The sequence below is a fragment of the Pseudomonas sp. NPDC089408 genome (assembly GCF_044749445.1).
Lineage (GTDB): Bacteria > Pseudomonadota > Gammaproteobacteria > Pseudomonadales > Pseudomonadaceae > Aquipseudomonas.
Window position 1 is genome coordinate 1 of record NZ_JBIVHY010000030.1, and the last position, 42,037, is coordinate 42,037.

Consider the following 42,037-nt stretch of genomic DNA (forward strand, 5'->3'; position numbering starts at 1 on the left):
GCGCACCACACGACAGGCACATAGCTCAGTTGGTTAGAGCACCACCTTGACATGGTGGGGGTCGTTGGTTCGAGTCCAATTGTGCCTACCAAATCCCAGAAAGGGCGATCAGAAATGATCGCCCTTTTTGCATTTGCGCGCGACGCAGCGTGTAACGTTTGGTCGCGGCTCGGGCATGGCCCGCCATGCTAGAATCCGCCCCTTCGAATCTGGAGGTACACGCGTGCGCAAACTGGCTGTGGTAATGGCAGTGCTCGCCCTGGCGGGCTGTGAGAACGAGGTCGAAGGCGTGCACAAGCAGGTGGCCGAACACCTGCACAACCCCAAGACGGCCAAGTTCGGCAACGTGCGGATCGACACCCAGGGCACCATCTGCGGCCAGGTTCGCGGCAAGGACGATGCCGGGCAGTACGAGGCCTACCGCAGCTACGTGGCGATCAAGCGCGATGGCCAGTACGACATCATCGTCGATGACACCGGCAACAACCTGCGCATCCGTGAGCTGTGCGGTGGTGCTGACCTGCAGCGCCGTGCCGACGCGCTGGCCGACCAGCCGGCCCCCGAGGGCTGGGATGTGGAAGTGGTGCAGGGCGCCAACATGGGCGCGCTCAGCGACATGACCGCACGCCTGATCGAAAAGGGCATCCCGTCGTCGGTGGAATACCGCGACGGCAAGCCAGTGGTGCTGATGGGGCCATTCCCGACCCGTGAAGCCGCGCAGGCGCGCCGGGACGAAGTAATGGCCAAGCTGGGGACAGATTCGGTGGTTATCCAGCACGGCGTAGCCCGCTAACACCCCGGGTTCCACAAGCTGACGCGGTCTCTTGTAGGAGCGGGTTTACCCGCGAAGAGGCCAGAAGCCCTGACACAAGGTCGTTCAAGCAGATAGCCAGGTTGCCGGTCCCGGCCCTTTCGCGGGTAAAACCGCTCCTACAGGGGATCGTGCCCAGCCTTGGCCGCTGAGTAAAACCCAGAGCCAGAACGCGAGATAGACACCTTTCAGCCAACTTTGGCTATGCTTGGGTTGGGAGATGCTGAACGGGGGGAACCTCATGTCTACACTGGAGCGGGCCATTGCCGTGGCCGCCAGGGCGCATGAAGGGCAATATGACAAGGGTGGGGCGGCTTATATCCTCCACCCGCTACGCGTGATGATGCGGGTTGCCACACCTGAACAACGGATTGTCGCGGTGCTTCACGATGTGATCGAAGACACCCCGTTGACCCTGTCCGACCTGGCGCGCGAGGGCTTCGCGCTTAAAATCCTTGCCGCCTTGCTGGCGCTTAGCCGCCGCGAGGGCGAGGCCTACCAGGACTTCGTGGTGCGCCTGGGCGATGACCCGTTGGCGCGCACGGTCAAGCTGGCCGACCTGGCCGACAACAGCGACCTTACGCGCATCCCCTGCCCAGGCCCCGCCGACCTGGCGCGGCTGGTCCGTTATCGGGAAGCCAGCGCGTACCTGCAGGCATTGGCCTGAGGCTCAGCCACAGGCCTTGAGGTTGACCGGCCCGACAAATTCGTTACCGCGCCCCATCACACAGGCCACCCGCTGGTTGCGCTGCTGCTCCCAGGCTTGCGGCGGGTAGGTCTTGTTCCAGGCCTCGAACAACTGGCGGTCCTGTTTGGACAGGCGCAGGTTGTACTGCTTGCTCATGTAGAAATAGGTGCGCGCGATCATGCCGCGGACCGAGGGGCGCGGCATGACTTTCTTTGCCTTGAAATCGACCTGGGTCAGGCAGCTGCCATACTGCCCGCGCTGCTCGGGCAGCCAGCCGAAACTGAAGTTGCTGCGGTCGCCGTTGACCTCGCCGATGCTCGGCACCAGGTTGTGCAGGTCGGCCTCGGCGCGCTTGTACACCTCGTCATGCTGCGAGCACTGCTTGCGCCCGCCGCTTTGCCAGCACTGGCGCTGGTGGCCGATCTGCCAGGCCGGCACGATGTGCTCCCACTCGATGCGCGAAGCGCGCTGGGCACTCTTGCGTGGGGTATAGCCGCAGGAGGCCAGGTCGACTTTGTTGCCTTTGTACTTGCAGCCGCAATAGAACTCGGTTGATTGCGGTGCATACAGTTTCCAGGCGACCTTCTTGGCCTCCTGGAAGGTGCGCGGCGCATCGGCTTGAACAAGTGGAGCGGTCAGTAGCAGGCAGGCAGCGGCGAAAAGCGAAACTCTCATGCGTGGTCAGTCTTCCTTGGGCACGGTCCAGAAAACCTGCACGCCGCCGTCATCGCGGTGGGCGAGGGTAACGTTGTCGTTTTCGGCGATTTCCTCCAGCAGGGTTTCCCAGTCGTCCTGGCTTTCCTGTTCCAGGCGGAAGATCAGCGCCGCACGGCTGCGCTGGGCGGTGGGGCTGTTGATGATCTTCTGGATGCGGACACCCAGCTGTTCATAGCTGCTCGGGGTGGCGGAGGCGGTGCTGGACACAGGAATTTCCTTGTTTTGCTGTATGCACGTACAGTATTTCACTGTAAGTAATTTCGCAACAGCTTGTCAGGAGAAAACAGCACTGGCTTTCCTCGAGCGTTCGCACTGACGCGGCGGGTCTGGTGTAATGGCGGCAATTTACGGAAGCTGCGCATGTATCGATTTTTTTCTCGTTTTCCCTCTTCTACCAGCCTGGTCCTGCTGTTTGCAGGTGGCCTGGGCGCCAATGGCGCTGCCAGGGCCAACGCGCCCGATGCAGTTTTCATCGATCCCCTGGTGGTCACCGGCGCCTATGCGCCGACCAGCACGTTCGACCTGCCGTTTTCGGTCGATACCATCGACCTGTCCCATGGCACCGATGGCCAGCTTGGCGTCAACCTCTCGGAGGTACTGACCAAGGTGCCGGGGTTGGTGGTGCAGAACCGCCAGAACTATGCCCAGGACCTGCAGATTTCCTCGCGGGGCTATGGCGCACGCTCGGCCTTCGGCGTGCGTGGCATCAAGCTGTTGAGCGATGGTATTCCCGCCAGTACCCCCGATGGCCAAGGGCAGGCGGCCACACTGAACCTGGACGTGGCCGAGCGCATCGAAGTGCTGCGCGGCCCGGCCGCGACGCTGTATGGCAGCAACGCTGGCGGGGTGATCCAGATGTTCAGCCGCGACGGCCAGGGCCCGGCCCGTGTGGGCGCCGAAACCACCTTTGGTAGCGACGGTTTCAACAAGAACCACCTGTCCGCCGAGGGCGGTACCGACACCGCCGGTTTCGTGCTGGATGCCTCGCGGCTGGACACCGATGGCTACCGCGACCACAGTGCCGCACGCCGTGACCAGACCTTCGCCAAGGTCAACTTCAAGCCCGACGGCGACTCGCGCATGGCGCTGATCTACAGCAGCCTGGAGCAGAACAACACCCAAGACCCGTTGGGGCAGACCTGGGACGCCTACAAGCACGACCCGCGCTCCACTGCCGCAGTGGCGCAAACCTACAACACGCGCAAGAGCATCGACCACCAGCAACTGGGCATGAACTACGAGCGTTACTTTGGCGAGGCCACCTTGCAGTTCAACCTGTACGCGGGGCAACGCAGCGTCGTGCAGTACCTGTCCATTCCCAGAGCGGTGGTCTCCAACAGTCAGCGTGGCGGTGGCGTGGTCGACTTCGACCGCGAATTCCACGGCGGCACCTTGCGCTGGATCCAGCCGGTTGCCGACGTGCCCGGTAACCTCACCTTCACCGTCGGTGCCGATTACGACCAGAGCAAGGATGACCGCCGCGGCTACCAGAACTTCAGTGGCGACCAGCTGGGCGTGAAAGGCGAGCTGCGCCGGGACGAGCAGGACACCGCCACCAGCCTGGACCCGTACCTGCAGGCGCATTGGGAAATCGGCAACTGGACCAGCGAACTGGGGCTGCGTTACAGCACCATGAAAATGCGCGTCGACGACCACTACCTGGCCAATGGTGATTCCAGTGGTTCGAAGAAGTACCAGCAGGCCACGCCGTCACTGTCGGTGATGTACGCGTTTACACCGGACCTGCGCGGCTACGTGAGCGTTGGCAAAGGCTTCGAAACCCCCACCCAGGCAGAAATGGCCTACGCACCGGGCGAAGTCGAAAGTTTCAACTTCGGGCTCAAGCCTGCCACTAGCATGCAGTATGAAGTGGGCGTGAAGTATCGGTTGAACGAGCGCACGCGGCTGAATGCGGCGGTGTACGAGATTCAGACCGATGACGAGATTGTCGTTGACCGTTCAACGGACGGCCGCACCAGTTACCGCAATGCGGGTCGCACCGTACGGCGTGGCTTCGAGGCGAGCCTGCAGAGTGAATTGAGCGAGCAGTGGCAGGCGACGGTGGTGTACACGCGCACCGATGCGCGCTACGCCGAAGATGTCAGCCAGGCCATCGAACGTGGCAACCGCCTGCCGGGCGTGCCGCTGGACAACTTGTATGGCGAGCTGGTGTGGAAGCCGGTTGCGTCGGTGAGCATGGGGCTTGAAGGGCAGTACCGCAGCAAGGTGTATGTAGACGACAGCAACGACGCCAAGGCGGCACCGGCATATGCCGTGTTCAACTGGCGTACGCGCTTTGAACAGCATGTCGGGGCGTGGACGTTCCACCAACTGGTGCGCCTGGACAACCTGTTTGATCGGCAGTATGTGGGCTCGGTGATTGTCGGGGATAGCAACGGGCGATACTACGAGGCGGCGCCTGGGCGTTCGTGGTATGCGGGGGCGGGGTTGGAGTATCAGTTCAGGTAGGGGGGCTGGCTTTGAAGCTTGCTCTGACCTTGAACGTTGCGCTGTACCTGTGGGAGCGGGCTTGCCCCGCGAACACCGGCGCAGCCGGTGCCATCTACCGCGTTGGGTTCTTCGCGGGCATGCCCGCTCCCACAGGGGTCGCGCCAGATGAAAACCCGCTCGGCCAACCCGCACAAGGTCATTTAACATAGCGGCATCGTTACCCCGATTCCGGAGCCCGCCGCATGAGCATCACCCACTTCCGCCAGCCTGTCGTCGCCGATGCCGAGCGCTGTTACGCGATCGAGATCGGCGCCTACGAGGGCGATGAAGCGGCCACGCTGGAGAAGATCCGCACGCGCATCAGCCAATACCCGCAAGGCTTCCTGTTGCTCGAAGACGCGCATGGCATCGTCGGCTTCATCAACAGCGGCTGTGCCCATGAAGTGGTGATGTCCGATGAGGCGTTCAAAGAGCTGGTCGGGCATGACCCGGTAGCGCTCAACGTGGTAATCATGTCGGTGGTGGTCGACCCTGCTCATCAGGGCAAGGGTTACGCCAAGCGGCTGATGAACGCGTTCATCGCGCAGATGACGGCGCAGGGCAAGCAGACCATTCACTTGATGTGCAAGGAACAGCACGTCGAGCTGTACCGCAAGATGGGTTACCAGTACGTGCGGCCTTCGCCTTCCGACCACGGCGGCATGGCCTGGCATGAGATGGTCATGAGCCTTTGAGACTTAACCCATACATGCCTTAAAGGCAGCGCTGGCCATGTGGGAGCGGGCGCGCCCGCGAAGCAGGCGACACGGTGTGAGGCAGGGGTGAGGCCCAGGGAAGCCGGAGCACACCCGCGCCCCGGCTTCACCTGGCCAAGCGATCAATACTCCCAGAAAATCCGCTGCAGCTCTTTGCTGTCCTGGGTCTTGGTCATTGCCACCATCGCCAGGATCCGCGCCTTCTGCGGGTTCAAATCATGGGCCACGACCCAGTCGTTCTTGTCATCCGGCTGTTCGGCGTTGCGCAGCACGAAACCACCCTGGTTGACGTGCGACGAGCGAATGATCTGCACGCCGTTCTTGCGCAGTTCCTGCAGCGCCGGCACCACCCGCGACGACACCGAACCGTTGCCGGTACCGGCATGGATCAGCGCCTTGGCGCCGTTTTGTGCCAGTGCCTTGTAGGCGGTGTCGGTGACGTTGCCATAGCCATAGGCGATGTCCACCTGCGGCAGGCTGCTGATCTGCTTGATGTCGAACTCGGAGTTGACCGTGTGGCGCTTGGCCGGCAGGCGGAACCAGTACGACTTGCCTTCCACGACCATGCCCATCGGGCCCCAGGCGCTCTTGAAGGCTTCGGTCTTGATGTTGACCGACTTGCTCACGTCACGACCCGACTGGATCTCGTCGTTCATGGTCACCAGCACGCCCTTGCCCCGCGACTGCTTGTCGCCGGCCACGGCCACGGCGTTGTACAGGTTGAGCATGCCGTCGGCGGACATGGCAGTGCCCGGGCGCATCGAGCCGACTACCACGATCGGCTTGTCGGTCTTCTCGACCAGGTTGAGGAAGTGGGCGGTTTCTTCCAGGGTGTCGGTGCCATGGGTGATGACGATACCGTCAACGTCCTTGCTCTCGGCCAGCTCGGCGACGCGTTTGCCCAGTTTCAGCAGGTCGTCGTTGCTGATGCTTTCCGAGGCGATCTGCATGACCTGCTCGCCGCGCACGTTGGCAATGTCGGCCAGTTCCGGCACGCCGGCGATCAGCTTGTCGACGCCCAGCTTGGCGGCCTGGTAGGTGGCGCTGTTGGCGGCGCTGGCGCCGGCGCCGGCAATGGTGCCGCCGGTGGCGAGGATGACCACGTTGGCCAGCTTCTGCTGGGTTTCGGCTTCCTTGGCCGAGGTGGTGGTTGGCAGGATCAGCAGCAGGGCGAGTGCGCTGGGGGCGAAGGTTTTCAGTGCGGCATTCATCGTTATTGTTCTCTCTCTTCCTAGTGAGATGGTTTTGAATCGCGCAGGCTTGCAGGCATCTTTCATACCAAGCCTGTGCGCGTTGCTTGTGTAGGAGCGGCCTTGCGTCGCGATGGGGTGCGCAGCAGCCCCAAAAATACGGGCTGCAGCACAGATCGCCGGGGCTGCTGCGCACCTCATCGCGACGCAAGGCCGCTCCTACAAGGGGCAGTGTTCCATTCGTGAATCCGAACAAGCTTAGGAAAAGGTGTTCGGTTTTTCGGAAAAATTCTGGATAATCAACGCCAGCAGATTTTGGCCCCGACAGCCAAACGGATTTGACAAACCCCGGTCCTGTTTCCATAGTTAGGTACCGCAAACGTTTGCGATCCGATAAAAAAACAAGATTCGGAGTCATCGTCCATGAAACTGCCGTTCCCCGGTCGTCTGCTGGCCCTCGCTGTCGTTTCCTCTCTGTCCCTGGCTTTGCCGTTGTCGGCTGCCCATGCCGAGGACAAGCCCAAGGTTGCCCTGGTCATGAAGTCGCTGGCCAACGAGTTCTTCCGTACCATGGAAGACGGCGCCAAGGACTACCAGAAAACCCACGCCAATGAATTCGAGCTGATCGCCAACGGCATCAAGAACGAAACCGACACCGGCGAACAGATTCGCATCGTCGAACAAATGGTCAATTCAGGCGCCAAGGCGCTGGTGATCGCCCCGGCCGATTCCAAGGCGCTGGTGTCGGCGGTGAAGAAGGCCATGGACAAAGGCGTGGTGGTGATCAACATCGACAACCGCCTGGACCCTGAACTGCTCAAGAGCAAAGGCATCAGCGTGCCCTTCGTCGGCCCCGACAACCGCAAGGGCGCACGCCTGGTCGGCGACTACCTGGCCAGCCAGAAGCTCAAGGCCGGCGACCAGGTCGGCATCATCGAAGGTGTGCCGACCACCACCAACGCCCAGCAGCGCACTGCCGGCTTCAAGGACGCCATGGAAGCCGCGCAAATGAAGATCGTCTCGGTGCAAAGCGGCAATTGGGAAATCGACAAAGGCAACGCCGTCGCCGCCTCCATGCTCAACGAATACCCCGACCTGAAAGCCCTGCTGGCCGGCAACGACAGCATGGCCCTTGGCGCCGTGTCGGCCGTGCGCGCCGCCGGCAAGGCCGGCCAGGTGCAGGTGGTGGGTTACGACAACATCAACGCCATCAAGCCGATGCTTGCCGATGGCCGCGTGCTCGCCACCCTCGACCAGGCCGCCAGCCAGCAGGCGGTGTACGGCATCCAGGCCGCACTGAAAATGGTCAACGGCGAAAAGCCTGACGTGGATGCCGACAACGTCATCCAGACCCCGGTCGAACTCATCACCAAAAAGCCCTGACGCTCAGGAGAAACGGCCATGCCTGCATCGGCCAATGAAGTGGTGCTCGCCGCCAGCGGCCTGGGCAAGACCTACGCCCAGCCGGTGCTGGGCGAAGTCAGCCTGACCCTGCGGGCCGGCGAAGTGCTGGCCCTGACGGGCGAAAATGGCGCGGGCAAGAGCACCCTGTCCAAGCTGATCAGCGGCCTGGAGAACCCTACTACCGGGCACATGACCTACCGTGGCCAGGCCTACGCGCCGGCCAGCCGCCGCGAGGCCGAGCGCCTGGGCGTGCGCATGGTCATGCAGGAACTGAACCTGCTGCCGACCCTGACCGTGGCGGAGAACCTGTTCCTGGGCAACCTGCCCAGCCGCTTCGGCTGGATCGGCCACAAGCGCCTGCGCCAGTTGGCCAGCGCCGCCATGGCCCAAGTCGGGCTGGAGGCCATCGACCCGGACACCCCGGTCGGCGAGCTGGGTATCGGCCACCAGCAGATGGTCGAGATTGCCCGCAACCTGATCGGCGACTGCCATGTGCTGATCTTCGACGAACCCACCGCCATGCTCACCGCGCGTGAGGTGGAGCTGCTGTTCACCCAGATCGAGCGCCTGCGCGAGCGCGGAGTGGCCATCGTCTACATCTCGCACCGCCTGGAAGAGCTGCAACGCGTGGCCCAGCGTATCGTCGTGCTGCGCGACGGCAAGCGGGTGTGCGACGAGCCGATCCAGCGCTACAGCAGTGCCGAGCTGGTCAACCTGATGGTCGGCCGCGAACTGGGTGAGCATATCGACCTGGGCCGCCGGCAGATCGGCGCGCCGTTGCTCAAGGTCGACAACCTCAGCCGCAGCGACAAGGTGCGTGATGTGTCGTTCGAAGTCAGGGCAGGGGAGATTTTTGGCATTTCCGGGCTGATCGGCGCCGGCCGTACCGAGCTGTTGCGCCTGATCTACGGCGCCGACCGCGCCGACAGCGGCAGCATTGCGCTCGGCCAGCCGCCGCAAGCTGTCACCATCGACTCGCCCAAAGCCGCCGTGCGCGCCGGCATTGCGCTGATTACCGAAGACCGCAAAGGCGAAGGCCTGCTGCTGACCCAGTCGATCAGCGCCAATATCGCCCTGGGCAACCTGGGCGCCGTGTCACGGGCCGGTGTGCTCGATGGCGAGGCGGAAAGGGCCTTGGCCGAACGGCAGATCCAGGCCATGCGCATTCGCAGTGCCGGCGCCCAGCAGGTGGTCGGTGAGCTGTCTGGCGGCAACCAGCAGAAGGTGGTGATCGGCCGCTGGCTGGAGCGCGACTGCCAGGTGCTGCTGTTTGACGAACCAACCCGTGGCATCGACGTCGGCGCCAAGTTCGACATCTATGGCCTGCTGGCCGAGCTGGCGCGCCAAGGTAAAGCCTTGGTGGTGGTGTCCAGCGACCTGCGCGAGCTGATGTTGATCTGCGACCGCATCGCCGTGCTCTCGGCCGGTCGGCTGATCGACACCTTCGAGCGTGGCCAGTGGACGCAGGACCAGTTGCTGGCCGCCGCCTTCGCCGGTTATCAGAAACGTGACGCGCTGCTGCATGAGGCAGCCCCCAGGATGGACGCATGAAAACCACCCCGCTCGACAGCCAAAGCGCCGCCCCCGTGCGCCGCACTGGCACCTACTTTGGCCTGGGCACCTACCTGGGCCTGGCCGGCGCGTTATTGGCGATGGTCGTGCTGTTCTCGTTCCTCAGCAGCCACTTCTGGTCGTACAGCACCTTCAGCACCCTGGCCAACCAGATTCCCGACCTGATGGTGCTGGCGGTGGGCATGACCTTCGTGCTGATCATCGGCGGCATCGACTTGTCGGTGGGCTCGGTGCTGGCGTTGGCCGCCTCTGCTGTGAGCGTGGCGATTCTCGGCTGGGGCTGGGGCGTGCTGCCCTCGGCGCTGCTGGGCATGGCCGTGGCCGCGCTGGCGGGCAGCATCACCGGGGCTGTCACCGTGGCCTGGCGCATCCCGTCGTTCATCGTCTCGCTTGGCGTGCTGGAAATGGCCCGCGGCCTGGCCTACCAGTTCACCGACTCGCGCACCGCGTATATCGGCGATGCCTATGCCTGGTTCTCCGACCCGGTGGCCTTTGGCATCTCGCCGGCCTTCATCATCGCCTTGCTGGTGATTGTGCTGGCCCACCTGGTGCTGACCCGCACGGTGTTCGGCCGCTACCTGATCGGCATTGGCACCAACGAAGAGGCCGTGCGCCTGGCCGGCATCGACCCGCGCCCGTACAAGGTGCTGGTGTTCGCCCTGATGGGCCTGCTCGCCGGCCTGGCCGCGCTGTTCCAGATTTCGCGGCTGGAAGCGGCCGACCCCAATGCCGGCTCCGGCCTGGAGCTGCAGGTGATCGCCGCCGTGGTGATTGGCGGCACCAGCCTGATGGGCGGGCGCGGCTCGGTCATCAGTACCTTCTTTGGCGTGCTGATTATTTCTGTGCTGGCCGCAGGGCTGGCGCAGATCGGTGCCAGCGAACCGACCAAACGCATCATCACCGGGGCGGTGATCGTCATCGCCGTGGTGCTCGACACTTACCGTAGCCGGCGTGCAGGCCGGCGGAACTGACAACATGGCAACCATTAAAGATGTCGCGGCATTGGCGGGTATTTCCTACACCACCGTGTCCCATGTACTGAACAAGACCCGACCGGTCAGTGAGCAAGTGCGGCTGAAAGTGGAGGCTGCCATCATCGAACTGGATTACGTGCCCAGTGCGGTGGCGCGTTCGCTGAAGGCGCGCAGCACGGCCACCATCGGCCTGCTGGTGCCCAACAGCGTCAACCCGTACTTCGCCGAGCTGGCGCGGGGCATCGAAGACGCCTGCGAACGCAACGGCTATTGTGTGATCTTGTGCAACTCCGACGACAACCCACAGAAGCAGCGCAGCTACCTGCGCGTGCTGCTGGAAAAGCGCATCGACGGCCTGGTGGTGGCTTCGGTGGGCCAGGACAGCGACCTGCTGCAAAGCCTGGCCAGCGTGCGCACGCCCATGGTCATCGTCGACCGCGAACTGGAAGGCGTGGATGCCGACCTGGTGCGCATCGACCATGAGCAGGGCGCCTACCTGGCTACCCAACACCTGCTGGAGCTTGGCCATCGTGACATCGCCTACATCGGCGGCCCGGCCGAAACCGGGGTTACCCAGCTGCGCCTGAGCGGCTTTCGCCGGGCCATGGCCGAGGTGCAGGCGCCGGTGCTGGGCAACCGCGTGCTGCACTGCGACTTCACCAGCCCCGGCGGGCATGCAGCAGCGGCGCAGGTGCTGGAGGGCAAGCGGCCTACGGCGATTTTTGCCGGCAACGACATGATCGGTTTTGGCGTGCTGCGTGCGGCTGCCGAACGCAATATCAACGTACCCGGCGAGCTGTCGGTGATCGGCTTTGACGACATCGAACTTAGCCGCTACGTGTACCCACCGCTGACCACGGTTGGCCAGTCGATCCGCGAGCTGGGCGAGAGCGCCGCCTCGCTGCTGCTGACGCGTATCGGTACACCCCGGCAGGGCGCAGCGGAGCAACGCATTGTTGCCCCGCGCATCGTCCTGCGCGAATCCACCGGGCCACGCCCGGCCCTGTTCAACGATTACCGCTAACGCTAAGGAAACAGCATGAATGCCAAGGTCGTGGTGGTCGGTAGCCTCAATATGGACCTGGTGGCCCGCGCCCAGCGCCTGCCCCGGGCTGGTGAAACGCTCCCCGGCGAAAGCTTTTTCACTGTGCCGGGCGGCAAGGGTGCCAACCAGGCCGTAGCCGTGGCGCGGCTGGGTGGCAGTGTGGCGATGATCGGCAATGTTGGCGACGACGATTACGGCCGGCAGCTGCACCGGGCGCTGTATGTCGAGGGCATCGACTGCCAGGGCGTCAGCACCTGCCCGGGTGTGTCCAGCGGCATTGCCCTGATCACCGTGGATGCCGCCAGCCAGAACTGCATTGTCATCATACCGGGCGGCAATGGCCTGCTGACGCCGCAATCGGTGCAGCGTTTCGATGCGTTGTTGCAGGGGGGCGAGGTGGTCATCTGCCAACTGGAAGTGCCGGCCGAGACCGTGGCCTGGACCTTGGCCAGGGGGCGTGAGCTGGGCAAGCAGGTGATCCTGAACCCGGCGCCCGCCACCGGCCCGTTGCCGGCGGACTGGTTCGCGCACATCGATTACCTGACGCCTAACGAAAGCGAGGCCGAGGCCCTGACCGGCATCCCGGTCACCGACCAGGGCAGCGCCCTACGTGCTGGCGCGCGCTTGCTGCAACTGGGCGCGGGTAAAGTGATCATCACCCTGGGCGCGCAAGGGGCCTTGCTGGTGACTGCCCAGGGCCATCAGCATTATCCGGCGCCCGTGGTGCAGCCGCTGGACACTACCGCGGCTGGCGACACCTTCATTGGCGGCTTTGCTGCCGGCCTGGTGCGCGGGCTGGAGGAGGGCGAAGCCATTGCCTTTGGCCAGCGTGCGGCGGCGCTGTCGGTTACCCGCGCCGGTGCGCAGCCATCGATCCCCTACCTGGCGGAGCTGACGCCATGAAGAAAACCCCGCTGCTGAACATTGCCCTATCGCGGACCATTGCCGGCATGGGGCATGGCGACATCCTGGTGATCGGCGATGCCGGGTTGCCGGTGCCGCCGGGTGTCGAGCTGATCGACCTGGCGATTACGCCAGGTTTGCCGGACTTCGCCAGCGTGTTGCGGGTGGTGTTGAGCGAATTGCAGGTAGAGCGGCATGTGCTGGCTGAAGAAATGCAGAAAGTGGTGCCGCCGGCGCTGGTCGAGATTGAACGTTTGAAAGGCAAGTTGGGCAAGCGCGAGTGGCTGAGCCATGAGGACTTCAAAGTGCTGTCGCGCAGTGCCCGGGCGGTGGTGCGTACCGGAGAGTGCCAGCCGTACAGCAACATTGCCCTGATTTCCGGGGTTACGTTCTGACAGCTGATACGCCATTGTCCAGGCCAGCCCGTTCCCCTGTAGGAGCGGCCTTGTGTCGCGATGGGGCGCGAAGCGGCCCCGGCAATTGATGCTGCGAAGCTGAAAATCTGGGGCCGCTTCGCGCCCCATCGCGACACAAGGCCGCTCCTACAGGGATCGCGGTGTGCTTGTGACATTTGATTTGGCAACAAGGAGTGCCCACCCCATGCTCAAACCCTTGCTACAAGGACTCGCCTTCATGGCCACCGCCACCGCCCTTCAGGCTGCCCCGATCGACCTGATCATCGACACCGACCCCGGCGCCGACGACGTGGTCGCGCTGTTTCTGGCCATGGCCTCGCCCGAAGAACTCAACATCCGCGCCATCACCACCGTAGCCGGCAACGTGCGCCTGGATAAAACCTCGCGCAACGCCCGCCTGGCCCGTGAATGGGCCGGCCGCGAAGACATCCCCGTCTACGCCGGCGCCGGCCGCCCGCTGGTGCGCACGCCCATCTACGCCGCCGACGTCCACGGTGAAGAGGGCCTGACCGGCGTTCAGGTCCATGAACCGAAAGCCCCGCTGGCCCAAGGCAACGCCGTGCAATACCTGGTCGATACCCTCGGCACCGCCAAACCCCACAGCATTACCGTGGCCATGCTCGGCCCGCAGACCAACCTGGCGCTGGCACTGATACAGCGCCCGGACATCGCCAAGGGCATCAAGGAAGTGGTGGTCATGGGCGGTGCGCATTTCAACGGCGGCAACATCACCCCGGCGGCGGAATTCAACCTCTACGCCGACCCGCATGCCGCCGAAGTGGTACTGGCCAGCGGCGTGCAACTGACCTACCTGCCGCTGGACGTCACCCACAAACTGCTGACCAGCGACGCCCGGCTCAAGCAGTTGGCAGCGGTAAACAACCACGCCAGCAAGCGCGTTGTGGACATTCTCAACGTTTACGTCACCCACGACATGGACCTGTACGGCATGCCTGGTGGCCCGGTACACGACGCCAGCGTCATCGCCTACCTGCTAAAACCCGAGCTGTTCAGCGGCCGGCGCATCCATATGAGCATCGACAGCCGCGAAGGCCCGACTTTTGGCCAGACCATTGCCGACTGGTACGGCGTGCTCAAGCAGCCGGCCAATGTGCTGTGGGTGGAGCAGGGCGATGCCCAGGGGCTGTTCGACCTGCTCAGCGCCCGGTTGGCGCGATTGCAATAGCCGCGTGCGGCGCGTAGCGCTCCAGCACTTGCTCGATGAAGCTGCGCGCCGCCTCGGCGCCGCGATCGCGTACCAGCAGGTCGATGCCGATCAACAGCAACTCCTCTGGTGTGCCAGGGCTGTACGCGCTCTGGCCCTCGGCCCACTTGACCTTGATATCGGCATCGATGCTGTGGCTGCTCATGAAAAGCTCTCGCTAGGGGCCCGGAACGAAGGGATGAACACTGACCCTGGTGTTCGATGGAGGCGGGATGCGCTCCACTTCTTGCAGCAAATCATGGCTTTGCGCCAGTGAGCCTGCGCGCTAAGCATATGGCAAACGCAGCGGGTTGTGCAAAATCCGGTCACGATTGCTTTTCGCCTCGCTGCTACAGTTCAGGCAGACTTGACCGGTTTTGCAACAAATGATGAGCGGAACTGTCCGATCAGGCAGTTCCCAGACCGATTTAGGAGGCTTCATGTTCCGTACCCGTGCTTACCTGGCAACCCTGGCGGTGGCTGCTGTCCTGGCTGGTTGCAGCACTGGTGGCAACGCTGGCGGTGGCGCAGCACCGGCCACCCCGGCAGGCAACGATGGCCGCTGCGAAGCCAGCGGCGCCGACTTTGCCATTGGCAAGCCGGCCAGCGCCGACCTGCTCGAGCAGGCACGCAAGGCCAGCGGCTCGCAGATGGCGCGCATTCTCAAGCCGCACGACGTGGTTACCCTGGAGTACCGCTCCGAGCGCCTGAACCTGAATGTGAATGAGCAAGGTGTGGTGACACGCGTCAACTGCGGTTGATGCCCGGTGCTGCGCAGGCCTCAAGGCTGACACGATCCCTGCCTGTAGGAGCGGCCTTGCGTCGCGATGGGGCGCGCAGCGGCCCCGGCCATTTATGCTACGAAGCTGAAATCTGGGGCCGCTTTGCGGCCCTTTCGCGACACAAGGCCGCTCCTACAAGAGTAAGCCGCGCCTGCAGAAGCTGCATAGCTGGCAAACCCCCATAAAAAAACCCGCCACAAGGGCGGGTTTTTTTACAGCTATCCGAATTACTCCGGACGAACCTGTGCAGCCTGCATGCCCTTCTGGCCGCGCTCGGCGACGAAGGAAACAGTCTGGCCTTCTTTCAGGCTCTTGAAGCCGTCAGATTCGATGGCTTTGAAGTGTACGAACAGGTCGTCGCCGCCGCCTTGTGGGGTGATGAAGCCGAAGCCTTTCTCATCATTGAACCATTTGACGGTGCCGGTTTGGCGATTGGACATGGGGTGAATCTCCAGACATTTAATTTTTCAGAGGTGCAATTGCAGCGGAAGCTGCCCAGCACGGAGTACATCATAGTCTAATTCTGCGCATCTAGCCCCTATTACCTTCGCCGGATCTTGATTCAGCTCAAGGAATCGTCAACCCGACGCGGCTTTAAGGTTTCAGCTCTTCGGTGCGCAGGCCTGTTTCACAACGGTTTGCGCCTTCTGCATCAGCTTGGCGTCCACGCCATCCTGGCTGTCCAGGTCGGCAATCTCGGCGTCGGTGAAATTCTTCTTGATGGCTTGGGCGCCACAGTCGCAGTGTTTTTTCGCGGTCGCAGCATCAACGCCCTGGCCGCTGGCCACCTGCGTGCACTGGGCCATGTAGCCAGCCTCCTTCCCGGGTGGGAAGTTACCGGCGTTGGCCGCCAGGGGCAGCAGCAGGGCGCCAGCGGCCGCCAGGGCCAGAAGAGACGGAACTCGCATAACCAGTTACTCCTTGGGTTAAGGTCTCATCAAGAGTAGGTTGCTTCCCAAAGTCTGATAGGACTTTTTCCGCGTTAGTTCACCCGAAAGATGTAATTGCCAAATATTTCTGCCTGGGGTGCAACCCGCGTGCTAGCATGCTCGGCTTGTGGTCGCGCCGTTGCCGGCCGCCGCTATCTTTATTTCTTTCCAGTCACTCTGGTTCGTCCCTGGCAAGCCGAAAGGCTTCTGCCACTGTGAGGCAGGCTTCCTTTAAAGGAAGGCAGGTCGGATCTTGTACTGGCTCATCCCAACCCACGTGACCTTTGGTAGGGGTCACCACTAGGAGAGGAGGCGCCATGCCCGTTATTACTCTTCCCGATGGCAGTCAACGTTCGTTTGATCACGCCGTATCCGTAGCCGACGTAGCCGCATCCATCGGTGCCGGCCTGGCCAAGGCCACCGTGGCCGGCAAGGTCGACGGCAAACTGGTCGACGCCTGCGACCTGATCAGCCACGACGCCACCCTGCAGATCATCACCCCTAAAGATGCAGAGGGACTGGAGATCATCCGTCATTCGTGTGCCCACCTGGTTGGCCACGCGGTGAAGCAGCTGTACCCGACCGCCAAGATGGTTATCGGCCCGGTCATCGACGAAGGCTTCTATTACGACATCGCCTACGAGCGGCCCTTCACCCCAGAAGACATGGCCGCCATCGAAAAGCGCATGATGGAGCTGATCGAAAAAGACTACGACGTGGTCAAGAAGGTCACCCCGCGCGCCGAAGTCATCGATGTGTTCACCGCCCGTGGCGAAGACTACAAGCTGCGCCTGGTCGAAGACATGCCGGATGAACAGGCCATGGGCCTGTACTACCACGAAGAATACGTCGACATGTGCCGTGGCCCGCACGTGCCGAATACCCGCTTCCTCAAGGCATTCAAGCTGACCAAGCTGTCCGGCGCCTACTGGCGTGGCGATGCCAAGAACGAGCAATTGCAGCGTGTGTACGGCACCGCCTGGGCTGACAAGAAGCAGCTGGCGGCCTACATCCAGCGCATCGAAGAAGCCGAAAAACGCGACCACCGCAAGATCGGCAAGCAGCTCGATTTGTTCCACCTGCAGGAAGAAGCCCCGGGCATGGTGTTCTGGCACGCCAACGGCTGGACCGTCTACCAGGTACTCGAGCAGTACATGCGTGGCGTGCAGCGCGAAAACGGCTACCAGGAAATCAAGACCCCGCAGGTTGTCGACCGCATTCTGTGGGAGCGTTCCGGCCACTGGTCCAACTACGCCGAGAACATGTTCACCACTTCGTCGGAAAGCCGTGACTACGCGGTAAAACCGATGAACTGCCCGTGCCACGTGCAGGTGTTCAACCAAGGCCTGAAAAGCTACCGCGACCTGCCGCTGCGCCTGGCCGAGTTCGGTGCCTGCCACCGTAACGAGCCGTCCGGCGCCCTGCACGGCATCATGCGCGTGCGTGGCTTTGTACAGGACGACGCGCACATCTTCTGCACCGAAGAACAGGTGAAGAAAGAAGCCGCCGACTTCATCAAGCTGACCCTGGACGTGTACAAGGACTTCGGTTTCAGCGACATCGCAATGAAACTGTCCACCCGTCCGGCCAAGCGTGTCGGGTCCGAAGAGCTGTGGGACCGTGCCGAAGGTGCACTGGCCGACGCCCTGAACGAATCCGGCCTTGAGTGGGAATACCAGCCAGGCGAGGGCGCCTTCTACGGCCCGAAAATCGAGTTCACCCTGCGCGACTGCCTCGGCCGTAACTGGCAGTGCGGTACCCTGCAGTACGACCCGAACCTGCCAGAACGGCTGGATGCCAGCTATATCGCCGAAGATAACAGCCGCGTGCGCCCGGTCATGCTGCACCGTGCCATCCTCGGTTCGTTCGAGCGCTTCATCGGCATGCTGATCGAGCACTACGCGGGCGTGTTCCCGGCGTGGCTGGCCCCGACCCAAGCGGTGATCATGAACATCACCGACAAACAGGCCGATTTCGCCCTTGAGGTTGAGAAATCTCTGAACGGTAGCGGTTTCCGTGCCAAGTCGGACTTGAGAAATGAGAAGATCGGCTTTAAAATCCGCGAGCATACTTTGCTCAAGGTCCCGTACCTTTTGGTTATAGGGGACCGCGAAGTCGAAACGCAAACCGTCGCTGTGCGCACTCGCGAAGGTGCAGACCTGGGCTCCATGCCCGTCGCCCAGTTCGCTGAGCTGCTGACACAAGCGGTTTCCCGGCGTGGTCGCCAAGAATCGGAGTAATGACTATTAAGCGTGAAATGAGAAACGATAAGCGTGCTGTACCGAAGGCCCCGATCAACGAGAATATCTCGGCCCGCGAGGTTCGGTTAATTGGCGCAGACGGCGAGCAGGTTGGCATCGTCTCGATTGATGAAGCGCTGCGTATCGCTGATGAAGCGAAGCTGGACCTGGTAGAAATCTCTGCAGACGCGGTACCGCCTGTCTGCAAGGTCATGGACTACGGCAAGCACCTCTTCGAAAAGAAGAAGCAGGCTAACGAAGCCAAGAAAAACCAGAAGCAGATCCAGATTAAAGAAATCAAGTTTCGTCCAGGGACGGAGGATGGGGATTACCAGGTAAAACTACGCAACCTGGTACGTTTCCTTACCGATGGGGACAAGGCCAAGATCTCTCTGAGATTCCGCGGCCGTGAGATGGCCCACCAGGAGCTGGGCATGGAGCTGTTGAAGCGGGTCGAAGCCGACCTCGCCGAATACGGCACCGTTGAGCAGCATCCGAAGATGGAAGGACGCCAGCTTATGATGGTCATCGCCCCCAAAAAGAAGAAGTAATCTCCCGGGCACGGCAGGCCTGATGATTATTGTGTAATTTTTTTCGAATGCGGAGTTCAACATGCCAAAAATGAAAACCAAGAGCGGTGCTGCGAAGCGCTTCCTGAAGACAGCTTCGGGCTTCAAGCACAAGCACGCTTTCAAGAGCCACATCCTGACCAAAATGTCGACCAAGCGTAAGCGTCAACTGCGCGGTGCCAGCTTGCTGCACCCGTCCGACGTGGCAAAAGTCGAGCGCATGCTGCGCGTTCGTTAATTCTGGTTAAGATAGAGGAAGTTACTCATGGCTCGTGTTAAGCGCGGCGTTATCGCTCGTAAGCGTCACAAAAAAATTCTGAAACTGGCTAAAGGTTACTACGGTGCACGTTCGCGCGTATTCCGTGTAGCCAAGCAAGCGGTCATCAAGGCAGGCCAATACGCCTACCGCGACCGTCGCCAGAAGAAGCGTCAGTTCCGCGCACTGTGGATCGCTCGTATCAACGCCGGTGCCCGCACCAACGGTCTGTCCTACAGCCGTCTGATTGCTGGCCTGAAAAAGGCTTCGATCGAAATCGACCGTAAGGTTCTGGCCGATCTGGCAGTGAACGAAAAAGCGGCGTTTGCTGCGATTGTCGAGAAAGCTAAAGCCGTTCTGGCTTAAGTACCCGCGACAATCACCCGGCGGCGCTAGCGGCGCCGGGCATTGAACGTCATCGATAGGGGAAGAGCCTTCAAAGCTCTTCCCCTATTTTCGTATCTGGAGTCTGTACATGGAAAACCTGGATGCGCTGGTCTCCCAAGCCCTGGAGGCCGTGGAGCGCGCTGAAGACATCACTACCCTGGAACAGATCCGGGTCAATTATCTCGGCAAGAAAGGCGAGCTGACCCAGGTGATGAAGACCCTGGGCAACCTGCCAGCCGAAGAGCGGCCGAAAGTCGGCGCGCTGATCAACGACGCCAAAGAGCGCGTTACCGTTGTGCTCAATGCCCGCAAGGCCGCCTTTGAAGAAGCCGAGCTCAGCGCCCGCCTGGCTGCCGAATGCATTGACGTCACCCTGCCAGGCCGCGGCCAGGCCACCGGTGGCCTGCACCCGATCACCCGTACCCTCGAGCGCATCGAGCAGTTCTTCACCCACATTGGCTACGGCATTGCCGAAGGCCCAGAGGTCGAAGACGACTACCACAACTTCGAAGCGCTCAACATCCCCGGCCACCACCCGGCCCGGGCGATGCACGACACCTTCTACTTCAATGCCAACATGCTGCTGCGCACCCACACCTCGCCGGTGCAGGTGCGGACCATGGAGTCCACCCAGCCGCCAATCCGCATTGTCTGCCCGGGCCGCGTATACCGCTGCGACTCGGATATCACCCACTCGCCGATGTTCCACCAGGTCGAAGGCCTGCTGATCGATCGCGATATCAACTTCGCCGACCTCAAGGGCACCATCGAAGAATTCCTGCGCGTGTTCTTCGAAAAAGAACTGGCGGTGCGTTTCCGCCCATCGTTCTTCCCCTTCACCGAGCCGTCTGCCGAAGTCGACATCCAGTGTGTGATGTGTTCCGGCAACGGCTGCCGCGTGTGCAAGCAAACCGGCTGGCTGGAAGTGATGGGCTGCGGCATGGTGCACCCAAGCGTGCTGCGCATGTCCGGCATCGACCCTGAAGAGTTCCAGGGCTTCGCCTTCGGCATGGGCGCCGAGCGCCTGGCCATGCTGCGCTATGGCGTCAACGATTTGCGTCTGTTCTTCGACAACGACCTGCGGTTCCTGGCGCAATTCCGCTAGGCCCAATCGACGCAACTTTCAGGAGAACAGCATGAAATTCAGTGAACAGTGGCTGCGCGGTTGGGTAAACCCGCAAGTCTCCCGTGACGAACTGGTCGCCCGCCTGTCCATGGCCGGCCTCGAAGTCGACAGCGTTACCCCCGCTGCCGGCCAGTTCAGCGGCATCGTCGTGGGCGAAATCCTCGCCACCGAACAACACCCGGACGCCGACAAACTGCGCGTGTGCCAGGTGAGCAACGGCCAGGAAACCTTCCAGGTCGTGTGCGGCGCGCCTAACGCCCGCCCAGGCATCAAAGTGCCATTCGCCATGATCGGCGCCGAGCTGTCGGGCGACTTCAAGATCAAAAAGGCCAAGCTGCGCGGCGTCGAGTCCTTCGGCATGCTGTGCTCGGCTGCCGAGCTGGAAATCAGCGAAGAGAACGACGGCCTGCTGGAACTGGCCGCCGACGCCCCGGTAGGCGAAAACATTCGCACCTACCTGAGCCTGGACGACGCCAGCATCGAAATCGGCCTGACGCCGAACCGCGGTGACTGCCTGTCCATCGCCGGCCTGGCCCGCGACGTCAGCGCCCTGTACGACACCCCGGTCACCCGCCCGGTGGTGCCTGCCGTACAACCCGCCCACGACGAAGTGCGCCCGGTCGAAGTCAGCGCCCCGGCCGCCTGCCCACGCTACCTGGGTCGCGTTATCCGTAACGTCGACCTGAGCAAGCCGACCCCCCTGTGGATGGTCGAGCGCCTGCGCCGCAGTGACGTACGCAGCATCGACGCCGCCGTCGACATCACCAACTACCTGATGCTCGAACTCGGCCAGCCGATGCACGCCTTCGACCTGGCAGAAATCAACGGCGGCATTCGCGTACGCATGGCCGAAGAGGGCGAAAAACTCGTCCTGCTCGACGGCCAGGAAGTTGCCCTGCGCGCCGACACCCTGGTGATCGCCGACCACACCCGCGCCCTGGCCATCGCCGGCGTCATGGGTGGCGAGCACAGCGGTGTAAACACCGAAAAAACCCGCGACCTGTTCCTGGAAAGCGCCTTCTTCGAGCCGATTTCCGTTGCCGGTAAAGCCCGTTCCTACGGCCTGCACACCGATGCCTCGCACCGCTACGAGCGCGGCGTCGACTCGCAGCTGGCCCGCGAAGCCATGGAGCGCGCCACCCAGCTGCTGCTGGACATCGTCGGCGGCGAAGCCGGCCCGATCGTCGAAGCCGTCAGCGAACAGCACCTGCCGCACGTGGCCCCGGTCACCCTGCGCGCCGAACGCATCACCCAGATGCTCGGCATGGAAATGGACCCAGCCCAGGTCGAGCAACTGCTCAACGCCCTGGAACTGACCACCAGCAAAGATGGGGAAGGGCAGTGGACTGTTACCGTCCCGAGCCACCGCTTCGACATCAGCCTGGAAGTGGACCTGATCGAAGAGCTGGCCCGCCTGTACGGCTACAACAACCTGCCGGTCCGCTACCCGCAAGCCCGCCTGGCGCCACAGGGCAAGCCGGAAACCCGCGGTGACCTGCCGACCCTGCGCCGCCTGCTGGTTGCCCGCGGCTACCAGGAAGCCATCACCTACAGCTTCATCGACCCGAAACTGTTCGAACTGTTCAGCCCGGGCGTAGAACCACTGCTGCTGGCCAACCCCATCTCCAGCGACATGGCCGCCATGCGTGCCTCGCTGTGGCCAGGCCTGGTCAAAGCCCTGCAGCACAACCTGAACCGCCAGCAAGACCGCGTGCGCCTGTTCGAAAGCGGCCTGCGCTTCGTCGGCCAGCTGGGTGACCTGCAGCAGCAGCCAATGATCGCGGGCGTGATCACCGGCAGCCGCCTGCCAGAAGGCTGGGCCAACGGCCGCGACGGCGTCGATTTCTTCGACGTTAAAGCCGACGTCGAAGCCCTGCTGGGCTACTCCGGCGCCCTGAGCGACTTCACCTTCAGCGCCGGCAAGCACCCAGCCCTGCACCCCGGCCAAACCGCCGCCATCGAGCGCGACGGCAAACTGGTTGGCTACCTTGGCGCCATCCACCCAGAGCTGGCCAAAGCCCTGGGCCTGGACCGCCCGGTGTTCCTGTTCGAGCTGGTGCTGGGCGACGTGGTCGAAGGCCGCCTGCCGAAATTCAGCGAATTGTCCAAGTTCCCGGAAACCCGTCGTGACCTGGCGTTGATCGCAGGCCGTGATGTAGCAGCTAGCGCGGTGCTTGAATTAATTCGTGACAATGCAGGCGAATGGCTCACAGACCTCAGGCTGTTTGATGTCTACCAAGGTAAAGGCATTGATCCTGATAGAAAAAGCCTTGCCGTTGGCTTGACCTGGCAGCATCCATCGCGCACTCTTAACGACGATGAGGTGAACACTACCCTGCAAAACATCCTCACCTCGCTCGAACAAAGGTTGAACACCACGTTAAGGAAATAACGGCATGGGTGCTCTGACGAAAGCTGAGATGGCCGAAAGGCTGTACGAGGAGCTGGGGCTTAACAAGCGTGAGGCCAAGGAGCTGGTCGAGCTGTTTTTCGAAGAAATTCGGCACGCACTTGAAGAGAACGAGCAGGTCAAGCTGTCCGGTTTCGGCAACTTCGACCTTCGCGACAAACGCCAGCGGCCGGGCCGCAACCCCAAAACCGGGGAAGAGATCCCGATCACTGCACGGCGCGTCGTCACCTTTCGTCCAGGGCAGAAGTTGAAGGCCCGGGTTGAGGCCTATGCTGGAACCAAGCCATAACGACGAACTGCCCCCCATACCGGGCAAACGCTACTTCACCATTGGTGAAGTGAGTGAGCTTTGTGCGGTAAAACCGCATGTGCTGCGGTATTGGGAGCAGGAGTTCGACCAGCTTAACCCTGTGAAACGGCGGGGCAATCGGCGGTATTATCAGCGCCAAGACGTGCTGATGATCCGCCAGATTCGCGGCCTGCTGTATGACCAGGGGTTCACCATTGGCGGGGCGCGGCTGCGGCTCTCCAGTGATGAGGTTAAGGATGAGTCGAGCCAGTACAAGCAGCTGATTCGGCAGATGATTGTTGAATTGGAGGATGTGCTGGTGGTGTTGAAGAAGTGAGCCTGGGTTTTTCTGATGAATGGAAAATTTTTTGAGAAAAAGCTTTCATTTATCAGGGGGTTAGGGTACATTCTTCAGCGTTCTCGGCAAGATTGAGAACATGCTTCAAGCCCAGTCGGGGCGTAGCGCAGCCCGGTAGCGCACTTGCATGGGGTGCAAGGGGTCGAGTGTTCGAATCACTCCGTCCCGACCATTATTGAAAACGAAAAAGCCCAGTCGGTTACGACTGGGCTTTTTCGTGTGGGGAAGAATATGGCTCTTAAGGCGGTCCCGTGAGCCGGGGTAATTTGAAACTAGTCGGTATCTATCTGTTTTGGCTAGTAAATAATCGTCTGGACAACTTGCTTGGAATACCAGTTGGAACGCTGCGTGGCCTGGATTCCGATGGGCGGTGCTTTTTGAGAACCGTCCCAAAAACGAATAGCGGCCGAATCTATCAAGCCAATGGTCGCACTGTTGATTGTTGCCGCTACTACACGAGCTTTGTTTCCGTGGTTTTTCCGTTGATCGCTTCATGCATCGCTTGAGGTGAGTCGAAAACCTTAAATTCCTACTTCTGAGTCTCAAGGGGCGGGTTTGCCGTCGAGCGATGCCTAGCGTGACATCCAGCCATGCCAGGTAAATCAAAAAAAAAGCACCGGCTTGCCGACGTGGTAAGCCAACCGAGGTTCAGGGTTACTGACGAGAAAAAATCGGCCAACACAGAGAATTCCGACGGAACTGGTTTGCCACGGTCGGGCTGCCTCCGCGCGCTTGGTTTGAGCACGTCATTCCGGTCGGTCATTGAACTTGCCGCTGCGGCAGGTCAGGATCAACGACGACCTAGCGCGTTGCGCGACCGCAGAGGTTATGGCTTGCGTAGAATCGACGTGAATGGGTAAGTCCATCGATGTCGAAGGTGTGATGCTCGAGTTCCGAGAGCTGCAAGCTAGTATCGAGTGCAATTTTGCGTGGAAAAATGAGTCCGTCTGGGGAGCGTTAGACGAAACTCGGAGCGCTTCGATGATCTCAGGACTGCTCATCTGGAAGCGTTTTTTCAGCAATGTTGGTATGTCGATATGATCGGTCAAAAGCCGAACCTCGCAGGGACCCGGACCCGGACCCGGACCCGGACCCGGACCCGTGCTAGGGCTGCGGTGGCGGAAGCTAAAATCCTCGACGAGATTTTACGGCTATGAGGCCGATTATCCAACCTCATGGGGTGACGTACTGAGGCTAACCCCGGATAATCGCAGCCACAGAATGCTTCTGAGATGTGACAGCCTTTATGAGTACTAAAACCGACAGTCTGCTAGCTCAGCTGGATAACATGACCCCTTCCCAACTGCGGAGGTTGCTAGTGGAGCAGCTTACCCAAAAAAAGTTGGGTTTGAATTGGGAGTCGAACGCAATTGAGCGTGACGAGGCCTTGAATGCAAACATCGTGCTGCCGCGACTGGTTCTAGAAAATTCCCATTCGCTGGATAGTCCTGATGCTGAAGGGAACCTCATTATAGAAGGTGACAATTTTGACTCCCTGCGGCTTCTTCGCGCCACTCACAGAGGCAAAATACGCGTTATCTATATCGATCCGCCTTACAATACCGGCAATAAAGATTGGGTGTACAACGACCACTTCGTTGGTGCTAATGACCGGTATCGGCACTCTCAATGGCTAGAGTTTCTCTACCGCAGATTAACGCTCGCACGCGATCTACTGACTCCTGATGGGGTAATTTTAGTATCGATAAATGATGAAAATCGCTCACGCCTCGAACTACTAATGGAGCAGGTATTTCCGGGGCGCAGGCTCGGTAGCTTGGTGTGGCGTACTAAAGACACAGGTAATGACCTATCTCAACGCTTCAGTCACGTCCATGAGCACATTTTGGTATATGCAAATTCAAGATTTCGGTTTAATGGTCGAAAAACCGACCGATCTAAATTCCGAAACACTGATAATGACGAGCGTGGAGATTGGTCGCCACAACCGATGACTTCTAACAAAAGTCTTAACGAGCGCGCTAATACTTATTATCCAATTCAAAATCCAGACACTGGTTATTGGTATCCTTGTGACCCCAATAGCGTTTGGCGATTTGCGTCCGAGAATGAAATTAGGAAACGGTATCCCGATGACGAAGCTGCTGTGCAGTCAGCACTTGAGTCTCTTCGCAGCGATACTATTGAAACTCTAATTTCCAAACGTCACATTTATTTCCCGCCATGTGCTGAGAAAGATGTGCTGTTTTACCGGAATAAAGACGCGCTTGTAAAAGCCATACGCGAAGGTAGAGGTCCAATTCTTCCAAAGAAGAAGACCCCGCTTTTGAGGGAAGACCTTCCTGATTTGGAGTTTTGGATTGGAAAGCCTATTGCGCCTGGGCGGCCTTCGCGTAAAGAATTCTGGGATGCAAAACCAGAGGAAGAACGCATTGCTCCGTTGAGCAGTTGGATTGGGGGGGTCAACGAAGTTCTTGACCCACTGTTAGACGATGATGATCTGATGGAGCCGTTGGCTCTACGTAGTCCAAGAGGTGGCATAGCTACCGACGAGATCAAAAACTGGTTGGGAGCGAAGGTATTTCAGCATCCGAAGCCGGTTGAGCTGATAAAAAACCTGCTTTCGCAAGCGACCAGGCCGGGTGACATCGTGCTAGATTTTTTTGCCGGTTCTGGCACAACGGCGCAAGCTGTTTTGGCGCTCAATGCCGAAGACGGAGGCGCGCGACGTTTCATCTTGTGTTCAAGCACCGAAGCTACCTCGAAGGAACCGGACAAGAACCTATGCCGGGACGTTTGTGCAAAGCGCTTAAGACGAGTGATCACTGGGTTTGGCAAACAGGGCGCCTTACCAGGGGGATTCGCTTATCTTCAGTTGGACAAAATGGACAGCGCAGATGTGCCTTTTGAAAGCAGACCCGCACATGCTGCCCAGCTTCTGTCCTTACGTTATTGCCAAAAAGCATCTACTGGGACCCTCGATAATTCCATCCTACAGTTAGCATTTGATGGCGAGCTCGCGGTACTGCTTGTTGCGCAAGTTGACGATGAAGTTCTGCAACGGCTGGCTGAATGGCCTGCTCGCCGTCTTGCTGTGTATTCAGGTCGTCCTGATAGCGTGGCTGATCATTTAGCTAGACACGGCAAATCAGCCAATAGTTACAGTCTGCTGGACGCACTACTTCGCGGACAGACTACCCAACGAGTTTCATGACATGGCCGACATAACAATTTCGATGCAAGCGCTAATCACCACCGCGCAAGGTCCGCTGCTGGAACCGGAGACATTCCAAAGCACCTTGATCAATAATATGACGAAGACGTTACTTCACAGTTGTAGAGCGCCTTGCCTGCTTCGGGCGCCTACAGGCTCGGGGAAGACGTTCATGTTGGCAAGGGTGCTGGCAGACGTGAGTGCCGATACGCCTACAGTGTGGTTTTGGTTCGTTCCCTTCGTGACACTGGTGGCTCAAACCCTCGATGCACTGAAGAGTAACGCAAGCGATCTGACGCCTACGACGTTGGCTATAGGACGTAATCAGCAACCTGATGAAGGACTGGTTATGATCGCTACAACGCAGGCTGTAGCGAAATCGCAATGGCGAGTCAAAGGCTATGATGCGGACGGTGACGATGACACCCGAACGATAGCTGAATGGGTCAAATTGGCCCGAGAACGAAGCTATGCCATTGGTATGGTGGTGGACGAAGCCCATATCGCATTGGATAAAGCTACTGAGTTTGGCAAATTTGCCCAGTGGCTAAATCCGGACTTTTTGCTGATGGCAACTGCTACGCCGAAAGATCAACGCATATTGGATTTTCTCGATAGCGCTGGCAAATCAGATTTTGAGTCGTTTGCCGTCAGCCGTGATGACGTTGTAGATGCACGGTTAAACAAGCGATACATCGAAGCCGTCATCTACGACCTCGTTCAGAGTGTGCAGAGCGTTGCTGACCTAAAACGTACCGTGCTGCGTCAAGCTTGGAAACGAAATCAACAGCTTAAGCAACGTCTAGCCGATGCTGGAATTCCGCTAACGCCATTGATGCTTGTGCAGGTCGCGAACGGTAACAAAACCGTGGAAGAAGCTGAACAGGATCTGATACAACTTTGCAAGGTGCCTCCTGGAGCAATCGGGAAACATTCATCCGATGACCCGGATCCGGTTTTGATGGCTGCGATAGCCAACGATAGCTCCAAAGAAGTCCTTATTTTCAAGCAGTCGGCTGGCACTGGTTTTGATGCTCCTCGAGCCTTCATCCTTGCATCAACAAAGCCGGTCAACGACCCTGATTTTGCTATGCAATTCATTGGTCGCGTTATGCGCGTATCGTTGGCTATACGCAATGCGTATCCTGACAAAACAATTGCGATGCCTGAAGCTTTCGATACTGCATATGTGTACCTGGCAGATGCTACTGCGCAGAAGGGTTTTGAAAAAGCGGTATATGCCACAAGTTTGGTGCAAAGCCAATTGCAGGGGCAAACTGAGAAATTGCAGCAACGGCGAACCGCAGGTGGTGCAATCGTCCTAACGAATAAGCAAACCTCTCAATTTCCACTAACCTACAATGCTCAGGCCCCACTTAAAACAGAGTTTGTGAAGCCGGAAAAAACACAACCTGTTAGTTGTCCAGTGACTACTGGTCCACAGACTGAAATGTTCGGGATTATGGAGGTGGGCGATTCTGATGAATGGCAGGGTGGGCTTTCAATCACTGGTGCCTCCGCCCTAGTAACTCCCAAGACCCAGCCCCAAACACATGCAGAATTGATGAAGCGTTTGGCACAGGGCGAAATTCGCATCTACGCTCGCCGTTCTGATCTTACAACCTTGCCTGTGGCATTGCCAGCAGAACGAAAGCCTCAATTCACCGATATGTCGTTATTGTCTCGAGGCATCGCCGCAAAACTTGAAATACCTAGTTTGCTTGCTGATAATGCAATCAGAGTTGCTCGTAATCAGTTGAAAGATACAGAGCGACGTACCGAGCTAACTTCAGGTAATTTTCAAGACGAGAAGGTTTTGATTGTCACAGACCGAAATGCTTTAGCTAAAGAAGCTCGCGCAGTGCTATCCAAGCTCCCTCAAGTTGAAGAGGAAGATATTCGTGAGATTTTAACGGTTTTGGCGGCAAGGCTTCTACCGGTTCTGCGATCAAAATTTGAAGATTTTGATCCTGAAAAAATACCCGATGATAATATCTTGCAACGTATGGCTCGTGATGCTGCCAACTGGGTGGCCAAGCAGCAAGCAGACAAACTCGAAGAAGAGCTGTATGCGGAAATAGCGTTGCAAGCAGAATCCTTCATCGCAGATCCCCTCCCAGACGCTATGGCATTCGCCGCCGCGCTACCTTTGAGTAAGTCTAGTCGAAACATATACGGGGTATTTCCACCGACACAGGATGAAGTGCCGCAGATCTCTCAGCACATTTTTGCAGATGACCGTTATTTGCTCAAAGATAGGACGTGGTCTTTTGAGGGTGGAAGTTTTAAGATTGGGCAGTACGACTCTACGGCAGCTTTAAATAAAGAAGAGATGAGTTTTGCGCGCGCCCTTGATAAGAGTGACTTCGTTTCCTGGTGGCATCGTAATCCTGATCGTAAGCCGTATTCCGTAAAACTTGTTCGAGGGGAGCATAAAAATAATTTCTACCCAGATTTTGTAGTTTGTTTGTCCCATTATCCAGGCGATACACCGATTCTTCGATTGGTAGAAACAAAACATGATAGTAAAGACGCAGCGCGAAAAGCAAAACATGTACCTGCTTTTTATGGTAAAGTTTTGTTTTTAACCAAGGACCAAAATCGTCTTAAGTGGGTTAATGAAGACGGTTCGCTGGGCAGTGACGTGGATTTAGAGGACTTGGTGAGCCTACGTGAATGGATGCGAGCGTCTAGGCCGGAGCAGAAGGCTTTGATTTAAGCTTAATTATGAACGTTCCCATTTAATGCTGGAGTGATAGAGGTGCCAAACATTGCGCCTCTATCACGCTATTGAAGACCGTAGAATGATTGTGCTCAATTATGATCGAAGATTGTAGTCGAGATGCTTTCGGAGAGATACATTATTGACCATCAAATGATGGTCAACGCGCTAACGGTACCACCACGATGGGGAGCACTTTTGATTGGTGGTCAGAATAGTAGTAAGGCTTGTAAGAGATAAATCGCATGACGAGTCTATGGCCGAATATTTCCGTTCGAGTCCACGTCGTCCGCCAAGGACGTAATTTTCAGGATGGCCAGGCTCTGACGAGCACGAAGAGCAGCTATCAAAGTCTCTCCGATCCATGATTCACTACCGCCTATAATAGCGCTCAAGGAATGCTCCGTGACCATCAAAACCGATGTTTGGACCGTTGGCTCTGCACCAAAAAAGCTGTACCAAAGCCAATTGCCAAGTGAGCAGCTTTTAGAGGAAATGATCGTCAACTCGCCGAGTATTCTGTCTGAAGAGTGGATGCTCATAGGGCGGCAGGAGCTTACAGATGCAGGTGGGCGTATTGACCTGCTAGCTGTCGCTCCTGACGGCAGCCTTGTTCTGATTGAGCTCAAACGAGACCGTACGCCTCGCGAGGTGGTTGCTCAAACACTCGATTACGCGGCCTGGGTAGATGGCCTGACGGAAAGCGATATCGCTGCGATTTATCAACGTTTCCGTCCAGGGCAAAGCCTCTCTGACGACTTCCAAACACGTTTCGGCCGTGCGCTGGATGACGATGAGCTGAATGCCAGCCATCAGTTGATAATCGTCGCCACAGAGTTGGATGCGAGTAGCGAGCGGATCGTGCAATACCTCAGCAAGCGCGACATTCCGATCAACGTGCTCTGCTTCCAGGTCTTTCAGGCAGGTGAGCAACAATTGCTGAGTAGGTCCTGGTTGCTCGATCCAGTGCAGACCCAAGTGAATGCCGCGTCTGCCAGCCAAGGTCTGAGTGAGCCTTGGAATGGCGAGTTTTACTGCTCGTTTGTAGACTCGGATTCACGCTCATGGGCCGATGCTGTGGAGTTCGGGTTCATATCAGGCGGTGGAGGGGCCTGGTACAGCAAGACGCTCCAGCTGTTGTCCGCGGAGGATCGTGTGTGGATCAATATTTCCCAGCAAGGTTATGTGGGGGTTGGTCGCGTGCTTGGCCCTGCTGTCGCAGCAAATGAATTCATGGTGATGAAAAATGGCGAGGAGCGGCCGGTAATGCAGGTCGCGGTCCGCGCCAACTATCACGCCGAATTCATTGATGACCCTGAGCACTGCGAATATTTCGTCCCGATCCGGTGGCTACAAACCGTTCCGGTTAGCCTAGCCGTTCGTGAGATTGGAATGTTCGGGAATCAGAATACGGTTTGCCGGCCCAAGACGCCGAAGTGGAGAGCAACTATCGAGCGGTTGAAGGAGCGCTTCCCTCATTTCGATGATATGGCCGCTGGAGAGGTTGTGTAGTGGCGGCCAAGCTTTGGGCTCGACTCGCGCTCAGCGCATCATCCCCAGCTTAGCATCATCCAGCAGCGCTTTACCTAGCGCGCAGAGATATTGCCCAGCCCATATCATCGCTGGCTTACTCTAGCAACCCCTCTACGGGCAGGTCTTGAGCGTACCCACAAGCTCTGAGGCCTGTTCCCGAGCCCGCTCGCAGAGGATATCGGGTTCGGTATAAAACTGTGGTTAAGTTCAGTTTTTACCTTGATAGAGCACGGTTTCACCGACCGTGCATGTGATGTCGCCAGTGGGCATTGATCAATCCCCTTGGTTGAAAAGCTTGAGAAAATTTGGGCCACAAGCTGACACCCTTTACGACCACTCCTGCGTAATGGCCAAACACTCCCACCAGTGTGCCCCAGGAAAGCGAGCAAAGCCGGCAAATCCGGAGCACTTTGTCACTGGCCGTGGGGCGGCAACTGCGGTCGCCCCTGACTCTTCGGATGGCGATTGGCCTGAGTGTTCGGCGCCACCAGGCGGTAGCGAGCCTAACTTAAACGCTGGTAATGACTCGCACATCCGAGCCGGAAACGCTCTTGATGTACGCGTAGCTGGTGCCCAGCACGGCCAACTGATCAGCTGAAACTTTGCCTGCCGAAATGCCGGGTTGAACGATCACAAAGCGGAACACCATCTCATGGTCGTGGCACTTATTGCGTAGTAGCTCCAGATTCATGGGATCCCCCTTGAGGATCCTGTCGAAGCCTTTGGGTAACGACTGCTGGTAGCGGTGCAACAATCGGTTGAAGAACTTTTCTTCCGTGTGCAACCACTTCACCGAGCGTGATGCCTGGCCGCAGACCTCGTAGACGTCGGAAACGCGCGCACCCGGCCGCGCCTCGCCATCTTGCTGAGGGCAATACTTGCAGTGGTACAGGTCGACAAAGATGGCGTCCTTGCTTTCCTTGATCGCCACCAGATCGGCGATCTCACCGGCGCCATCATCGTTGAAAATGAACGTGTAATCGTCCTCGATTCGGCTATAGGTGAATCCTTGAACGGTGTCCGGGTTGCGGTCCGCCCGCATCGACTCGCTGTGAATCTGAGTCGTGCCCCAATCCCAGGCTTCGATCAGGGCGACCGGCAGCTTCAGGTCCAAACTGTTAGGGGAGAAGTAGCGGTAATTGCCTTCGACCATCGAACCGTCGACGGCCAGCAACACCAACGGGTTGGTATCCAGGTACTGCTCGAACGAGCCCTCTTCAGCGAAGACGATCTTGACCCCCGGGCAGGAAAATTTGTAGCCGTCATCCAACAGCCGGATCGTGATATCAGGCAGTTGGCGCTCCGTGCCATCGATTGCCGTTGCGCTGATGGGCACCGCCAGCGTCAGTGCATCGATTCGCCGAGGCTTGCCCAGTTCGACATCCAGCAGGTTGAACACCTCAGCCAGGTACGCCAACGAGATCTTCTGTTCATTTTCGATCAGGATCGACGCAGGCCAATCGGAATAGAACAGGCCCTCGGGCCACGCCCGTTCGATCTTTTCCGAGCGAATCACATCCTTTAAAACGTCAGAGGGGTTGATCGTCGCGTCGTTGAGCTTCTGCGAGGCACGCTTGCACCACTCGATCCAGTCGTTGATGCTTGACGCGTTCATCTCCCAGATCTTTCCCTTGTGCGAACAGCCAACGGTGGTGCGCTGGCCATCCTCGTAGCCGGTTGCGAAGATGTTGGACTTCCTCGCCGTGCCGTTCTCGATTTCACTGATGACGGTATTGATGTCGCGCCCGACATGCATGGTGAAGCGCAGATCCTTGCGCATGCGCGACAGCCCCACGTTCTGCAGCTTCATAAGTTTGATGCCGTGCAGGGTGCGGAAGGTCGGCTCGCCGCTGATGCGTCGGGCATCCTTGGCGATCAGGCTCAGGAACCGGTTGGTTTGCGATTCATCCCCGGAAGAGTGGACGAACAGCGTCTTGTCGGGCGCATGGTAGTACGCCAGGTAGAGGATCCAGTTGGTGTCCATAATCGTCGACGTTTGCGCCCAGCCGACAGGCGTTTCGCGCCGCGTTACCATGATGATGGTGTCGGCCTCGTCGTTGATGGACAGGAGCTGCAGCGGCTCTTTCTTTTGCGAGAAGTGCTTGGCCTTCTCGGGTCGCCAGTCGTCACGCTCCACGTGGTAGGCGATCGCACTGATCTTGGGGTTGGGGTTCAAGCCGAAAATGTTCTCGGCATCGGCATCCTCAGGAAACTGTTCGGTGAACGTTTCTTTCTCGATCTCGCGGGCGATCTTGTCCTGGCTGACATCGCGGATCACCGCACTCCAGTCGGCACTTTCCTTGTACAGCACCGCCATCTGGTAGTCGACTTTCTGGTTGGCGATGTTCGAGACGAACTTGGCGTCACCGAGCGTATCATCGACTCGTGTCAGGCGACCGATAAACTGCAGGGTGACGGCGGGACTGCGGTGCTGGTCGTGGATAGCCGCAATCTTCAGCTCCGGTAAGTCGAAGCCTTCCCCCAGCATGTCCACACAGACGATAATCTTGTATTTCTTCTCGACGATTTCGCCCAGCAGTTTGGCCCGATTCGGTACCTTGCTGTGGATGAGGATGGGCGAAAGATCCTCATGCTGTTTGTACAATTCAAACAGTGCAGCGGCACGTTTCTGTGACCGTGCACGCACCATCAGCAGGTGGTTGAATCCTTGCGCGCGGTCGTTTCGCAACAGCTCGACTGCCTTGTCAGCCACCACCTGGTCAGCCAGTTCCAAGTTGTACTCGCGCACCGGATGGAACTCGATCGCCTTGAAGTAGCCATCGATCTGGGCATCCTTCAGCGGGTAGTTGTAGATGATCTTGCCATCCAGCGGCTGGTTGTCCTCACGGAACGGCGTGGCCGTGAACTGGAGACAGGGCTTATCCTTGAACGCGGTTTTCACCCGTTCCCAGGTCAGGGCGGCCACGTGGTGCGCCTCATCAATGACCAGGTGGCTGCACAGCGCGGCCAAGGCGTCCAAGGCCGGCTGGTCGAAGCGTTGCAGCGCTTGCGGCGTGGCAACGATGACGTTGGCCTCGGCTAGCTGTTGGACCCCGTCAGCCGAAAGGCCTGAACCGATCGCCTGCACCACTGGGTTGAGTGCGGTGACCGAAACGGCACCAATCTCCCGTAGCTTCTTCAGCTCAAGGCATTTCTCAACCAGCTGCGAACGCAACGGGTCGGAAGGCACCAGCACCAGGGTCCTGGGCAACCGCCCTGCGACCAGCAGCCCGAGCATGGTGTCGGTTTTCCCGGTACCGGTCGGCATCACGATCGTGGCGGTCGTGGCGGGTGCCATCACCAAGTGCCCTAGGGCGGCGTACAGCGCGGCCAGTTGCGGCTTGCGCAACCCCGGCGTCTGGGTATCCCGGACGGCTAGATTGAAATTGAACAGATGTTGCTGCCAGCTGCGATAGACGTCTGCGTACTTCCCTGCTTCAACGGCCATTACGGGTACCAGGTGGAGGATGAGGATTAGCCTTGCCTAGCTAATGGCCACATGCTACCAGCGAAGCGCTGGTAGGGTGTAGTCCTGCCAGCCGCAACCGGTCTCACTCAGCGATTGAACTCCCATCTTTTCTGTAAACGGCGAGCTAGCAGCCGCACGGTCAGCAAATAGTAATACCGTGTCGAATCGCTGCATTGATTTAGGCTGTGCTCAAGAAACCAAGCCACGTGTTTTTTCTGCCAAGCCCAAGGCGTCTTTCGATGCCAACGCTCTGAAATTTCTGCTTGGATGATTTTCGCCTGGCGTATATGACGTTGTCGTGTGGCGTGCGACCCGCTCAGCATGCCAGCCAAGAACAACTCCATATCGAATGGCTTGCTCATGACCGTCCTCCAATGTAGGCCGCGACCACATCGATGCGACCGTGCCCCAGCTCATAGCTGATTTGCCTTCTGGCCTCACGATCAAGGTGCCTATCTACCTGGCAACATTGGCCGCCACTGATTGGCGCAGGGTGTTGGGTGATCTGCTCGTAGCGCTCACATGCGTACGCCGCTCGTAGCTCATGGAAGCCTTTGAGGTTCTGTGCATGCAGGATGTCCCGTGCCGGGCGGACGATCTTCTGCAGAACGTCAAAGTAGCTTTCGTGTGGCGCAATTAGGTTGCGGCTGCCCTCAGGCGACACCCGCTCTGCAAATCTAAGCGCACCTAAAACATGCTCATCCATCGAAATCCAACGTGGTGCCGAGGCGCCGGCGCGGCCGCCTTTGGTGCCATCCTGAATGTTAATCCTGCCTAGGTACTTAGCCTCACGGCTTAGCCGTGGCAGGTCAGCCAAGATGGCCTCGCGCAAGCGCATGCCGGTGGCTCGCGCCAACGAAACAATCGCGGCGGCCCGTAGCTGATGTTGGCTGCAAAGCGCATAAACGATCTGCTCAACCTGTTCACGATCTTGGCCCTGCGGCACCGACAGTCGGACCTCGCTACGCTGCATACCCAACGCCTTGCTCGGGCTGGGCAATTTCACGTACTGATCACCGCGAAGCGCCGCCATGGTCCTGTTAACGCTGGATAGGCGGTTTTGTGCGGTGCTAACAGCAAGGTCACCGCGCCTAACCACGTCGCGTAGATACGCCGCATAGTCCGCCAACACCTCCCGATCAATCTGCCGCGCATCATTGATACCCGGCCCCTGTTCTGAGCGGCACCATTTGACGAATGCCTGCCACCGATCACAGTGTGCTTTGACCGTGCCGTAATGACCGCCACCGAACATGTCTTTCAGCGCTTGCGGCCCTGCGTAGCTCAATTGCCTGCCGTAACCAAAATTACGACCATCGCGTCTACCCACCAATGCCATGTCAGTCACCTCATCATCCGATCTCCGATCCTCGCCCCACATCATCCCGCCAAGAATGCTGAGTGTTATCAGGGATCAAGGCCCCTGCGACCTGTGGGGAATGTCCTCTACGCTGGACTGGCGGCTCCTTACGACCGGGAGCAAGGGAATCTCATGATCTGGCCTCCTGAGCACCGTTACCGGTGGGCGGGTGGAGGCAGCATTGGCTGACGAAACCAGCGCCGCGAGATCCTGAGTTGGGTGAAGGCAGCGATGTGATGACCGGGGCATGCCTGACTGTCAGCCAGGTGCAGTCCATTCCTTGGTCTGCGGCACCATCATCTACAGCGCTGTTGCTGGTGACCTCGGCGTTTGTCACGCCGATTGTCACGAGTGGAGTTGCCGCAAAGCCAAGTGCGATGAGGGCTGCAGCAGTGTTAGAAGCGCCCGTCTCTTTCCAGAAGAAAGAGACGGGCGCAGGTTGGCGCAAGATTCGGCCAAGCGGATAGGTTGCTGCAGGGCAGCGAAGTAGGAAGTGTTTTCTGGCGCACGAGGGCCATGATTTAAAGTAGGCATCCATCACCGGGGAGGTGACCGGGCGAGCTACCGGATGCGAATCGCCATTTGGGGGGAGAACCACCGCGAGAGCGGCGTGACCTTCAAGGTTCTGGTCACCTGGGTGCTGTCATCGACAGCGCTTGCACGAGCAGTTCTACGCCTGTGGATAAACCCGGTCAAGGTCCGAAATTCAGCGCTCTTGGGGATGTGAAAAGCGGTTATCCATCGCTGGAATTCCGTGGTAAATCCCGGACAACGTCGTGGCTTTTAGCTCTTCAAAGTAAGGTCCATCCAAACAGGGCGGCTTTGCAGCCCTGTTTGGATGGACCCGCGCAGAGAAGCGGATAAGCGAGGCTGCTCGCCCTGAATCTTGAACGCTCAGTTGCTGCTGCCTTTATTGCGCCTGCATAGCGCTAGCGTATCGGCACCACGTTCTTGTCTCTGACTTGGCCGTACGCTGAAGCGAGCAGGCTGCCAGTTGCTGCTTTCTGGATGTACTCACTCCACCAAGCCATCATCGGGCGCCGGCGCTCGATGTAGTCGGCCCGGTTGTAAGCGCTGCGCACCTCATCCTTGTCGACATGCGCTAGGGCGACCTCAATGAGTTCCGGGTCCCACCCATGTTCATTCAAGATAGTGCTGGCCATCGAGCGCATACCGTGGCTGACCAACCGATCCTGGAACCCCATGCGTTTCAACGCCATGTTGGCAGTCTGACTATTGGCGTGGGTGCGCGGATTTCTATCGGCCGGGAAGATGTATTCGCGATGGCCGCTGTGAGTCTTCAGTGATTCCAACAGGGCGATAGCGTGATCACTCAACGGGATGCTATGTGGGCGGCGCTTCTTCATCCGCTCCGCAGGGATAGTCCAAACGCGCCTTTCAAAGTCGATGTCTGCCCAGCGAGTAGTTGCCGCCTCGGCGGGGCGAGTCATCGTGTGCAGCTGCCATTCGATCAGGCAGCGGGTGGTGCGTTTGATGCTGGCGTTCGCGATCTCCAGCATGAGTTCGGGGAGTTCTTCGGGCGGAAGCGCAGCCATGTTCTCTTTCTTGGGCTTCTTGAATACTGCCCGAATGCCGGTGAGCGGGTTGGCGAAGATCAGGCCGGAGTTTACGCCGTAGGTCATGATCTCGTTTAGCCGCTGGCTAAGACGCTTGACCGTCTCCAGGCTGCCTTTCGCTTCGATTGGGCGAAGCAGTCCGATCACCATCGGCGCGGTGATTTTGGTGAGTGGTGTCGTCTTCAAATCGGGGAACACGTGCAGCGTGAGCGACCGCCAAATGTCCTCGGCGTAGGCCGGGGTGACCGAGTCTTTCTTGAGCTCGAACCAGGCGCTGGCCACGTTCTCGAAGGTGTGTTCCGTTTCTGCGCGCTTGGCTTCATTCAGCGTATTGCGCTGCACCTTGGGATCTATGCCCTGGGCGAGCAGTTCGCGCGCTTCGACTGCCATCTTTCGTGCATTCGCCAGTGACAGTTCGGGGTAGGTCCCGAAGCCGATGTTGATGCGCTTTTTGGTCACCGGTTCGCGGTAGTTGAAATTCCACAGCAACGAGCCGTTGCTGCGTACGCGGAGCTGCAAACCGTCACCGTCCGTGAGGACATAATCCTTGGACGCGGGTTTGACTCCCTTGAGCTGTCGATCGGAGAGGCGGAGGTTTTGAGCAGGCATGAGATTGTCCTCAAGCACTGATTAGGTATTCCAAAGATTAGCACCGGGTGAGCTGGAATACCGCCTGGAATACCCGAATGGCTGGAACTCAAAAACTCTTGAAAGACCGCAAAAGCGCTGGAAGCCGCGTATTTACTGGATCGCAGGCACAAAAAAAGACGTCCGTGGACGTCTTTGATTGATCATTTGATGGAGTCGGGGGGATCTGAACCCGCGTCCGCAATACATCCGCGCATTGCTAAATTACTGCGTGTGAGCCGCGGAGACGGCATCTGCATTGCCCACGATCGACCGCTACCAACATCCTTTACCTAGGCCATGGCCAGTCACAAAATGTTGAAGGACTAGGTCCATTTTCACTTCGCTGTAGGAAATTTCCTCTTTTTTGGTAGGCTCTTGGGACCTACGGAGAGAAAATTTCATGCCCGTCATCATCGTTGAGAATGATATATCCCAGTGGGAAGACGAGACAGGCGCTGTGTATCACTTCCCCAAACGCTACAAAGCGTTGCTCGTTCAGGGAACGGAAGTGATCTACTACAAAGGCCGCATAAAGGACAAAGCCTTTACATCCGCGCGCCTCAGCAACGCGCCGCATTATTTTGGCAAGGCACGCATCGGTAAGGTCTACGCGGACTCAAAGAGTGATAAGGGTGATCTCTACGCGTTCATCGAAAGCTTTACGCCGTTTGAAAGCGCTGTCCTTTCCAAAAACGACGGGGTGTACCTGGAGACTATTCCCGCTACTCGCGCCAAAAATTACTGGCGTGACGGGGTTCGGCCCATCTCTCAGGCCGATTACGACGCCATCTTAAGCTATGCGAGGCTCTCACCTTTGCAGGGTGAAGCGGTCGTTTCGAGCACGGAAGATGATGCATACATCTTTGAATCGTTCAGTGAGGGCAGCAAGACAAGCTACTTCGGAACCCGCTACGAGCGCCGGAAAGACCTCAGGATAAAGGCCATTGCCTTCCACGGGCTTGACTGCAAGGCATGTGGGTTTGATTTCGAACAGGCTTACGGTGAGCATGCGAAGGGCTTCATTCACGTTCACCACGTAGTACCGATTTCGGAATATGGTGGGGAGCAAACCGTGAACCCTGAGACAGATTTGGTGACGTTGTGCGCCAACTGTCATGCGGTGGTACACCGCAAGCGAGACATGACTCTGAGCGTTGACGAGTTGAAAGGTATGCTACGAGGGCGATGGGTCAACGATTCGGTGTAGGGAAGAAAGCAGCGGGATCGCCTCCGAGACCAGGATTTGATTTTGGTCTCGAAGACATCCGTGGAAGAATTGGTGAGTCAGCGCATCATTCCCAGCTCGGCATCATCCATAAGCGCTTTCGCCATGGCGCAGAGGTAGTGCGATGCCCAGATAAGCTGCGGCTTGTCGTCCATCAGACCGTCCAGGGTCATATCCCGTGCATAGCCCATTAGCTCCGAGGCTTGTTCACGGGCGCTCTGGCAAGGAATGCCGGCTTCGATGCGGAAGAGGGGATGGGTTTGGTTTGCCCCTTGGTAAAACGTAGTTTTGCCAACGGTGAATTTAGTTTCTTCTGTAGACATTATTCAATCTCCCCGAAATCTCAAATACCTGGGCTGGCGTCAAAGCCAGCAATCCCCCACAGCCGCTCACAAGCCCGAAGTCCTGCGACATAGGTCAGCTCACTGTCGGGGGCCTGGCTTGCCGGTGATGGGCCATGCCCAGGCGACACAATCAGTAAGGCCTCAGTGCGAAGTCCTGGGCTCGGTGGGTACCTGAAGCTGAACCAGCGCGGACTCAAGCAAAGCGCGCAGCGTTTCCAGTTCATGCATCGAGGTCATCATCAGAATCGACACAGGTGACTTGGGCTGCAGCAGCATTGCCTGACGCACAACGGTCGCCGCGCATAGCGCGTATTCCGTTGCCTGGATCAAGGTGTCTTCAAGGCAGAGAGTTTTGTGGGGTGGATCAGGAACGATCTTCAGCATCATTTGGTCCTCAATGGAGCGACCATCGCTTGCTGTCAAACAAGTGGTGGCAGCCGTGTATGGGTTGACAGACCGGTGAAGACCAAACCGGCGCACACGAGGTGCCCCACACACAGCCGCCATAGGCAAAGCCGCGTGTTTGGTCGTCAATCAGCCTGTCAAAGCTAGTCGATGATATGCAACGACGAACCGAGACTAAAACGCTGAAAAGTCGACCGCAACGAAAATCAGGCGCAGGGAGTATCTTTGGGAAATGCCCTACAAGGAAGTTCTTTTTTCTGATTCTTTCCCAGCGTTTGCCGCCAAATTCTGCAGCGTTCGCTGCTCGGCTAACGCTTCAAACCTCTCAAAAAGCGAACCCCCCACCCATCCCTGTATCCAGGCGTGTCCCGATGATGTCAAACAGTCACCATGGACTTCCGCCCCCCAGCCCCCGAAACTGCCCCTCACGCCCCCAGACCAAGGCAGGTCATGACCAACCTCAACCGCGCCACCTCCCTCCTGCTGTTGCTGGCCACAGCCTCACTCACCGCCTGTATCCCCTGGAAACGCGAGCGCCCCGCCTACGCGGATCTCTGCGAATCCGAGTTCCAGTTCAAAGTGCCAGGCCCGCAGGGCGAAACCACTTTCTACCTGGAAACCTACCTCTACGACTACGCCGCCCACTGGCGCGAGGAGCGCTACGAACAAGGCCTGCATGTGCAGTACCCAGGCGAGAAATACCCGCGGCCGGAGTTCTACGTGCAGATGATCGCCTACAACAAAGACCGCCAGCGCCCGTCGACCGACTCCAACCGTGGCCAGCCGCCGATCCCGGTGCTGTACGACAGCCGCCAGGCTTACATCACTTTTGGAGACGGCTCGCGCCTGACTGCGCGGCCCGAGGTGTATGTGGGCCTTAACGATGTCTACGACTATCCCTCTGTGGATGAGCGGGCTGCCAGGCCATCGCCGTACAACATCAACAGCGATGAAGTGCACCGGATGATTCCCAAGCTCACCAATAACAAGCGCTACGGCTCGGCTTATGTGATCTTCCAGACGGACAAGCTGAACGCTGATTCCAAGTGGACCATTCACCTAGGGAGTCTGCAGGTGCAGGGGCGCAAGGTAGAGGTTCCGCCGCTGCAGCTGTGCTATCACCCGGTAAAGAAATGGATTGGCATTGAGCCGCTGATGAAGCCTTGATGCGTGGGGTTGAGGGTGGTGAGTGCCTTTCGGGGGTCTCTGGGGAGCTAGGCGCGGTGGTTTGATGGCTGCTCGCATTGCTTTCCTTTGAGTTTCCCCGCTGGCATGGAGATTTTCTTCACTGGGCAGTGAAAATCTTCAGATTTGCCAACAATGCAGATTTTTTCTTGAGTTTGGCCTGGGTGAACTTGGTCTGGATAGCAGGGGACCGCTTTGCGGTCCGTTCGCGACGCAAGGCCGCTCCTACACGGGTGCGCGCATGCTTCATGGCGGGTGTTTGAAATGCAGCCTGCAAGGAAGGGGGGATCTAGCTTCTTTATTCGGGCCATTTCCGGCCGGCCGAAAGATAAATCGCAGGCAAAAGAAAGCCCGCCGAAGCGGGCAAGGTCTATCACGTAGGGATGGCGCGATTGTCGCTTAAGCTTTGTGAAAAGCAGGTGAAAGAAAAGTCTTCAGGTTGTGATCATGCTGATCGCAAATGCGGAAATGCGCACTTCAAGCCATGCCGGGCTCCGGCAATGCTCGTCACTTCACTATCGCTTAGAGCGCTGAAACCGGCTGACTACGATCTGCACGGTGGCTGCCACCAGGCAAAGCAGGCCGATCTTCCAGCTGCCCTGCAGCCCAAAGTTGTCGGCTATCGTTCCGACAATCAGGACGGTGAAGAAGATGGCGAATGGCAGGATCAATTTGTTCATCGGGGCTTCCAGCAGGCTGCATTGGCCTGGGTAGCGCGCAGCGTACCCGGCAGAAGTGAGCGCGGATCATAGCAGACCCCATTTCTGCGTAGGGCATGTGTGCATGCCTCGAGATGTTGGGTGCTTGTGAGATAGAGCGCCGCCCGCGCGGCGCTTCGCGGCGCAAGGCCGCTTGTATGGTGATACTTGAAGGGGTGGTGGGACGAAAAAGCCGATTCTGACTGTTCACAGCAGTACAGACCGTGGGAGATATCGC

38 protein-coding genes, 2 tRNA genes and 2 pseudogenes are annotated in these 42,037 nt (G+C 58.7%); 27 read left to right on the forward strand and 15 right to left on the reverse strand.

The features are described 5' to 3' along the window. Nucleotides 1-14 precede the first annotated feature (14 nt). From ACIP02_RS26785 to ACIP02_RS26795, 3 genes are all read left to right on the forward strand, one after another. Nucleotides 15-91: transfer RNA gene (locus ACIP02_RS26785), tRNA-Val, on the forward strand. Between the two features lie 132 nt (nucleotides 92-223). After that, a complete protein-coding gene (locus ACIP02_RS26790; protein ID WP_400622764.1) occupies nucleotides 224-793 on the forward strand; it encodes an SPOR domain-containing protein in 570 nt (189 codons plus the stop codon). Nucleotides 794-1,052: 259 nt separating this feature from the next. Beyond that, on the forward strand, nucleotides 1,053-1,478 hold the full coding sequence (locus ACIP02_RS26795) for a GTP pyrophosphokinase (protein WP_400622766.1): 426 nt from the start codon (nucleotides 1,053-1,055) through the stop codon (nucleotides 1,476-1,478). 3 nt (nucleotides 1,479-1,481) lie between these two features. Here the strand turns inward: ACIP02_RS26795 and ACIP02_RS26800 are convergent, their stop codons facing one another. Both ACIP02_RS26800 and ACIP02_RS26805 read right to left on the reverse strand, forming a co-directional pair. Further along, nucleotides 1,482-2,174, reverse strand: a complete 693-nt coding sequence (locus tag ACIP02_RS26800) for an endonuclease (protein WP_400622768.1) — start codon at nucleotides 2,172-2,174, stop codon at nucleotides 1,482-1,484. A 6-nt stretch (nucleotides 2,175-2,180) separates the two neighbouring features. Further along, nucleotides 2,181-2,423 (reverse strand): DUF1654 domain-containing protein, encoded by a 243-nt coding sequence (locus ACIP02_RS26805; RefSeq protein WP_201206812.1) that lies wholly within the window; start codon nucleotides 2,421-2,423, stop codon nucleotides 2,181-2,183. 153 nt (nucleotides 2,424-2,576) lie between these two features. Here ACIP02_RS26805 and ACIP02_RS26810 point away from each other — a divergent pair, with 153 nt between their 5' ends. Then, complete coding sequence (locus ACIP02_RS26810; RefSeq protein WP_400622771.1) at nucleotides 2,577-4,685, forward strand: TonB-dependent receptor family protein; 2,109 nt, start codon at nucleotides 2,577-2,579, stop codon at nucleotides 4,683-4,685. Nucleotides 4,686-4,909: 224 nt separating this feature from the next. Beyond that, nucleotides 4,910-5,401 carry a GNAT family N-acetyltransferase gene (locus ACIP02_RS26815; RefSeq protein WP_400622773.1) on the forward strand — a complete coding sequence of 164 codons (492 nt, stop codon included), beginning with the start codon at nucleotides 4,910-4,912 and terminating at the stop codon, nucleotides 5,399-5,401. Nucleotides 5,402-5,544: 143 nt separating this feature from the next. Here ACIP02_RS26815 and ACIP02_RS26820 read toward each other — a convergent pair whose 3' ends face one another. Beyond that, complete coding sequence (locus ACIP02_RS26820) at nucleotides 5,545-6,633, reverse strand: asparaginase (protein WP_400622775.1); 1,089 nt, start codon at nucleotides 6,631-6,633, stop codon at nucleotides 5,545-5,547. Between the two features lie 402 nt (nucleotides 6,634-7,035). Between ACIP02_RS26820 and ACIP02_RS26825 the strand changes: the two genes are divergently transcribed. From ACIP02_RS26825 to ACIP02_RS26855, 7 genes are all read left to right on the forward strand, one after another. Further along, nucleotides 7,036-7,995: a sugar ABC transporter substrate-binding protein gene (locus ACIP02_RS26825; RefSeq protein WP_400622777.1), complete on the forward strand. Its 960-nt coding sequence runs from the start codon at nucleotides 7,036-7,038 to the stop codon at nucleotides 7,993-7,995. 18 nt (nucleotides 7,996-8,013) lie between these two features. Continuing rightward, nucleotides 8,014-9,567, forward strand: coding sequence for a sugar ABC transporter ATP-binding protein (locus tag ACIP02_RS26830; protein ID WP_400622779.1), 1,554 nt, complete (start codon nucleotides 8,014-8,016; stop codon nucleotides 9,565-9,567). Continuing rightward, on the forward strand, nucleotides 9,564-10,559 hold the full coding sequence (locus ACIP02_RS26835; RefSeq protein ID WP_400622781.1) for an ABC transporter permease: 996 nt from the start codon (nucleotides 9,564-9,566) through the stop codon (nucleotides 10,557-10,559). Before ACIP02_RS26830 ends, ACIP02_RS26835 begins: the two co-directional genes overlap by 4 nt. A 4-nt stretch (nucleotides 10,560-10,563) precedes the next feature. Continuing rightward, nucleotides 10,564-11,586, forward strand: a complete 1,023-nt coding sequence (locus tag ACIP02_RS26840) for a LacI family DNA-binding transcriptional regulator (protein WP_400622783.1) — start codon at nucleotides 10,564-10,566, stop codon at nucleotides 11,584-11,586. Nucleotides 11,587-11,601: 15 nt separating this feature from the next. After that, nucleotides 11,602-12,510: a ribokinase gene (gene rbsK, locus ACIP02_RS26845; protein ID WP_400622785.1), complete on the forward strand. Its 909-nt coding sequence runs from the start codon at nucleotides 11,602-11,604 to the stop codon at nucleotides 12,508-12,510. Beyond that, the gene (rbsD, locus tag ACIP02_RS26850; protein WP_400622787.1) at nucleotides 12,507-12,905 is read left to right on the forward strand and encodes a D-ribose pyranase; all 399 of its coding nucleotides are present in this window, start codon (nucleotides 12,507-12,509) and stop codon (nucleotides 12,903-12,905) included. Before rbsK ends, rbsD begins: the two co-directional genes overlap by 4 nt. 205 nt (nucleotides 12,906-13,110) lie before the next feature. Continuing rightward, complete coding sequence (locus ACIP02_RS26855) at nucleotides 13,111-14,112, forward strand: nucleoside hydrolase (RefSeq protein WP_400622789.1); 1,002 nt, start codon at nucleotides 13,111-13,113, stop codon at nucleotides 14,110-14,112. Here the strand turns inward: ACIP02_RS26855 and ACIP02_RS26860 are convergent. Continuing rightward, nucleotides 14,084-14,296: a hypothetical protein gene (locus ACIP02_RS26860; protein WP_201204633.1), complete on the reverse strand. Its 213-nt coding sequence runs from the start codon at nucleotides 14,294-14,296 to the stop codon at nucleotides 14,084-14,086. The genes ACIP02_RS26855 and ACIP02_RS26860 overlap by 29 nt on opposite strands. A 274-nt stretch (nucleotides 14,297-14,570) precedes the next feature. On the opposite strand from ACIP02_RS26860, the gene ACIP02_RS26865 reads away from it, so the two are divergent. After that, a complete protein-coding gene (locus tag ACIP02_RS26865) occupies nucleotides 14,571-14,891 on the forward strand; it encodes an I78 family peptidase inhibitor (protein WP_400622791.1) in 321 nt (106 codons plus the stop codon). Nucleotides 14,892-15,139: 248 nt separating this feature from the next. On the opposite strand, the gene ACIP02_RS26870 is transcribed toward ACIP02_RS26865, so the two are convergent. Beyond that, complete coding sequence (locus ACIP02_RS26870) at nucleotides 15,140-15,352, reverse strand: cold-shock protein (protein ID WP_012273095.1); 213 nt, start codon at nucleotides 15,350-15,352, stop codon at nucleotides 15,140-15,142. A gap of 162 nt (nucleotides 15,353-15,514) precedes the next feature. Next, on the reverse strand, nucleotides 15,515-15,820 hold the full coding sequence (locus ACIP02_RS26875) for a hypothetical protein (RefSeq protein WP_400622793.1): 306 nt from the start codon (nucleotides 15,818-15,820) through the stop codon (nucleotides 15,515-15,517). Nucleotides 15,821-16,158: 338 nt separating this feature from the next. Between ACIP02_RS26875 and thrS the strand changes: the two genes are divergently transcribed. The 9 genes from thrS (at nucleotide 16,159) to ACIP02_RS26920 (ending at nucleotide 23,648) form a co-directional block, all read left to right on the forward strand. After that, nucleotides 16,159-18,081 (forward strand): threonine--tRNA ligase, encoded by a 1,923-nt coding sequence (gene thrS / locus ACIP02_RS26880; protein ID WP_201204627.1) that lies wholly within the window; start codon nucleotides 16,159-16,161, stop codon nucleotides 18,079-18,081. Then, nucleotides 18,081-18,632 (forward strand): translation initiation factor IF-3, encoded by a 552-nt coding sequence (infC, locus tag ACIP02_RS26885; RefSeq protein WP_012052879.1) that lies wholly within the window; start codon nucleotides 18,081-18,083, stop codon nucleotides 18,630-18,632. The genes thrS and infC overlap by 1 nt, the downstream gene beginning before the upstream one ends. Nucleotides 18,633-18,693: 61 nt before the next feature. Then, nucleotides 18,694-18,888, forward strand: a complete 195-nt coding sequence (gene rpmI, locus ACIP02_RS26890; RefSeq protein WP_003250667.1) for a 50S ribosomal protein L35 — start codon at nucleotides 18,694-18,696, stop codon at nucleotides 18,886-18,888. Between the two features lie 27 nt (nucleotides 18,889-18,915). Beyond that, nucleotides 18,916-19,272, forward strand: coding sequence for a 50S ribosomal protein L20 (rplT, locus tag ACIP02_RS26895; RefSeq protein WP_003250671.1), 357 nt, complete (start codon nucleotides 18,916-18,918; stop codon nucleotides 19,270-19,272). 109 nt (nucleotides 19,273-19,381) lie between these two features. Beyond that, the gene (gene pheS / locus ACIP02_RS26900; protein WP_201204625.1) at nucleotides 19,382-20,398 is read left to right on the forward strand and encodes a phenylalanine--tRNA ligase subunit alpha; all 1,017 of its coding nucleotides are present in this window, start codon (nucleotides 19,382-19,384) and stop codon (nucleotides 20,396-20,398) included. A gap of 31 nt (nucleotides 20,399-20,429) precedes the next feature. Next, on the forward strand, nucleotides 20,430-22,811 hold the full coding sequence (gene pheT / locus ACIP02_RS26905) for a phenylalanine--tRNA ligase subunit beta (RefSeq protein ID WP_400622797.1): 2,382 nt from the start codon (nucleotides 20,430-20,432) through the stop codon (nucleotides 22,809-22,811). 4 nt (nucleotides 22,812-22,815) lie between these two features. Further along, nucleotides 22,816-23,118, forward strand: coding sequence for an integration host factor subunit alpha (gene ihfA / locus ACIP02_RS26910; protein WP_003250679.1), 303 nt, complete (start codon nucleotides 22,816-22,818; stop codon nucleotides 23,116-23,118). Next, the gene (locus ACIP02_RS26915) at nucleotides 23,099-23,455 is read left to right on the forward strand and encodes a MerR family transcriptional regulator (RefSeq protein ID WP_201204621.1); all 357 of its coding nucleotides are present in this window, start codon (nucleotides 23,099-23,101) and stop codon (nucleotides 23,453-23,455) included. The genes ihfA and ACIP02_RS26915 overlap by 20 nt, the downstream gene beginning before the upstream one ends. A gap of 116 nt (nucleotides 23,456-23,571) precedes the next feature. Further along, a tRNA-Pro gene (locus ACIP02_RS26920) sits at nucleotides 23,572-23,648 on the forward strand. A gap of 274 nt (nucleotides 23,649-23,922) precedes the next feature. On the opposite strand, the pseudogene ACIP02_RS26925 reads toward ACIP02_RS26920, so the two are convergent. Then, nucleotides 23,923-24,076: pseudogene (locus tag ACIP02_RS26925) on the reverse strand (DNA/RNA helicase domain-containing protein); the annotation flags it as partial. Between the two features lie 718 nt (nucleotides 24,077-24,794). Here ACIP02_RS26925 and ACIP02_RS26930 point away from each other — a divergent pair. The 3 genes from ACIP02_RS26930 (at nucleotide 24,795) to ACIP02_RS26940 (ending at nucleotide 30,885) form a co-directional block, all read left to right on the forward strand. Continuing rightward, a complete protein-coding gene (locus tag ACIP02_RS26930) occupies nucleotides 24,795-26,651 on the forward strand; it encodes a site-specific DNA-methyltransferase (protein ID WP_400622800.1) in 1,857 nt (618 codons plus the stop codon). Between the two features lies 1 nt (nucleotide 26,652). Next, complete coding sequence (locus ACIP02_RS26935; protein ID WP_400622802.1) at nucleotides 26,653-29,370, forward strand: DEAD/DEAH box helicase; 2,718 nt, start codon at nucleotides 26,653-26,655, stop codon at nucleotides 29,368-29,370. A gap of 408 nt (nucleotides 29,371-29,778) precedes the next feature. After that, nucleotides 29,779-30,885, forward strand: coding sequence for an endonuclease NucS domain-containing protein (locus ACIP02_RS26940; protein ID WP_400622804.1), 1,107 nt, complete (start codon nucleotides 29,779-29,781; stop codon nucleotides 30,883-30,885). Between the two features lie 30 nt (nucleotides 30,886-30,915). Here the strand turns inward: ACIP02_RS26940 and ACIP02_RS26945 are convergent. The 5 genes and pseudogenes from ACIP02_RS26945 to ACIP02_RS26965 form a co-directional block, all read right to left on the reverse strand. After that, a pseudogene (locus ACIP02_RS26945) lies at nucleotides 30,916-31,176 on the reverse strand (DUF3077 domain-containing protein). 238 nt (nucleotides 31,177-31,414) lie between these two features. Further along, nucleotides 31,415-34,354 (reverse strand): DEAD/DEAH box helicase, encoded by a 2,940-nt coding sequence (locus ACIP02_RS26950; protein ID WP_400622805.1) that lies wholly within the window; start codon nucleotides 34,352-34,354, stop codon nucleotides 31,415-31,417. A 107-nt stretch (nucleotides 34,355-34,461) separates the two neighbouring features. Further along, on the reverse strand, nucleotides 34,462-34,737 hold the full coding sequence (locus ACIP02_RS26955) for a hypothetical protein (RefSeq protein ID WP_400622807.1): 276 nt from the start codon (nucleotides 34,735-34,737) through the stop codon (nucleotides 34,462-34,464). After that, the gene (locus tag ACIP02_RS26960) at nucleotides 34,734-35,714 is read right to left on the reverse strand and encodes an integrase domain-containing protein (protein WP_400622809.1); all 981 of its coding nucleotides are present in this window, start codon (nucleotides 35,712-35,714) and stop codon (nucleotides 34,734-34,736) included. The genes ACIP02_RS26955 and ACIP02_RS26960 overlap by 4 nt, the downstream gene beginning before the upstream one ends. A gap of 950 nt (nucleotides 35,715-36,664) precedes the next feature. Next, nucleotides 36,665-37,921 carry an integrase domain-containing protein gene (locus tag ACIP02_RS26965; RefSeq protein ID WP_400622811.1) on the reverse strand — a complete coding sequence of 419 codons (1,257 nt, stop codon included), beginning with the start codon at nucleotides 37,919-37,921 and terminating at the stop codon, nucleotides 36,665-36,667. Nucleotides 37,922-38,342: 421 nt separating this feature from the next. On the opposite strand from ACIP02_RS26965, the gene ACIP02_RS26970 reads away from it, so the two are divergent. Further along, on the forward strand, nucleotides 38,343-39,149 hold the full coding sequence (locus tag ACIP02_RS26970) for an HNH endonuclease (RefSeq protein ID WP_400622812.1): 807 nt from the start codon (nucleotides 38,343-38,345) through the stop codon (nucleotides 39,147-39,149). 77 nt (nucleotides 39,150-39,226) lie between these two features. Here ACIP02_RS26970 and ACIP02_RS26975 read toward each other — a convergent pair whose 3' ends face one another. Then, nucleotides 39,227-39,490, reverse strand: a complete 264-nt coding sequence (locus ACIP02_RS26975; RefSeq protein ID WP_400622814.1) for a DUF3077 domain-containing protein — start codon at nucleotides 39,488-39,490, stop codon at nucleotides 39,227-39,229. 162 nt (nucleotides 39,491-39,652) lie between these two features. Continuing rightward, complete coding sequence (locus tag ACIP02_RS26980; protein ID WP_400622817.1) at nucleotides 39,653-39,895, reverse strand: hypothetical protein; 243 nt, start codon at nucleotides 39,893-39,895, stop codon at nucleotides 39,653-39,655. Between the two features lie 471 nt (nucleotides 39,896-40,366). On the opposite strand from ACIP02_RS26980, the gene ACIP02_RS26985 reads away from it, so the two are divergent. Then, nucleotides 40,367-41,083: a hypothetical protein gene (locus ACIP02_RS26985; protein WP_400622815.1), complete on the forward strand. Its 717-nt coding sequence runs from the start codon at nucleotides 40,367-40,369 to the stop codon at nucleotides 41,081-41,083. A gap of 533 nt (nucleotides 41,084-41,616) precedes the next feature. Here the strand turns inward: ACIP02_RS26985 and ACIP02_RS26990 are convergent. Beyond that, nucleotides 41,617-41,781, reverse strand: coding sequence for a hypothetical protein (locus tag ACIP02_RS26990; protein ID WP_201204593.1), 165 nt, complete (start codon nucleotides 41,779-41,781; stop codon nucleotides 41,617-41,619). Between the last annotated feature and the right edge of the window lie 256 nt (nucleotides 41,782-42,037).

Coding starts and splice junctions, on each gene's coding strand:
- ACIP02_RS26795 (WP_400622766.1), top strand. CDS start 1,053: ATGTCTACACTGGAGCGGGCCATTGCCGTGGCCGCCAGGGCGCATGAA.
- ACIP02_RS26800 (WP_400622768.1), bottom strand. CDS start 2,174: ATGAGAGTTTCGCTTTTCGCCGCTGCCTGCCTGCTACTGACCGCTCCA.
- ACIP02_RS26810 (WP_400622771.1), top strand. CDS start 2,577: ATGTATCGATTTTTTTCTCGTTTTCCCTCTTCTACCAGCCTGGTCCTG.
- ACIP02_RS26815 (WP_400622773.1), top strand. CDS start 4,910: ATGAGCATCACCCACTTCCGCCAGCCTGTCGTCGCCGATGCCGAGCGC.
- ACIP02_RS26820 (WP_400622775.1), bottom strand. CDS start 6,633: ATGAATGCCGCACTGAAAACCTTCGCCCCCAGCGCACTCGCCCTGCTG.
- ACIP02_RS26825 (WP_400622777.1), top strand. CDS start 7,036: ATGAAACTGCCGTTCCCCGGTCGTCTGCTGGCCCTCGCTGTCGTTTCC.
- ACIP02_RS26830 (WP_400622779.1), top strand. CDS start 8,014: ATGCCTGCATCGGCCAATGAAGTGGTGCTCGCCGCCAGCGGCCTGGGC.
- ACIP02_RS26835 (WP_400622781.1), top strand. CDS start 9,564: ATGAAAACCACCCCGCTCGACAGCCAAAGCGCCGCCCCCGTGCGCCGC.
- ACIP02_RS26840 (WP_400622783.1), top strand. CDS start 10,564: ATGGCAACCATTAAAGATGTCGCGGCATTGGCGGGTATTTCCTACACC.
- rbsK (WP_400622785.1), top strand. CDS start 11,602: ATGAATGCCAAGGTCGTGGTGGTCGGTAGCCTCAATATGGACCTGGTG.
- rbsD (WP_400622787.1), top strand. CDS start 12,507: ATGAAGAAAACCCCGCTGCTGAACATTGCCCTATCGCGGACCATTGCC.
- ACIP02_RS26855 (WP_400622789.1), top strand. CDS start 13,111: ATGCTCAAACCCTTGCTACAAGGACTCGCCTTCATGGCCACCGCCACC.
- ACIP02_RS26860 (WP_201204633.1), bottom strand. CDS start 14,296: ATGAGCAGCCACAGCATCGATGCCGATATCAAGGTCAAGTGGGCCGAG.
- ACIP02_RS26865 (WP_400622791.1), top strand. CDS start 14,571: ATGTTCCGTACCCGTGCTTACCTGGCAACCCTGGCGGTGGCTGCTGTC.
- ACIP02_RS26870 (WP_012273095.1), bottom strand. CDS start 15,352: ATGTCCAATCGCCAAACCGGCACCGTCAAATGGTTCAATGATGAGAAA.
- ACIP02_RS26875 (WP_400622793.1), bottom strand. CDS start 15,820: ATGCGAGTTCCGTCTCTTCTGGCCCTGGCGGCCGCTGGCGCCCTGCTG.
- thrS (WP_201204627.1), top strand. CDS start 16,159: ATGCCCGTTATTACTCTTCCCGATGGCAGTCAACGTTCGTTTGATCAC.
- infC (WP_012052879.1), top strand. CDS start 18,081: ATGACTATTAAGCGTGAAATGAGAAACGATAAGCGTGCTGTACCGAAG.
- rpmI (WP_003250667.1), top strand. CDS start 18,694: ATGCCAAAAATGAAAACCAAGAGCGGTGCTGCGAAGCGCTTCCTGAAG.
- rplT (WP_003250671.1), top strand. CDS start 18,916: ATGGCTCGTGTTAAGCGCGGCGTTATCGCTCGTAAGCGTCACAAAAAA.
- pheS (WP_201204625.1), top strand. CDS start 19,382: ATGGAAAACCTGGATGCGCTGGTCTCCCAAGCCCTGGAGGCCGTGGAG.
- pheT (WP_400622797.1), top strand. CDS start 20,430: ATGAAATTCAGTGAACAGTGGCTGCGCGGTTGGGTAAACCCGCAAGTC.
- ihfA (WP_003250679.1), top strand. CDS start 22,816: ATGGGTGCTCTGACGAAAGCTGAGATGGCCGAAAGGCTGTACGAGGAG.
- ACIP02_RS26915 (WP_201204621.1), top strand. CDS start 23,099: ATGCTGGAACCAAGCCATAACGACGAACTGCCCCCCATACCGGGCAAA.
- ACIP02_RS26935 (WP_400622802.1), top strand. CDS start 26,653: ATGGCCGACATAACAATTTCGATGCAAGCGCTAATCACCACCGCGCAA.
- ACIP02_RS26950 (WP_400622805.1), bottom strand. CDS start 34,354: ATGGCCGTTGAAGCAGGGAAGTACGCAGACGTCTATCGCAGCTGGCAG.
- ACIP02_RS26955 (WP_400622807.1), bottom strand. CDS start 34,737: ATGAGCAAGCCATTCGATATGGAGTTGTTCTTGGCTGGCATGCTGAGC.
- ACIP02_RS26960 (WP_400622809.1), bottom strand. CDS start 35,714: ATGGCATTGGTGGGTAGACGCGATGGTCGTAATTTTGGTTACGGCAGG.
- ACIP02_RS26965 (WP_400622811.1), bottom strand. CDS start 37,921: ATGCCTGCTCAAAACCTCCGCCTCTCCGATCGACAGCTCAAGGGAGTC.
- ACIP02_RS26970 (WP_400622812.1), top strand. CDS start 38,343: ATGCCCGTCATCATCGTTGAGAATGATATATCCCAGTGGGAAGACGAG.
- ACIP02_RS26975 (WP_400622814.1), bottom strand. CDS start 39,490: ATGTCTACAGAAGAAACTAAATTCACCGTTGGCAAAACTACGTTTTAC.
- ACIP02_RS26980 (WP_400622817.1), bottom strand. CDS start 39,895: ATGCTGAAGATCGTTCCTGATCCACCCCACAAAACTCTCTGCCTTGAA.
- ACIP02_RS26985 (WP_400622815.1), top strand. CDS start 40,367: ATGACCAACCTCAACCGCGCCACCTCCCTCCTGCTGTTGCTGGCCACA.
- ACIP02_RS26990 (WP_201204593.1), bottom strand. CDS start 41,781: ATGAACAAATTGATCCTGCCATTCGCCATCTTCTTCACCGTCCTGATT.